54 protein-coding genes (1 of these 54 cut by a window edge) are annotated in these 57430 nt (G+C 72.8%); 36 read left to right on the top strand and 18 right to left on the bottom strand.

What is annotated here, in order from left to right; all coding sequences use genetic code 11:
* From AB0A74_RS21385 to AB0A74_RS21345, 9 genes are all read left to right on the top strand, one after another.
* Positions 1–223: the end of a thiamine pyrophosphate-binding protein gene (locus AB0A74_RS21385; RefSeq protein WP_358251819.1), read on the top strand. It extends 1388 nt beyond the left edge of the window; 223 of the gene's 1611 nt are visible here — the last part of the coding sequence; its start codon lies beyond the left edge, outside the window; its stop codon occupies positions 221–223.
* 10 nt (positions 224–233) lie between these two features.
* Positions 234–893 carry a DJ-1/PfpI family protein gene (locus AB0A74_RS21380; RefSeq protein ID WP_358251817.1) on the top strand — a complete coding sequence of 220 codons (660 nt, stop codon included), beginning with the start codon at positions 234–236 and terminating at the stop codon, positions 891–893.
* On the top strand, positions 890–2698 hold the full coding sequence (locus tag AB0A74_RS21375; RefSeq protein ID WP_358251815.1) for an AGE family epimerase/isomerase: 1809 nt from the start codon (positions 890–892) through the stop codon (positions 2696–2698). Before AB0A74_RS21380 ends, AB0A74_RS21375 begins: the two co-directional genes overlap by 4 nt.
* A 4-nt stretch (positions 2699–2702) precedes the next feature.
* Positions 2703–4805, top strand: coding sequence for a glycogen debranching protein GlgX (gene glgX / locus AB0A74_RS21370; protein ID WP_358251813.1), 2103 nt, complete (start codon positions 2703–2705; stop codon positions 4803–4805).
* Positions 4744–5058, top strand: a complete 315-nt coding sequence (locus AB0A74_RS21365) for an STAS domain-containing protein (protein ID WP_358251811.1) — start codon at positions 4744–4746, stop codon at positions 5056–5058. The genes glgX and AB0A74_RS21365 overlap by 62 nt, the downstream gene beginning before the upstream one ends.
* Positions 5055–5510 carry an ATP-binding protein gene (locus tag AB0A74_RS21360; protein WP_358251809.1) on the top strand — a complete coding sequence of 152 codons (456 nt, stop codon included), beginning with the start codon at positions 5055–5057 and terminating at the stop codon, positions 5508–5510. The genes AB0A74_RS21365 and AB0A74_RS21360 overlap by 4 nt, the downstream gene beginning before the upstream one ends.
* A 1-nt stretch (position 5511) precedes the next feature.
* Entirely contained in the window at positions 5512–6717 is a 1206-nt protein-coding gene (locus AB0A74_RS21355) for a PP2C family protein-serine/threonine phosphatase (RefSeq protein WP_358251807.1), read from the top strand.
* Positions 6718–6759: 42 nt separating this feature from the next.
* Positions 6760–7176 (top strand): heme-binding protein, encoded by a 417-nt coding sequence (locus AB0A74_RS21350; RefSeq protein WP_358251805.1) that lies wholly within the window; start codon positions 6760–6762, stop codon positions 7174–7176.
* Positions 7177–7308: 132 nt separating this feature from the next.
* Positions 7309–7665 carry a helix-turn-helix transcriptional regulator gene (locus AB0A74_RS21345; RefSeq protein ID WP_358251803.1) on the top strand — a complete coding sequence of 119 codons (357 nt, stop codon included), beginning with the start codon at positions 7309–7311 and terminating at the stop codon, positions 7663–7665.
* Here AB0A74_RS21345 and AB0A74_RS21340 read toward each other — a convergent pair.
* From AB0A74_RS21340 to AB0A74_RS21325, 4 genes are all read right to left on the bottom strand, one after another.
* On the bottom strand, positions 7662–8252 hold the full coding sequence (locus AB0A74_RS21340; RefSeq protein ID WP_358251802.1) for an ATP-dependent Clp protease proteolytic subunit: 591 nt from the start codon (positions 8250–8252) through the stop codon (positions 7662–7664). The genes AB0A74_RS21345 and AB0A74_RS21340 overlap by 4 nt on opposite strands.
* The gene (locus AB0A74_RS21335; RefSeq protein WP_358251839.1) at positions 8249–8863 is read right to left on the bottom strand and encodes an ATP-dependent Clp protease proteolytic subunit; all 615 of its coding nucleotides are present in this window, start codon (positions 8861–8863) and stop codon (positions 8249–8251) included. Before AB0A74_RS21335 ends, AB0A74_RS21340 begins: the two co-directional genes overlap by 4 nt.
* Positions 8864–8974: 111 nt before the next feature.
* On the bottom strand, positions 8975–9592 hold the full coding sequence (locus tag AB0A74_RS21330; protein WP_358251800.1) for a hypothetical protein: 618 nt from the start codon (positions 9590–9592) through the stop codon (positions 8975–8977).
* A gap of 353 nt (positions 9593–9945) precedes the next feature.
* Complete coding sequence (locus AB0A74_RS21325) at positions 9946–10740, bottom strand: oxidoreductase (protein ID WP_358251798.1); 795 nt, start codon at positions 10738–10740, stop codon at positions 9946–9948.
* 223 nt (positions 10741–10963) lie between these two features.
* Between AB0A74_RS21325 and AB0A74_RS21320 the strand changes: the two genes are divergently transcribed.
* Complete coding sequence (locus AB0A74_RS21320; RefSeq protein WP_358251797.1) at positions 10964–11260, top strand: hypothetical protein; 297 nt, start codon at positions 10964–10966, stop codon at positions 11258–11260.
* A gap of 56 nt (positions 11261–11316) precedes the next feature.
* On the opposite strand, the gene AB0A74_RS21315 is transcribed toward AB0A74_RS21320, so the two are convergent.
* Both AB0A74_RS21315 and AB0A74_RS21310 read right to left on the bottom strand, forming a co-directional pair.
* Complete coding sequence (locus tag AB0A74_RS21315) at positions 11317–12177, bottom strand: LLM class F420-dependent oxidoreductase (protein WP_358251796.1); 861 nt, start codon at positions 12175–12177, stop codon at positions 11317–11319.
* Between the two features lie 85 nt (positions 12178–12262).
* On the bottom strand, positions 12263–13498 hold the full coding sequence (locus AB0A74_RS21310) for an MFS transporter (protein ID WP_358251795.1): 1236 nt from the start codon (positions 13496–13498) through the stop codon (positions 12263–12265).
* A 154-nt stretch (positions 13499–13652) separates the two neighbouring features.
* On the opposite strand from AB0A74_RS21310, the gene AB0A74_RS21305 reads away from it, so the two are divergent.
* Positions 13653–14213, top strand: coding sequence for a TetR family transcriptional regulator (locus tag AB0A74_RS21305; protein WP_358251793.1), 561 nt, complete (start codon positions 13653–13655; stop codon positions 14211–14213).
* 16 nt (positions 14214–14229) lie between these two features.
* On the opposite strand, the gene AB0A74_RS21300 is transcribed toward AB0A74_RS21305, so the two are convergent.
* From AB0A74_RS21300 to AB0A74_RS21280, 5 genes are all read right to left on the bottom strand, one after another.
* A complete protein-coding gene (locus AB0A74_RS21300) occupies positions 14230–15582 on the bottom strand; it encodes an FAD-binding oxidoreductase (protein WP_358251791.1) in 1353 nt (450 codons plus the stop codon).
* A gap of 11 nt (positions 15583–15593) precedes the next feature.
* Entirely contained in the window at positions 15594–16016 is a 423-nt protein-coding gene (locus AB0A74_RS21295; RefSeq protein WP_358251789.1) for a nuclear transport factor 2 family protein, read from the bottom strand.
* 71 nt (positions 16017–16087) lie between these two features.
* A complete protein-coding gene (locus AB0A74_RS21290; protein WP_358251787.1) occupies positions 16088–16783 on the bottom strand; it encodes an EthD family reductase in 696 nt (231 codons plus the stop codon).
* A gap of 10 nt (positions 16784–16793) precedes the next feature.
* Complete coding sequence (locus AB0A74_RS21285; protein ID WP_121219005.1) at positions 16794–17102, bottom strand: muconolactone Delta-isomerase family protein; 309 nt, start codon at positions 17100–17102, stop codon at positions 16794–16796.
* Between the two features lie 11 nt (positions 17103–17113).
* On the bottom strand, positions 17114–18556 hold the full coding sequence (locus AB0A74_RS21280; RefSeq protein ID WP_358251786.1) for an ankyrin repeat domain-containing protein: 1443 nt from the start codon (positions 18554–18556) through the stop codon (positions 17114–17116).
* Between the two features lie 273 nt (positions 18557–18829).
* On the opposite strand from AB0A74_RS21280, the gene mdlC reads away from it, so the two are divergent.
* The 7 genes from mdlC (at position 18830) to icmF (ending at position 28682) form a co-directional block, all read left to right on the top strand.
* A complete protein-coding gene (mdlC, locus tag AB0A74_RS21275; RefSeq protein WP_358251837.1) occupies positions 18830–20482 on the top strand; it encodes a benzoylformate decarboxylase in 1653 nt (550 codons plus the stop codon).
* 16 nt (positions 20483–20498) lie between these two features.
* Complete coding sequence (locus tag AB0A74_RS21270) at positions 20499–20888, top strand: cupin domain-containing protein (RefSeq protein ID WP_358251784.1); 390 nt, start codon at positions 20499–20501, stop codon at positions 20886–20888.
* Between the two features lie 193 nt (positions 20889–21081).
* Positions 21082–21879: a helix-turn-helix transcriptional regulator gene (locus AB0A74_RS21265; protein WP_358251782.1), complete on the top strand. Its 798-nt coding sequence runs from the start codon at positions 21082–21084 to the stop codon at positions 21877–21879.
* Positions 21880–22627: 748 nt separating this feature from the next.
* Complete coding sequence (locus tag AB0A74_RS21260; RefSeq protein ID WP_358251780.1) at positions 22628–23794, top strand: transposase; 1167 nt, start codon at positions 22628–22630, stop codon at positions 23792–23794.
* A gap of 98 nt (positions 23795–23892) precedes the next feature.
* A complete protein-coding gene (locus AB0A74_RS21255; RefSeq protein WP_358251778.1) occupies positions 23893–24453 on the top strand; it encodes a TetR/AcrR family transcriptional regulator in 561 nt (186 codons plus the stop codon).
* 100 nt (positions 24454–24553) lie between these two features.
* Entirely contained in the window at positions 24554–25174 is a 621-nt protein-coding gene (locus AB0A74_RS21250) for a DUF1579 family protein (protein WP_358251776.1), read from the top strand.
* Between the two features lie 271 nt (positions 25175–25445).
* Complete coding sequence (gene icmF / locus AB0A74_RS21245; protein ID WP_358251774.1) at positions 25446–28682, top strand: fused isobutyryl-CoA mutase/GTPase IcmF; 3237 nt, start codon at positions 25446–25448, stop codon at positions 28680–28682.
* Here the strand turns inward: icmF and AB0A74_RS21240 are convergent.
* From AB0A74_RS21240 to AB0A74_RS21225, 4 genes are all read right to left on the bottom strand, one after another.
* Positions 28679–29131 (bottom strand): hypothetical protein, encoded by a 453-nt coding sequence (locus AB0A74_RS21240; RefSeq protein ID WP_358251772.1) that lies wholly within the window; start codon positions 29129–29131, stop codon positions 28679–28681. The two genes, icmF and AB0A74_RS21240, sit on opposite strands and share 4 nt — an antisense overlap.
* A complete protein-coding gene (locus tag AB0A74_RS21235) occupies positions 29128–30180 on the bottom strand; it encodes a LacI family DNA-binding transcriptional regulator (protein WP_358251770.1) in 1053 nt (350 codons plus the stop codon). Before AB0A74_RS21235 ends, AB0A74_RS21240 begins: the two co-directional genes overlap by 4 nt.
* An 18-nt stretch (positions 30181–30198) precedes the next feature.
* The gene (locus tag AB0A74_RS21230; protein WP_358251768.1) at positions 30199–32472 is read right to left on the bottom strand and encodes a hypothetical protein; all 2274 of its coding nucleotides are present in this window, start codon (positions 32470–32472) and stop codon (positions 30199–30201) included.
* A 167-nt stretch (positions 32473–32639) separates the two neighbouring features.
* Entirely contained in the window at positions 32640–33053 is a 414-nt protein-coding gene (locus AB0A74_RS21225) for a hypothetical protein (protein WP_358251766.1), read from the bottom strand.
* Positions 33054–33148: 95 nt separating this feature from the next.
* On the opposite strand from AB0A74_RS21225, the gene AB0A74_RS21220 reads away from it, so the two are divergent.
* From AB0A74_RS21220 to AB0A74_RS21155, 14 genes are all read left to right on the top strand, one after another.
* On the top strand, positions 33149–36643 hold the full coding sequence (locus AB0A74_RS21220; RefSeq protein ID WP_358251764.1) for an ATP-binding protein: 3495 nt from the start codon (positions 33149–33151) through the stop codon (positions 36641–36643).
* A gap of 17 nt (positions 36644–36660) precedes the next feature.
* Positions 36661–40074, top strand: a complete 3414-nt coding sequence (locus AB0A74_RS21215; protein WP_358251763.1) for a DNA topoisomerase (ATP-hydrolyzing) — start codon at positions 36661–36663, stop codon at positions 40072–40074.
* Between the two features lie 39 nt (positions 40075–40113).
* Complete coding sequence (locus AB0A74_RS21210; protein ID WP_358251761.1) at positions 40114–40854, top strand: class I SAM-dependent methyltransferase; 741 nt, start codon at positions 40114–40116, stop codon at positions 40852–40854.
* Between the two features lie 59 nt (positions 40855–40913).
* Positions 40914–41669 (top strand): TIM barrel protein, encoded by a 756-nt coding sequence (locus AB0A74_RS21205; protein WP_358251759.1) that lies wholly within the window; start codon positions 40914–40916, stop codon positions 41667–41669.
* Positions 41666–42619, top strand: coding sequence for an ABC transporter substrate-binding protein (locus AB0A74_RS21200; RefSeq protein WP_358251757.1), 954 nt, complete (start codon positions 41666–41668; stop codon positions 42617–42619). Before AB0A74_RS21205 ends, AB0A74_RS21200 begins: the two co-directional genes overlap by 4 nt.
* A complete protein-coding gene (locus tag AB0A74_RS21195) occupies positions 42616–43524 on the top strand; it encodes an iron chelate uptake ABC transporter family permease subunit (RefSeq protein ID WP_358251755.1) in 909 nt (302 codons plus the stop codon). The genes AB0A74_RS21200 and AB0A74_RS21195 overlap by 4 nt, the downstream gene beginning before the upstream one ends.
* Positions 43521–44447 carry an iron chelate uptake ABC transporter family permease subunit gene (locus AB0A74_RS21190; protein WP_358251753.1) on the top strand — a complete coding sequence of 309 codons (927 nt, stop codon included), beginning with the start codon at positions 43521–43523 and terminating at the stop codon, positions 44445–44447. The genes AB0A74_RS21195 and AB0A74_RS21190 overlap by 4 nt, the downstream gene beginning before the upstream one ends.
* Complete coding sequence (locus tag AB0A74_RS21185; protein ID WP_358251751.1) at positions 44444–45247, top strand: ABC transporter ATP-binding protein; 804 nt, start codon at positions 44444–44446, stop codon at positions 45245–45247. Before AB0A74_RS21190 ends, AB0A74_RS21185 begins: the two co-directional genes overlap by 4 nt.
* A 51-nt stretch (positions 45248–45298) precedes the next feature.
* Entirely contained in the window at positions 45299–45406 is a 108-nt protein-coding gene (amiA, locus tag AB0A74_RS21180; RefSeq protein WP_343932063.1) for a streptamidine family RiPP, read from the top strand.
* 55 nt (positions 45407–45461) lie between these two features.
* Positions 45462–46241, top strand: coding sequence for a hypothetical protein (locus AB0A74_RS21175; RefSeq protein WP_358251749.1), 780 nt, complete (start codon positions 45462–45464; stop codon positions 46239–46241).
* Positions 46231–47634 carry a CocE/NonD family hydrolase gene (locus tag AB0A74_RS21170; RefSeq protein ID WP_358251747.1) on the top strand — a complete coding sequence of 468 codons (1404 nt, stop codon included), beginning with the start codon at positions 46231–46233 and terminating at the stop codon, positions 47632–47634. The genes AB0A74_RS21175 and AB0A74_RS21170 overlap by 11 nt, the downstream gene beginning before the upstream one ends.
* Positions 47631–48914, top strand: a complete 1284-nt coding sequence (locus AB0A74_RS21165) for a YcaO-like family protein (protein WP_358251745.1) — start codon at positions 47631–47633, stop codon at positions 48912–48914. The genes AB0A74_RS21170 and AB0A74_RS21165 overlap by 4 nt, the downstream gene beginning before the upstream one ends.
* Before the next feature lie 29 nt (positions 48915–48943).
* Positions 48944–49495, top strand: coding sequence for a SagB/ThcOx family dehydrogenase (locus AB0A74_RS21160; RefSeq protein WP_358251743.1), 552 nt, complete (start codon positions 48944–48946; stop codon positions 49493–49495).
* Between the two features lie 71 nt (positions 49496–49566).
* Entirely contained in the window at positions 49567–50460 is an 894-nt protein-coding gene (locus AB0A74_RS21155) for an XRE family transcriptional regulator (protein ID WP_358251741.1), read from the top strand.
* Positions 50461–50534: 74 nt separating this feature from the next.
* Here AB0A74_RS21155 and AB0A74_RS21150 read toward each other — a convergent pair whose 3' ends face one another.
* The gene (locus AB0A74_RS21150; RefSeq protein ID WP_358251739.1) at positions 50535–51755 is read right to left on the bottom strand and encodes an MFS transporter; all 1221 of its coding nucleotides are present in this window, start codon (positions 51753–51755) and stop codon (positions 50535–50537) included.
* A 76-nt stretch (positions 51756–51831) separates the two neighbouring features.
* Complete coding sequence (locus AB0A74_RS21145) at positions 51832–53253, bottom strand: glycosyltransferase family 39 protein (RefSeq protein WP_358251737.1); 1422 nt, start codon at positions 53251–53253, stop codon at positions 51832–51834.
* Positions 53254–53389: 136 nt separating this feature from the next.
* On the opposite strand from AB0A74_RS21145, the gene AB0A74_RS21140 reads away from it, so the two are divergent.
* From AB0A74_RS21140 to AB0A74_RS21130, 3 genes are all read left to right on the top strand, one after another.
* Positions 53390–54463 carry an LLM class flavin-dependent oxidoreductase gene (locus AB0A74_RS21140; RefSeq protein WP_358251735.1) on the top strand — a complete coding sequence of 358 codons (1074 nt, stop codon included), beginning with the start codon at positions 53390–53392 and terminating at the stop codon, positions 54461–54463.
* Positions 54460–55035 carry an FMN reductase gene (locus AB0A74_RS21135; protein ID WP_358251733.1) on the top strand — a complete coding sequence of 192 codons (576 nt, stop codon included), beginning with the start codon at positions 54460–54462 and terminating at the stop codon, positions 55033–55035. Before AB0A74_RS21140 ends, AB0A74_RS21135 begins: the two co-directional genes overlap by 4 nt.
* Before the next feature lie 84 nt (positions 55036–55119).
* Positions 55120–55845 carry a GNAT family N-acetyltransferase gene (locus AB0A74_RS21130; protein WP_358251732.1) on the top strand — a complete coding sequence of 242 codons (726 nt, stop codon included), beginning with the start codon at positions 55120–55122 and terminating at the stop codon, positions 55843–55845.
* 30 nt (positions 55846–55875) lie between these two features.
* On the opposite strand, the gene AB0A74_RS21125 is transcribed toward AB0A74_RS21130, so the two are convergent.
* A complete protein-coding gene (locus AB0A74_RS21125) occupies positions 55876–56175 on the bottom strand; it encodes a DUF1540 domain-containing protein (RefSeq protein ID WP_358251730.1) in 300 nt (99 codons plus the stop codon).
* 258 nt (positions 56176–56433) lie between these two features.
* On the opposite strand from AB0A74_RS21125, the gene AB0A74_RS21120 reads away from it, so the two are divergent.
* Positions 56434–57430: serine/threonine-protein kinase (locus AB0A74_RS21120; RefSeq protein ID WP_358251728.1), on the top strand; the 997-nt coding region annotated here is incomplete at its 3' end.

The following is a 57430-nucleotide window of genomic DNA, read 5'->3' as shown; positions in this document are numbered from 1 at the left end:
GCTGGACCTCAACATCGAGCAGTACTGGTCCGAGCGCGGGATCGACCGCCACGAGTACCCCTCCGGCTTCGACCTGGGCCGCCCGGAGATCGGGTTCGTGGAACTCGCGCGGGCGATGGGCGTGGACGCCATGCGGGTGGAGAAGCCCAGCCAGGTCGCGGGCGCGGTGCGGCGGATGCTCACCGCCACCGGTCCGTTCCTGGTCGACCTGGTGACGAAGTAGGTCCGCGACGATGCCCACGCTGCCCCGCCGCGAGAACGGCCGCCTGTCCGGACGCACGGTCGCGATCCTCATGGAGACCGACTACGTCGAGCCGGAGATCCACTACTACGAGCGCAGGTTCGCCGAGGAAGGCGCGAGCATCGAGTACCTGACCCGCCTGTGGGGCCAGGAGTCGATCACCTTCACCGGCCACGAGTACCAGGTGCCGCTGACCGTCTCCGGCGACCTGGAGGCCGTGGACGACGCCCGCCTCAGGCGCTACGACGCGGTCATCGTGCCCTCGGGCATGGTGTCGGACCGCCTGCGCTACAGCGAGGACGTCACCACCCTCGCCCCGGCCGTGCAGCTCCTGCGCCGCGCCTTCGCCACTCCCGGCGTCCTCAAGGGGATCATCTGCCACGGCATGTGGCTGGTGAGCCCGATCGCCGAGGTCGTCGCCGGCCGTCGCGTGACCTGCCACAACAACCTCATCGGCGACGTGCGCAACATGGGCGCGGTCTACACCGACCAGGACGTGGTGGTCGACGGCGACCTCGTCACCGGCCGCAGCGCCGACGCCGCGCACCTGTTCGCCCGCACGCTCATCGACCTCATCGCCGCCCGCACCCCCGTGGGCAGCATGCGCAGCCGCCAGCGGATGCTGCGCGGGATCGGGGTGACGCCGCGGTGACCGCCGACTTCGTCTTCTCCGACCTCGTCGCCGGGTACGTGGTGGCCTTCGACCCCACCCGCGGCGCGCTGGACCTGCGCACCAGCGACGGCACCCCGGTCCGGGCGCGGATCACCCGCGACACGCACGCCGAGATGATCCGCAACCTGGGCGAGGCGGCCCACCCCGTCGCCGACCCCATGATCGACGTGCTCACCCCCGGCCGGCACGTGTTCGTCCACGGCCTGTACTACCCCGAGCGCGGGCACGTCACGTTCGACGCCAAGCGGGTCGTGCTGGTCGGGCCGGGCCTGGACTACCGGTTCGAGGAGACCGACTGGTGGCCGCGCCAACTGGGCGAGTTGGCCCGGTTCTACCGGCACGCCCAGTTCGGCGCGGCCAACCCGGTCGACTTCGCCGACTACCGCACGATCCTGCGGCTGGGCGGGGACAAGGCCGACGACCACGTCCAGGAGACCGACACCGTCTCGCGCCTGGTCTACGGCATGGCCAGCGCGTACATGCTCACCGGCGACGAGGACTTCCTGGGCGTCGCCGAGCGCGGCACCGAGTACCTGCGCGACAACATGCGGTTCGTGGACCGGGACGAGGACGTCGTCTACTGGTACCACGGGATCGACGTGCGCGACGGCGTGCAGTCGCGGTGCTTCGCCTCGGAGTTCGCCGACGACGCCGGGTCCATCCCCGCCTACGAGCAGATCTACGCGCTGGCCGGGCCGACCCAGACCTTCCGGATCACCGGCGACCCGCGCATCGCCGCCGACATCGACGGCACGCTGCGGCTGTTCGAGAAGTTCTTCAAGGACCCGGTGCGCGGCGGCTACTACTCGCACATCGACCCGATCCTGCTCAGCCCGCACCACGAGTCGCTGGGCCCCAACCGGTCGCGCAAGAACTGGAACTCCGTCGGCGACCACGCCCCGGCCTACCTGGTCAACCTGTACCTGGCCACCGGCGACGAGCGGCACCTGCGGATGCTGGAGGAGACCTTCGACCTGATCGTCGAGCACTTCCCGGACGCCACCAGCCCGTTCGTGCAGGAGCGCTTCCACGGCGACTGGACGCCGGACCGGACGTGGGGCTGGCAGCAGGACCGGGCCGTGGTCGGCCACAACCTCAAGATCGCCTGGAACCTGACGCGGATGAACGCGTTGCGGCCCAAGGAGTCCTACACCACCCTGGCCGACCGCATCGCCCGCACCCTGCCCGCCTACGGCAGCGACCGGCGGCGCGGCGGCTGGTACGACGTGGTCCAGCGTGTGCTGGGCGTCGGCCAGGACACCCACCGGCTGACCTGGCACGACCGCAAGGCGTGGTGGCAACAGGAACAGGCCGTCCTGGCCTACCTCGTCCTGGCCGGCACCACCCGGGACGAGGAGTTCGTGCGCCACGGCCGCGAGGCGGCGGCGTTCTACAACGCGTTCTTCCTCGACCACGACGAGGGCGGCGTCTACTTCAACGTCCTCGCCGACGGCCACCCGTACCTCCTGGGCACCGAACGGCTCAAGGGCAGCCACTCGATGTCGATGTACCACGCGGCGGAGCTGGCGTTCCTGTCCACGGTCTACAGCCGGCTCCTGATGGGCGCCGGTCCGCTGACGCTGTGGTTCAAGCCCCGCGCCGACGCCTCCCGCCTGCTGCGCGTCGCGCCCGACGCCCTGCCCGCCGGGTCCGCCCGGCTGGAGTGGGTGGAGGTCGACGGCCGGCCGCACGCCGGGTTCGACCCGGTCGCCATGACCGTGACCCTGCCGGAGTCGGCGCGGGACCTCACCGTGCGGGCGCACCTGGCGCCGGTGGAGGGGTAGCGGGATGTCCACTGTGGAGCTGCCGACGCGGTGGAACTCGGGGTTCGAGGTGCGCGCCGGCCGGCCGCTGCCGTTCGGCGCCACCCCGGTCCCCGGCGGGGTGAACTTCGCCGTGCCGTCCAACCACGCCACCGCCGTGACCCTCGTGCTCTTCCCGCGCGGGGTGGCCGAACCGATGGCCGAGCTGCCGATCCCGCGGGACTACCGGGTCGGCGGGGCGTGGGCGATCACCGTGCTGGGCATCGACCCCGACGAGGTCGAGTACGGCTACCGCGTGGACGGGCCGTACGACCCGGCCGCCGGGCACCGGTTCGACCCGTCGGTGGTGCTCGCCGACCCGTACGCGAAGGCGTTGGCGGGCGCGGAGGTCTGGGGGGCGCGGCCGGTCCGGTACGGGCCGACGCCGTGGCGCTCGCGGGTGGTGCGCGACGAGTTCGACTGGGCGGGCGACCGGCGGCCCGGCATCGCCCAGGAGGACCTGGTGGTCTACGAGGCGCACGTCCGCGGGTTCACCCGCCACCCGAACTCCGGCGTCGCCCACCCCGGCACGTACGCGGGGCTGGCGGAGAAGATCCCGTACCTCAAGCGGCTGGGGGTGAACTGCGTCGAGCTGATGCCGGTGTTCGAGTTCGACGAGTTCACCGACTCCCGCCACGACCCCGCGACCGACACCTGGCGGTACAACTACTGGGGTTACAGCACGGTCGGGTTCTTCGCCCCCAAGCACTCCTTCGCGGCGGGCGATCCGGTGCGCGAGCTGAAGGACCTGGTCAAGCAGCTGCACCGGGCGGGCATCGAGGTCGTGCTGGACGTGGTGTTCAACCACACCGCCGAGGGCAACGAGCACGGGCCCACGATCTCGTTCCGCGGCCTGGACAACCGCACGTTCTACATGCTCACGCCCGACGGCGGCTACTACAACTTCAGCGGCACCGGCAACACCGTCGACTGCAACGACCCCGTGGTGCGCGGTTTCGTGCTGGACTGCCTGCGCTACTGGGCGGCGGAGTACCACGTCGACGGGTTCCGGTTCGACCTGGCGGCGATCCTGTCCCGCGGCCCGGACGGCCGGGTGCTCGCCGACCCGCCGCTGGTGGAGGCGCTGGCCAACGACCCCGTGCTGCGCGACTGCAAGCTCATCGCCGAGGCGTGGGACGCGGCCGGGCTCTACCAGGTCGGCACGTTCCCCGGCTACCGGCGCTTCGCGGAGTGGAACGGCCGCTACCGGGACGTGCTGCGGCGGTTCATCAAGGGCGACAGCGGGGTGGTGGGGGAGTTGGCGACCCGGTTCGTCGGCTCGCCGGACCTCTACGGCGACCGCGAACCCGCCGCGTCGGTCAACTTCGTCACCGCGCACGACGGGTTCACCCTGGCCGACCTGGTGTCCTACAACGAGAAGCACAACGAGGCCAACGGCGAGGGCGGTCGCGACGGCGACGACGGCAACCACTCGTGGAACTGCGGCGTGGAAGGACCGACCGACCGCGCGGACGTGCTGGCGCTGCGGGACCGGCAGGTGCGCAACACGTTGCTGCTGCTGTTGACCAGCCAGGGCGTGCCGATGCTGCCGGCCGGTGACGAGGCCGGCCGCACCCAACGCGGCAACAACAACGCGTACTGCCACGACTCGGAGCTGTCCTGGTTCGACTGGGACCTGGTCGAGCGCAACCGCGGGCTGGTCGAGTTCACCCGGCGCGCGATCGCGTTCCGGGCGGCGCACCCGGCGCTGCGCCGGCGCGGCCACCTCGCCGGCGGGCGGGACGTGGTGTGGCACGGCGTGGCGCCCGAGCGGCCCGACTGGTCCGGCGGCAGCCGCCTGCTGGCCGCGGAGCTGCGCTGTGCCGGCGACCGGGTGTACGTGGCGGCCAACGCGCACTGGGAAGGCGTGGAGGTCGAGCTGCCGGCGGGGGAGTGGCGGCTGTTCGCCGACACCGGGGCCGGTGTCGCGCACGAGCCGGGGGAGGAGCCGCCGACCGGGACGTCGGTGCGGCTGGGGCCGCGGTCGGTGGTCGTGCTGACCGCAACTACGGAAGGGGTGAGCGGGGATGGCGTTCGAGGCGAAGAGCCACGTGTGGGACGGGACGGCGACGGTCCGGCTGCGCGGTGAGCTGGCGGCGAAGTCGGCCGGGCAGCTCAACCGGGTGATCGCGGAGGTCTCCGCGCGGCCGTTGACCAGGCTGGTGCTGTTGCTCGACGAACTGTCCTACCTGTCGTCGGCGGGGTTGCGCAGCCTGGTGTTCGCGCACCAGCGCCTGGGGCGGGGCGTGGAGATCGTGCTGGTCGGGGCGCGGCCGGAGGTGGCGGAGACGATCCGGCTGACCGGGTTCGACCGCAGCGTGGTGATGCAGGAGCCGGCGTGACCGCGGTGGACCCGCGGGTCGCGGCGTTCGTCCGCGACCTCGCGGCCCGCGCCGGCCTGGACCGGGCCAGGGCGTACCGGCTGCGCCTGGCCGCGGACGAGATCGCGACCAACGCGGTGACCCACGGCGGCGTGGACCGGGTGTTCCTGCGCGGCGGCGTGGCGGAGGACCGGGTGTGGGTCGTGGTGGAGGACTGCGCACCTCCCTTCGACCCGCGCTCCTACGACCCGTCGGTGGTGCTCACGGACCCGCACGAGCGTGAGCCGGGTGGCCTGGGCCTGTTCCTCGCGCACTCGGGCGTGGACGAGTTGCACTACGAACGCACCGCCGACCGCAACCGCACCACCCTGGTCGTCCACCGCCCACCGGCCCCCGCCGGGACACCCGGATCGTCGGTGCCCGGTGAGATGATGGAACCGGGGGCCGGAGGCCGCCGCGGGACCGGGGGCTGAAGTGCGGCTCTCGTTGGCCGAGCGGGCGACCCGGGACGTCCTGGTCGTCGGCGATACCTGCCCGGACCTGCTCGAAGGCCTTGCGGCGGCGGGCTTCCACGCGACCGTGGCCCAGCCCGCCGACGTCGCCGACGACCTCGGCCGCCCGGACGTCGTGCTGCTCGCCGCCTCCCTCGGCCTGCCCCGGGTCGCGCTGCTGAGCCGCCGGGCGCGCGAGGCGGGCGCGCCGGGCGCGATGGTGTTCGCCGACGGCGACCTGGGCGCGCTGGAAGCCTGCGTCCGCGCCGGGTTCGAGTTCGTCGCGCCGCCGTACTCGCCGGTCCTGCTGCGCGGCCGGATCGTCTCGGCCTGGGAACGCGGTCGCCTCGCCACGCGCGGCGAGCAGCGGGCCGTCGAGGAGACCGTGCGCGAGTACGAGCGCGACCTGTACGTGGCGCACGAGCTCCAGGCCGGCTTCCTGCCCGACGTGCTGCCGAAACCGCCCGGCTGGGAGCTGGCCGCGCGGTTCCGGCCGGCGCGGATGGTGTCCGGCGACTTCTACGACGTGTTCGAGCTGCTCGACGGCCGCCGCCTCGGGTTCGTGGTCGCCGACGTGTGCGACAAGGGGATCGGCGCGGCCCTGTTCATGGCGCTGATCCGGACCCTGTTGCGGCACAACGCCGAGCACACCCCCGCGACCCTCGCCGCCGGCTCCGACCTGTCCCCGCGGCTGGCCTTCGGCACCGGCCCGCTGGTGCAGTCCGTCGTGGACACCAACCGCTACCTGGTCGGCCACCACCTCAAGCAGGGCTACTTCGCCACGGTGTTCTTCGGCGTCCTGGACCCGCTGTCCGGCGGCCTGGTCTACCTCAACTGCGGCCACAACCCGCCGGTCGTGGTCCGCGCGGACGGCACCCGCACGCCGCTGCGCCCGACCGGTCCCGCGCTGGGCCTGTCCGCCGACAGCGAGTACGCGCCCGCGCGGGTGTTCCTCAACCCCGGCGACGCCCTGTTCGCCTACACCGACGGGGTGGTGGAGGCGCGCGACGTCGCCGGCGGCCGGTTCGGGACGGAGGCGATGCTGCGCGCCCTCGGGCCGGGCCGGTCGGTCGAGGAGCTGCTCGACGCGGTGGACGACGCGGTGCGGCGGCACGTCGAGGGCGCGGAGCAGTCCGACGACATCACGATGTTCGGGCTCCGGCGAGGGTTGTTAGGGATGGTTCCCTAACGCTAGGCTCGGTGGCCACCGGCACTCGATCGAGGAGCGAACGTGAGCACACTCTCCCTCCGGGACGCCCGCCGCCTGCTGGACGCGGCGGTGCAGCACGCGGAGCAGCTGGGCGTCCAGGCGGCGATCGCCGTCGTGGACGAGGGCGGCCACACCAAGGCGTCGGCGCGGGCGGACGGCGCGACGTTCCTGACGCTGTCGCTGGCCACCGGCAAGGCGGTCACCGCGGCCGGGCTGGGGTTCGACACCAGCGGCCTGGGCGAGTTCCTGGCCGGGGACCCGGCGCTGCTCGCGGGCCTGTCGACGCAGGCCGGGGTGACGGTCGTGCCCGGCGGCGTGCCGATCGTGCGGGACGGGGCGGTGATCGGGGCGATCGGCGTGTCCGGCGGCACGGGCGGCGAGGACGAGCCCATCGCCAGGGCCGCCTTGTCCGCCCTGGTCACCGAAGCCGCCGTCTGACACCTTTCGCGGCGACCGGGTCTCGGGCGGGACGGGTGCACGCGCCGCACCCGTCCCGCCCGGGTTCTTCCCCGTTCTGCCCGCAGCGGAATCGCGGTACGCCCAGTGGTGCGCCGGTGTCAGGATGACGGCATGGCGGACATCCTCCCCTTCGACCGCGACCGGCCCCGCACGTCCGACCGCCCCCGCGAGCGCGCCACCCGGCCGTCCGACCGCGGCCCGGCGCCGTTGTGGCGTGAAGTGCTGGGCCGCAGCCTGCGCGCGGCGCGGGAGGAGCGGGGCGGTCGGCTGGTCGACGTCGCCGAGCGCGCCGGCATCTCGCCGCAGTACCTGTCGGAGATCGAGCGCGGGCGCAAGGAGCCGTCCAGCGAGATGATCGCCGCGGTGACCGGTGCGCTCGGCGTCGAGCTGCCCGACCTGCTCATCGGCATCGCGGGGGACATGCGGCGGCACCGCCGTCCCGCCGGGCCCGTGCTCATGGCCGCCTAGGACCGGTGGTCCAGGACGTGGTCGGCGAGCCCGTAGGCCACCGCGCCGGCCGCGTCGAACACGCGGTCGCGGTCGGTGTCGTGCCGTAGCTGCTCGACGTCGCGCCCGGTGTGGCGGGACAGGATCTCCTCCAGCTGGGTGCGCACCCGGATCACCTCGTCGGCCTGGAGGATCAGGTCCGGGATGGTGCCCCGGCCCTGCGCGGCGGGCTGGTGCAGCACGACGCGGGTGTGCGGCAGCACGAACCGCTTCCCGGCCGCGCCCGCCGCCAGCAGCACCGCGCCGGTCGCGACGGCCTGGCCGATGCACGTGGTGGCGACCGGGGCCTTGATGTAGCGCATGGTGTCGTAGAGGGCGAGCATCGCGGCCGGGTCGCCGCCCTCGTTGTTGATGTAGAGGTTGATCTCGCGGTCCGGGTTGTCCGCTTCGAGGTAGAGCAGCTGGGCGATCAGGGCGTTGGCGACGCCGGAGTCGATCGCGGTGCCGAGGTAGATGATGCGCTCGGACAACAGGTGCGAGTAGACGTCCATGATCCGCTCGCCGTTGGTGCTGCGCGTGATCACGTTGGGGATGGTGTAGGTGCTCATGCGCGGACCCCCAGGCCCAGTTCGTGGGTGCGGACGGGAACGACCTGGTCGAGGCTCTGCACGACGTGGTCGATGAAGCCGTACTCGCGGGCCTGCTCGGTGGTGAACCACCGGTCGTGCAGCGAGTCGGCGAAGATCCGTTCGACGGGCTGGCCGGTGTCCTGGGCGATGAGCCCGAGCACGGTGTCCCGCGTGTGCCGCAGGTCGTCGGCCTGCACCTGCACCTCCACCGCCGACCCGCTGATGCCCGCGGAACCCTGGTGCATGAGGATCCGGGCGTGCGGGAGCGCGAACCGCTTGCCCGGCGTGCCCGCGGAGAGCAGGAACTGCCCGGCGCTGCACGCGAGCCCGAGCGCGAGCGTGGCGACGTCACAGGGGACGAGCCGCATGACGTCCCGGATGGCGAGCATCGAGGGCACCGACCCGCCGGGGGAGTGGATCCAGAGGGCGATGTCCTTGGTCGGGTCCTCACCGGCGAGCGACAGCATCTGGGTGGCGAGCACGGTCCCGTTGTCGTCGTCCAAGGGGCCGTCGAGCACGAGGACGCGCTGGGCGAGGAACCGTTCACGAAGCCGGTGGTCGAACAACGGCAACTTCTCGGTCGTGGTCATGCCGTCGAGCGTGCCGCGCACTCGACCGTTGCTGCCGCTCTTGCTGCCGTGAGCAGATTCGCTCACAGCGCACACACTCCACAGTGGACCGGTGTCGGCGCCCGGCCGGTTCTAGAAGTTCCAGAGCATCCAGTTCGCGATGTAGTCGATCAGGTCACCACCGGCGAACGACTTGCCGCCCAGCAGGAACCCGGCGGTGGCGGCGGCCAGCGTGACGAGGGTCCAGATCGTTTCGGGGCGTCCCCAGATCGCTTTCTTGGAGGCGGAGAAGACGAGTTTCAGGGCTGTCGCGGTGATGATGATGACCTGGAGCCAGTCCCAGCCCTGCATGTCGATGAAGTGGAAGATCCTCGCGAAAGCCGCGAAGACGACCGCGATCGCGACGAAGTGGACGAGGGCGGCGACCCCGGAACGCGGTTCCAGCTGCGCCGGCTCTTCCGGCTTCGTGGACGGGCTCGGCGGGCTCGCGGGCGCCGCGGCCGAACGCTCGGTGACGTTGGTCGTCGTGCCGACGTTGACCGGCCCCCAGACGCCTCCGGCTTGGAAGGACCAGGACCCGCTCGTCGAGTTGTGGACCCGCTCGAACCCGTGGGGCGCGGCGGGCCGGGTCCTGGCTTCGACGATCTGCGGCTCGGCGGCTCGGCGTGGTGGCTGTGGTCGGCGCGCGACCTGTGGGCGGCGGGTCGGCTGTATGCGTCCGCCGACGGGCTTGACCCGACGTCTCGCCACTTGTCGATCTTTTCGCACGTGTTCTGGTTCCGGGTGTGCCGGAGGTGGATCTTGCAGTGGCATGGTGCCGCTGGTCCTTGTCGATCTCGGGGATGTTCGGCGAAGGTCCACGGATTGCTGGAGGCGACACAGTACCGGCGGTGGGAACCGTTAGTCCCCCTCGCGTGCAATGAATACTCCGATCGGTACCGAAGTGCTGACGAAAGGGTGATCTTTATAAGATCGAGATAGCGGTGGGTGGAGTACTACTGGCATTCACCCCATGTCCGCCGGCCGCTCGACGTGAAGCGCGGCACCTGGTCCGCAGGCGCCGACGGCGGGCAGATTCGGGTGCTGCCCGCCGTGAGCGTGGGCTACATCGTCGTGATCATGCCGCCGTCGATGAAGAAGTCCGCGCCGTGCACGTTGGCCGCTCGGTCGCTGGATAGGAACAGGACCAGGTCGGCCACCTCCTCCGGCTTGGTGAAGCGGCCCGTGACCATGCGGCCGGCCAGTTCCTTCAGGAACGCGGCCTGGTCCACGCCGACTGCTCGGACGACCGTCGGGGCGATGCCGTCCTCGCGGGTCCACAGTTCCGTGTCCACCGGGCCCGGGGAGACCGTGTTCACGCGGATGCCCTTCGGGCCGACTTCCTTGGACAGGGCCTTGGTGAAGTTGCTCAGCGCCGCCTTGCCGGCCGTGTAGTCGTAGACGTCCGGGTCGGCCAGGAACGACATCACCGTGCTCACGTTGACGATGTTGCCGCCGCCCCTGCGCTCCAGGTGCGGCAGGGCCGCGCGGGTGGTGCGGACCGCCGTCATCAGGTTGACGTCCAGGCCCCAGTTCCACTCCTCGTCCGTGATGGACAGGAAACCACCCATCCGAGGCCGCACGCCGCCGACGTTGTTCACCACCACGTCCACCCCGCCGAACGTCTGCACGGCGGCGGAGACGAGCCTGTCCGCCCCCGTCTGGTCCGACAGGTCGACGCCCACCGTGCGCACCCGGCCGCTGAAGCTGTCGGCCACGCCCAACAGCTCCGGCGTGAGCGTGCGCGAGCCCGCGACGACCGACGCGCCCTCCTCGGCCAACGCCCTCGTCACGGCCAGGCCGATGCCGCGGCTCGCCCCGGTCACCACCGCCACCCGACCCGACAAATGCAGATCCATGCCCGTCTCCTCGACAACGACCTCGAAAATCGACAAAGCGAAAGTCTCGATTCCGAGCATAATCCGTGAGGTGGGTGAAGCGAAGAAAACAATTGAATCCCTCGCGGACTCCGTGGTGTTCACGGAGTGCGGGTGAAATAGCGACCAATGGTCGTTGTGGCAGTTCGCAGGGGTTTAGGTTGACCGGGTAGGGTTGTCGGAAGAAGAAAAGGTGCGCCCGCTCATGGCTATTGTCGAGACCATCCGGTTCAAGCTGGTCGACGGCTTCGACGTGGAGAAGTTCCGCGAGATCAACATCCGCATGCAGCGCGAGTTCATGGAGCCCAAGCACGGGTTCCTGTCCCGGCGGTCGGCGGTGAGCGCCGACGGCGAGTGGCTGATCATCGTCACCTGGACCGACCAGCTCGCCGCCCAGGCGGTCATCTCGTCGTTCTACGGCGCGCCGGAGACGCAGGAGTTCCTCGCCGCCATCGACCTGTCCACGGTGCAGCCCGGCAGCTACACGCTCGTCGAGTACTGAGCGACCACAACGGGAAGCCCTCGCCCCAAAAGGCCGGGGACGAGGGCTTCCCGTTGCTATGCGAGAACCTCCATCACGTCCCGCGGCACGGACACGTGGTCGTCGGCCGACCGCAGCCCCAGGCCCATCGTGTTCACGCTCAGGTGCGTGGCGCCCAGCTCGACCCACCGGCCCACGTACGACGCCCACTCCCGCTCCGGCACGTCCGACAACGTCAACCGGGGCTCGAAGCCCAGCTCGGCCGGGTCGCGGCCGGCCGCCGCGGCGTGACCCCGCACCCGCTCGACCATCTCCGCCGCCGTCTCGTCCGGCGGGCGGTGCGGCAGCCAGCCGTCGCCCAGCCGCCCGGCCCGGCGCAGCACCTGGTCCGCGTGGCCGCCGAACCACACCGGGACGCGGCCGGCCGCGGGCCGCGGGTTGATGCCGGCGTTGTCGATCCGGTGCCACCGCCCCCGGAACGACACCGTGTCCGACGCCCACAACCGTCGCAGCACCTCGACCTGCTCGGTGCTGCGCGCCCCGCGCCCGGCGAACTCCTCGTTCAACGCCTCGTACTCCACCGGGTTCCACCCGATGCCCACGCCCAGCCGCAACCGCCCGCCGCTGAGCACGTCCACCTCGGCCGCCTGCTTGGCCACCAACGCCGTCTGGCGTTGCGGCAGCACGAGCACCCCGGTCATCAACTCCAGCGACGTCGTCACCGCCGCGAGGTACCCGAACAGCACGAACACCTCGTGGAATGGGCTCTCGCTGGTGTACCCGCGCCAGCCCGGCCGGGTGTCCACCCCCGCGCCCAGGACGTGGTCGAACGCCATCGCGTGGGTGTAGCCCAGTTCCTCGACCGACCGCGCCCAGCCGCGGATGTCGGCCGGGTCGCTGCCGATCTCCAACTGCGGGAAGATCGCTCCGATACGCACTTTCCGCCTCCTGACGAGCGAATGGGTGGGCGCGACAGCGGCCGGGGGATCGCCCGCTGTCGCGCCCGTGGTGGAACGGCCCGGCTCAGCCGGTCGAGGACGCCGTCTCCTCCACCACCGCGGGCTCCGCGGAGCCGGTCTCGGGGTCGGGCTTGAGGAAGCTCGTCGCCCACGCGGCCACGACACCCACCGCGCAGATCACCAGCGAGGTCAGCACCGCGCCCTTGGCGCCGGACGCGGCCACCGCGCCGCCGCCGATCAGCGCGCCCGCCGCGATGCCCGCGGTGATCGCGGACGCGGGCAGGGTGGCGGCGAAGTCGCGGCCCGGTCCGGCCAGCGCCACGACGCGGTACTGGATCGACGGGACGATGCCGAAGCCGACGATGCCCCACACGCCCAGCGCGATCGCCGCGACGACCGGGTTGGAGCCGCCGAAGTAGAGCGCGAGCAGCGCGGCGACCAGCACCACACCACCGGCGATGATGGTGCCGCTGGCGTTGCGATCAGCCGCCGCTCCGCCGGCGAACGTGCCCACGGCGTTGGCGATGCCGTACACCAGCAGGAACACGCTGATCGTGCCGCCGGAGACGCCGGTGACGTCGGCCAGGAACGGCTGCAGGTAGGTCAGACCGGAGAACTGGCCGCCCATGATCAGGAAGCCCAACCCCAGCAGCGCCAGCACCTTCGGCGCGAGGGCGTGCTTGGCCTGCGCGCCGAAGCCGCCGACGCCGGAGTTCGGCACGTTCGGGATCACCGCGAGCGCCAGCACCAGCGTCAGCACGCCGGTGACGATGATCGCGACGAACGACGCCTCCCAGCCCCAGCTCTGCCCGATGAGCGTGCCCAGCGGGACGCCCAGCGCCGTGGACACCGCCACGCCGCCGAACACGAACGAGATCGCGCGGCCCATCTTGTCCGGCGGCATCATGCCCGCGCCGACCGCGAAGGCCACGCCGATGAACAGGCCGTGCAACGACCCGGTCAGCACGCGCGCGAACAGCAGCAGCCCGAAGCTGGTGGCCACCACGGCGATGACGTTGCCGAGGATGTAGGCGGCCAGCGAGAGCTGCAGCAACCGCTTGCGCGCGAACTTGATGGTGACCGCGGTCAGCACCGGGCCGCCGATGGAGATGCCCAGCGCGTAGGCGGTGACCAGGCTGCCCGCCGCGCTGATCGAGACGCCCATGTCGTCGGCGATCAGGTTCAGGATGCCGACCACGATCAGCTCGGCGCTGCCCATGATGAAGGCGGCGAGGAACAGCGCGGCCAGCGCCAGGTTGGTTCGCGACCGGCTCAGTCCGGGTCGCAGGTCTGTACTCATGTGCACCTTCCTCGAAGTGGTCTTCCTCGTCGCGACCCGGGTCGGCCGCCGGGTGGGCGCACCCGACGGCGTCGTCAGGTGTTAGGGAACGATCCCTATCAATCTGCGGCCAACCGTAATACAGTCGGTTCGACCGAGCAAGGGGGTGTCCGACATGCCGCGTGCCTCCGTCGAAACCCGCGAGCACGTGCTGCGGGTGGCACACGACCTGTTCTACTGGCACGGCATCCGCGCCACCGGCGTGGACCGCGTCGCCGAGGCGGCCGGCGTCGCCCCGACCACGCTGTACCGGCTGTTCGCCGACAAGGACGAGCTGATCGCCGCCTACGTCGAGCGCGCCGACCGGGAGACCAGGGCGTGGTTCACCGCCGCGGTGCGCGCGGCCGGTCCCGACCCGCGGGCCCGGATCCTGGCCGTGTTCGACACCCTCAACGAGCGCGTCGGACCCGACCGGTGCCGTGGCTGCACGTTCCTCATGGCGCTGGCCGAGTTCCCCGACGACCGGCTCCCCGCCCACCGCCGGGCCGTCGCGGCCAAGTCGTGGGTGCGGGCGCGGATGGGCGAGCTGACCGCACAGCTGGGCGTCGCGGACCCCGAAGCCCTGGCCGACCAGCTCGTGCTGGTCATGGAGGGCGTGCACGCCTCGGCGCAGGGGTCGCGCGGGCCGGCGGACCAGGCCCGCGCGCTGGCCGAGGCGATCCTGCCGCCGGCCTGAACCCCCGGCCACCGCTTCAGAACAGGGTCGGCACGGCGCTGAACACGTGGTCCGGGTCGTAGCGCCGCTTGAGCGCGTACAGCCGGGACGCGTTCGGCCCGTACGCCCGCCGCACCCGCTCGGTCTCCTCCGGGGCGAGCAGGTTCGGGTAGCCGCCGGGCAGCGCGTGCGGCTCCAGGTCCCGGGAGAGCCGCTCCACCCACTCCCGGTGCCGCCTGCCGTCCAGGCCCGCGTCCCACGTGCCCACGACCTCGACCAGGTTGTGGTCGCGCCGCAACCCGAACGCCGTCGCGCTCGTCGCGACCCGGGCGGCCGCGCCGTGGAAGTGGTGCACGAACACCCCCGAGTACGGCGAGGTGATCCGCTCGGCGGCGTCCACCAGCACCTCGGCGGCCTCGTCGGTCACCTCGGGCAGCTGCCGGTTGGCGGCCAGCGTGTGCCGCCCGTCGACCACCACCCCGTCCAGCAGGCCCAGCACCTCGACCGGCGTCATCGGGCCGACCCGCGCCGAGACCGGCGTGCCCAGGGACGCGAGCCGCGCGGCCCACCGCTCGCCGCGCGCCGGGTCGCCGCTCCACGCCGGCAGCAGGTACAGCAGCGCCCCGCCGTCGGGGCCGGCGAAGAAGCCGGTCATGACGGTGAGCTGGTCCGGCGCGGCGGCGGTCAGCTCGCGGTAGCCGCGCAGGACCTTCCGCGCCTCCGACAGCCCGAAGAGGACCATGCCCGAGGTCATGGTCCGCAACGGGTGCACCCGGTAGGTCGCCCGCGTGACGACGCCGAAGTTGCCGCCACCGCCGCGCAACGCCCAGAACAGGTCGGGCTCCTCCGCGGCGCTCGTCGTCACCACCGTCCCGTCGGCCAGCACCACCCGCGCGCCGACCAGGTTGTCCAGCGCCAGGCCGTGCTTGCCCAGCAGCAGGCCGTACCCGCCGCCCAGGGTCAGCCCGGCCACGCCGACCGCCTTGACCGTGCCGACCACGGCGGCGAGCCCGAACCGGTCGGCCGCCGCGCCCACGTCGCCCGCCGTCGCCCCGCCGGCGGCGTCCACAGTGGACGAGACCGGGTCCACGACCACGTCGCGCAGCTTGGTCAGGTCCACGACCAGGCCGCCGTCGCGCACCGCCCGGCCCGCCCAGTCGTGCCCGCCGCCGCGCACGCTCAGCGGCAGGCCGTGCTCCCGGGCCGCGCGCACCGCGTGCACCACGTCCCGCTCGGTCTCGGCCCGCACGACCACGGCCGGGAACCGGTCGGCGGCCCCGTTCCACACCCGGCGCGCGCCGTCGTAGGCGGCGTCGTCGGCCGCGATCACGTGCCCCGTGACCACCGCCCGCAGCGCGAGCGCCGCGGACGCCGGTGCCGTCGCTGTCATCTGACCCTCCCTCACGCGTAGTCGATCCGCGCCAGCCCGAACTCCTCGGCCGCGACGATCGGGTCGAAGAACTCGTGGTACTCGTAGATCTGGCCGGACTCGGTGAACTTGAAGATCGACAGGTAGGTGTTGCGGTACCGCTTGCCGCCCTTGAGCAGGCAGTCGCCCTCGAACCGGGCGATGACGGTGTCGCCGTCCTCCCACGTCTCGGTGATCGGGAAGGACCAGCTCTCGAACATGCCGGGCGTGTCCTTCCACCGCGCCCACACCGCGGTCTTGCCGACGATGTGGTGCGGGAACATCTTGGTGCCGAACGGGTAGTAGTGGTCCGCGCCCTCGGCCCACAGCTCTATCCAGGAGTCGATGTCCTTCTCCTCCAACAGCCGCAGGAACTCGTGCACCGCGCGCACGTTCCGGCTCAGGCCGTCAGCCATCTCGCCCCTCCTCCACGACGGACGCGGCCCCGTGCGCGGGGGTGGGCACGGGGCCGCGAGCTGACCGGCGATCAAGCACGGGCTTCGGGGCCGATGATCCAGTGCTCGCGCGTCACCAGGCGGTGCACGTAGCGCGGGTTGACGAACGCGTCGTAGTCCTCGGTCAGCTGCTTGTACTCCGGGGACTCCAGCGCGTCGCGCAGCGCCTCCACGTCGTCGAACCACAGCTGGTGGGCCGCGTCCAGGGTCGGCTCGCCGATGCCGTACCAGCCGTCCACGGTGTGCCCCTGCAGGTAGCGGCGCAGGCCGGGCAGCTTCAGGCCCAGCTCGCCGTGCTGGTGCAGGCTGTAGGCGCGGAAGTCCTCCAGCGACACGCCTTCCTTGCGCTTGAGCAGGATCATGAGCTTGACCCAGTTCTGCCCCTTGAACAGCGCGGGCCCGGCCTTCAGCTCGTGCGCGTCGGTGTCGAGCACGAGGGTCTGCCAGAACGCCGCCCAGTTCGGCTCGTCCAGCCGCGCGCCCTGCAGGAACTCCTCGCTCTGCAGGGAGGCGATCTGCTCCTCGGGGTTGAGCCAGATCTCGGCGACGCCCCGCCACTTCGGGTCGCCGCCGCCCAGCTCGAAGTCGAACGTCGTGTCGATGAGGTACTTCTTGATCTGCTTGATCTTGGCGGCGTACCGGACCGCGTGCACGTTGACCCAGTAGTCCTGGAACTCCTCCACCGTCATGCCCGGCTTGGGCGCGGCGAAGATCAGCTGGTGGATCATGTCGCTCCCGTCAGACCTTGTAGCGCTTGATGACGTCTTCGGCGAAGCCGATGTAGTCGCGCAGCGGCCACACCTCTTCGAACTCCAGGTACTCCCGCATCGGCAGCCGGCCCAGCGCGGTGCGGTCCAGCTCCTCGGCGTTGGGCGCGTCGATGATGCCGATGACGCGCTTCTGCGCGGCGACCTTCCACAGGCCCACGGCGAAGCCCGAGTCCAGCGTCTCCTGGGCGTGCTCGGCCTCCTCCTGCTCGATCTCCCACAACTCGTCGAGCGTGATGCGGCCTTCGTGGTTCCACTTCATCTGGACGTAGAACAGCATGTGCGCTCCTGTCAGGACTTCGAGCGGATCAGCTCGGTCAGGGGGTGGTCGGGGCCGAACTCGGCCGCGGCGAGGTCCAGCGGCGTCTTGCCGTCGTGGCCGACGACGTCCAGGCGGGCGCCGGCGTCGAGGACGATCCGCGAGCACTCCTCGTAGCCGTGCCACAGGGCGTCGTGCAGCGGGGTGTAGCCGTTGGTGGCGCCCTGGAAGTCCAGGTCCACGCCCGGCCACCCCGCGATCAGCCGGGTCAGCTCGACGTGCCCGTTGTAGACGGCCTTGTGCAGCGGCACCGCGCCGAACGTCGGCTCGGTCGCGTTGACGTCCGCGCCCGCCTCCAGCAGCAGCCGCGCGATCTCGGTGTGCCCGTCGCGGGCGGCGACCAGCAGCGGGGTGTGGGCGTCGTTGAACCCGTTGACGACCGGGAACCGCTCGTCCACCGGCGCGCCGTCGCCGATCAGCTTGCGCACGCCCTCGACGTCGCCCTGGGTCACCGCGGCCATCAGCAACTGGTCGGCGGCGCGGCGCTCGTCGGCGGCCTGGCGCTCCTGGATGTACTGGTGGGCCAGCAGGATCTTGTCCTTGCCCAAGGTGTTGACGTTCAGCTCGTACTCGAAGTGTTGCCGGAGCGAGAAACCGTAGTGCGTGCCCAGGTTCAGCGACGCCCCGCGGTCCAGCAGGTACTTGGCGATCTCGGGGTGCTTGAACCACACCGCGTCCATCAACGGCGTGTGGCCGGTGTTGGGCGTGACGGCGTCCACGAACGCCCCCGCCTCCACCAACGCCTCCACGACGGCCAGGTCACCGCCCTGGCACGCCTTGTGCAGCGCCGTCGCGCCGCCGCCGCTGTCCACGTCGAACACGTCCGCGCCGGCGGCGATCAGCAGCCGGGTCAGCGCGGCGTCCGCACGGCCGGCCGCGATCAGCAGCGGCGTCAACCCGCTGCGCACGTCGCGGTGGTTGACGTCCGCGCCGAAGCGCAGCAGTTCGGCCACGGTCTCGCGGTCACCGGCCCAGCACGCCGCGACCAGCCGCTCCTCGCGGTCGGCGTTGAACGCGGCCACCTCGCCGTTGGGGTCGAAGTAGACCTTCCACGACACGATCCGGCCGCTGTCGTCGACGACGAGCCGGTGCACGTCCTCGATCTCGAACTCCTGCCGCGTGCGGGTGTGCGCGGCCCGGGTGTAGACGACCGCGTACGCGGTGTCGCCCTCGGCGCGCAGGTCGCGCAACGCGTAGTCGAGCACCTCGGTGGTCTCGCCGCGCACCTTGAACGCCCGGCGCACCGCGGGCAGCCCGACGTGGCGGCCCAGGTAGGGGATGACCTCGTTCCACCGGTCCACCGGCAGCTCGAAGTCGATGGTGTGGGACAGCGCCGACAGCGCCGAGTCCAGGTCGCCCCGCTCCAGGTCGGTGAAGTACTCCTCCACCACCCGGCGGGTTCGCTCACTGCTCATCGCGGATGCTCACTCCAATTGTCAGCCGTGCCAAGGGGATTCACCGGGCGGGCGCGGAACGGCTCGGCCGGGTGCGCGTCCAGTAGTTCACCCCGCGCCCGGCGGCGACAAGCGGCGGCACGGGCCGCGCGGGGACTGCGTGAGGTCATCCGCACAGCTCACGAAGTGCCTTCCGCGGCAAGGACTTTCCTTGTGGGCACCGACTCGGGCCGCCGAGAGTTGCCCCCACAGCTCGCCAGACGAAAGTCCACCCACCACAGGAGTGTGTTGACCGTGACCGCGGAGGGCACCAATTCCCGGACCGTCCGGGAAGACGCGCTGGAAGTATTCCGGCAACTCGGCCTCACGACCGTGTTCAGCAATCCCAGCCACACCGAGATGAAGTTGTTCGAGACGTGGCCGGACGACTTCCGCTTCATCATGGGCCTGCAGGAGTCGGCGGTCGTGGGCATGGCCGACGGCTACGCCCAGGCCACCGGCGAGCCGTCCCTGGTCGTCATCAACGGCGGCCCCGGCACCGGCAACGCCATGGGCTCGATCTACACCGCCGCGAGCGCCCACACCCCGATGGTCATCATCGGCGGGCTTCAGGCGCGCAAGTTGCAGCAGGGCGCGCCGTTCCTCAACGCCCCCAACGCCACCCAGCTCCCGCAGCCCTACATCAAGTGGGCGGCGGAGGCGGCCCGCCCGCAGGACGTGCCCGCGCTGATCGAGAAGGCCTACCACATCGCCAAGCAGGCGCCGCGGGGTCCGGTGTACGTCGGAGTGCCCGAGGACGACTGGATCCGGCCCGCCAACCCCACGCCGCACGAGGTCCGCGTCGTGCAGCCGGCCGTCGTGCCCGACCCGCAGGTGCTCGCCGACGTCGCCGACGCGCTCAACTCCGCCACCAACCCGGCGATCGTCGCCGGTCCGGGCGTGGAGATCGGCGGCGCGCGCCGCGACCTGATCAAGATGGCCGAACGGCTCAACGCCCGCGTCTACGGCAGCCCGGTGTGGCCGCGCGGCGCGTTCCCGGAGAACCACCCGCTCTTCGGCGGCGTCCTGGCCCCGCTGCCCGAGCTGATCAACGCCCGCCTCGGCGAGCACGACGTGGTGGTCGTGCTGGGCAGCCCCACCTTCACCCTGTTCACCACCGCCGACCTGTTCTCCCAGGCGCCCGCTTCGCTGGACGGCAGCGACTCGCCCAAGCTGCCCGAGGGCACCCGGTTCATCCACGTCACCGACGACCCGGAGGCCGCCGCCTGGTCCATGGCGGGCACCGCCTACGTCACGCCGCCGGACGCGTTCGTGCGCCGGATCGTGGCCCTGCTGCCGCAGCGCCCGCGCGTGCCGCTGCCCGAGCCGCGCGAGGCGGTCGCCACCCCCGAGGCGTCCACGCCGATCACCGAGCCCTACCTGTTCCACCTGCTCGCGCAGGAGCTGCCGGCCACCGCGCAGGTGTTCGAGGAGCTGCCCATCGGGCGCGCGCCGTTCCACGAGCAGATCCCGCTGGGCCCGGACAACGGCTACTACGCCACCGCCTCCGGCGCGCTGGGCTTCCCGTTCGCGGGCGCGGTCGGCTACGCCGTGGCGCGGCCCGACCAGCGGGTGGTCGTCGTGGTCGGCGAGGGCTCGGCGCAGTACACCATCCAGGCGCTGTGGACGGCCGGGAAGTACAACCTGCCGGTCACGTTCGTCATCCCCGACAACTCCGGCTACCTGTCGCTGAAGTACTACCTCGACGACACCAGCCAGAAGAAGTGGCAGGAGGGCTGGGACCTCAGCGGCGTGGACATGGCGGGCCTGGCCCGCGGCTACGGCATCGCGGGCGAGCGGATCGAGACGCCCGAGCAGTTGCGCGCCGCGCTGCGCCGCGCCCTGTCCGCCGACGGCCCGGTCCTGCTCGACGTCGTCGTGTCCGACCCCGGCCTGTTCCGGCTGTAGAGACCAGGAGGAGCACATGGAGGTCGTCCTCAAGGACAACCTGCCCACCGTCCGCATCGACGGCGAGGTCGCCGCGCACATCTTCGACGGCGGCGCCCACGGCACCACGTCGTCGGCGTTCATCGTGGACGTCAAGCCCGGCAAGGGCCCGATGCGCCACAGCCACCCCTACGACGAGATCTTCTTCGTCATCGAGGGCCGGGTGCGCGTCGAGGCCGCCGGGCAGGTCCGCGACGCCGGGCCCGAGGAGATCGTGATCGTCCGGCGGGACGTCCCGCATGCCTTCACCAACCTCGGTCCGGGCAACGCCCGCATGGTCAACGTGCACGCCACCGCCCAGGTGGTCACCGAATTCGCGCCCGACCACGCCGCCGACCCGTCGTACCGGTACGGCCACACGAGCTGAGCCCGCACCGGGCCCGGCACCCGAGCGCGTCCGCGAAGCCCTCACCGCGTTTCCGCCGTGAAACGCGCGAGTGGGGGCTTCGTGCTATCCGCTCCCGTTTTGTGTCGCCGCAATTCGGCGGCCCGTCGTCGCGGAATCCGCCGTCCGGGCGACGGCTAGACTGGTCAGCGGGGGGAGCTGGGGGAGGAATGTCGTGAGGACGAACAATGTCCGCCGGGGCGAGTTGGGACGCTTTTTGCGCAGCCGGCGGGAACGGTGCAGCCCGACCGAGTCGGGTTTTCCGCGCGGGCCCCGCCGCCGGTCGCGGGGACTGCGCCGGGAGGAGGTGGCCATGCTCGCCGGGGTGAGCCCCACCTGGTACACCTACCTGGAGCAGGGGCGGGACATCCGGCCGTCGCCCGAGGTCGTGGACAGCCTCGCGCGCGTGCTGTGCCTGAGCGAGGACGAGCGCCGCTACCTGCACACGCTGGCCTTCGGGCACGTGGCCCGGCCGCAGCCGCTCGACGGCGAGATCACCGGCGCGGAGCTGCTCAAACGCCTGGTCGCCGCGGCCGAGGACGACCCGTACCCGGTGCTGGCCGTGAGCCCGCACGGCGACCTGCTGGCGTGGAACCCGGCCGCCGTGCACTGGTACGACGACTGGGACCGGATGCCCGCGGAGGAGCGCAACCTGGTGCGCTGGCTGCTCACCGCGCCCGCCGCCCGGCGGCGCCTGGTGGACTGGGCGGACGAGGCGCGCGACGCGGTCGCGGTGTGGCGTGCGGAATCCGCGAAATGTCCGGACGTCGGCGAAGTCGCGAGAAGGGTTCGGGAACTGGGCGGGCTGAGCGCCGAATTCCGCCTGTGGTGGGATGAGCAGATGGTCCGCGAACGCCGTTCCCGGACGCGCCGGTTCCGCCATCCGGAACTGGGTGTCCGTGAATTGCGTTTGGTGCCGATGGAGTCGCCGGAGTTCGCCCCCGCGGCGGTGCTGGTGCACCTGCCCGCCTGAGTGCGGACTTGACGGAGTACGGCCGGGAACGCCCGTCATCGGGATAACCGATTCGTCAATCGCCGAAGCTCGGCGGGTGCGCGCGGTTTTTTAATGCCGGCGTCACAGGAAGTGGATAACGTCTTCGGGTGTTCGCGGCCACCCCGTGTGCGCCTCGACTTCCGGGGGAGGAGAGCCGATGCCTGTGACCGCCGCCACAAGCCGTGCTCCGGGTTCATATGGCACTTGCACAACGGGTTCGGTTCGGGCGAACCCGGTGTTTTGTCTCCGTTTCCGATGTAACCGGGTTCGACGTTCCGCCGGAACGGGCGCGGCACGCGATCCGTGGTAGCCCGCTCGACGCAACAAGGGACATCGAACGGATGAGTATCGGAACGGGTCCGGCCGCCTCGCCACGCTGGAACCGGGAATACCAGCACTGAAAGCGTTCTGGACAGCCGTTCCGAATCTTGAAAACCTGTGCGCGTCACTGGTCGCTGGGGACAGGGACGATGGGGGCTGGGGGAAATCGCCGGAGCGCATCGCGCGCGGCCGACGGCCGGGTGGTCGCGGATCTCGCGCGTGGCGGGCCGGCCCGGGGGCGTCCGCGTTGCCGCCCTCCTTCGAATTCGTGTTGAGCCTTGTCCTGGCGATGTGTCATGTCGAAGTCCCGCGGGGTCCGTGCCCCGCGGCGATCCGAAATGCTGGAGGGACAACCGTGCATCGGTTCGACGCGGTATCAGCCGGGGCTGATCCGTCCGATTTAGCCATGCTGTCCGAGTTCTGCGAGGAGCTGTTCACGACGCTGGGGCGGTCCGACCAGCGCCGCTGGGCCGAGGCCTACGTCCGCGGCCTGCTCGTCGTGCCGGGGCGCAAGTCGATCCGGCGGATCTCGGAACTCGTGGTCGGCCGCGACGCCGACCAGTCGTTGCAGCAGTTCGTGAACCAGAGCCCGTGGGCCTGGGAGCCGGTGCGCCGGCGACTGGCCGAGCGCATCGGGCAGGCCATGCGACCGCGGGCCTGGGTGGTGCGGGAGGCGGTGTTCCCGAAGAACGGGGACAACTCGGTGGGCGTGGCGCGGCAGTACGCGCCCACCGCCGGCCGGATGCTCAACTGCCAGCGGGCGGTGGGCGTGTTCCTGGCCGGCGACGAGGGCGCGGGGGCCGTCGACTGGCGGCTGGTCATGCCCGCGTCCTGGGACGGGGACGCCGACCGGCGGGCCAAGACCCGGGTGCCCGACGGGGAGCGGTCGCGGCCGGTGTGGCAGTACCTGCTCGCGTCCTTCGACGAGATGACGGGCAACTGGGGGTTGCCCGCGGCGCCCGTCGTGGTGGACCTGAGCAGCGACCCGGGCGTGTTCCCGTTGCTGGGCGGCCTGGAGGAGCGGGGGCTGCGCTACCTCGCGCAGGTCTCCACCGCCACGCCGCTGCAGCCGGTCAACCTCGTCGGCGCGGTCGGGGCGCGACACCAGCCCCGCACCGTCGGCCAACTGGTGGCCGCCGCCGCCCGCCGGGGCCGCAGCACGCTGTCCTGGCGCGACGAGCGGACCGGCGCGGTGACGACGTCGGACTTCGTGGTGGCGACCCTGCCCGGGCACGCCGCGATGGGCGACGGCAGGCCGGGCCGGCTGCCGTGGCTGCGGCACGTGCTGGCCGAGTGGCCGGTCGGGCAGGCGCGGCCGACCGCGGTCTGGCTGACCAACCTGGGGGCCACCGGCATCCGCGAGATGGTGAGCCTGCTGCGGGCCGCCGGGCACGCGGACACCGAGGTCGTGCGGCTGGCCGAGGAGTTCGGGCTGCGGCACTTCGAGGGGCGGTCGTTCCCCGGCTGGCACCACCACGTGACGCTGGTGTCGGCGGCGCACGGGTTCCGGCTGATCAGGCGGCTGGAGCGGGCGGGCTACCCCGAGGAACGGCTGTTGCGCCCCTACGCGTGAGCGCTGGGAAGTGGACCAGCGTCGTTCCACTTCCCGGGCGGAGTGCTAGCTTTGAACGTTAGGGAAGGTCCCCGAACAAGTCTCGACCGGAGGCAGCCGTGCGCCGACCCGCCGCGCAGACCCGTGAGCACGTGCTCAGCGTGACCCACGACCTGTTCTACTGGCACGGCATCCGCGCCATCGGCGTGGACCGGGTCGCGGCCGAGGCGGGCGTCGCGCCGACCACCCTGTACCGGCTGTTCCGCTCCAAGGACGACCTGGTCGCCGCGTACGTGGAACGCGCCGACCAGCAGTACCGCGAGTGGTTCACCGAGGCCACCAAGCCCGACGGCCGCGACGCGCGCTCGCGCGTCCTGGCCGCGTTCGACGAGCTGGTGGTCCAGGTGCAGCCGGACAAGTGCCGGGGCTGCCCGTTCCTGATGGCGCTGGCGGAGTTCCCGGACCCGGAGCTGCCCGCGCACCGCAACGCCGTGGCCACCAAGGCGTGGATGCGCGCGCGGTTCGCCGAACTGGCCGAGGAGCTGGGCGCGGGCGACCCGGAGGCGGTCGCCGACCAGTTGGCGCTGGTGATGGAGGGCGTGTACGCGTCGGTGCAGGCGCTGGGGGCCGACGGCCCGGCCCGGCAGGCGCGCAAGCTGGTCGAACAGATCCTGGGGTGAACTCGTGGATTAGACGGAGTGCGCATTCGTGGATTGACGGTGGTGAATCGTCGGGGCATCCTCGGAGGTATACCCGATAGATCATCAGGGGGTTGTCTCAATGGAATCGGCCAATGGCCCCGCCACGCCCAACGGCCTGTTGTCGGAAACGGCGGCGGTGGCGACCGCGCCGGCGTCCGACGCCGTCGACCTGGAGCGCATGATCGGTCGCGGCCTGCCCGGTGACCTGCATCGGAGGCTCGACCTGCTGGTCGGCGAGTGGACCGTGGACAAGCAGACCTACATCGCGCTGGGGACTTTGCAGAACCCCAAGATCTGGGTCGCGAAATCGGTGTGGAAATGGCTGGACGACACCGGTGGGCGGTTCATCGGTGAAGAGTTGACCGGCGAGCTGGCGGGCGGCCCGTACTACCGGCTGGGCATCCTCGGGTATTCCGGGATGGACGACCGGTACGAGTGGAACACGCTGGACAACCTGGTCAGCACGATGATGACCTACAAGGGTGAGGAGGGCACCGGCGGCGAGGAGGTCATCTCGATCGGCGGCGTGTTCACCGACCCGGGCGTGCTGGGCGAGTCGTACGTGGGGAAGAAGATCCCGATGCGGACGGTGTTCACGTTCCGGTCGGCGGACGAGGTGGTGGTGGAGATCAGGTTCACCCCGCCCGGCGAGCCGGAACGCATCGCGGACCGCGGCGTCTACCACCGCGTGACGGGCTGACGCGCGGCCGGCCGGGCGACGGCTCGGGCGGTGCTCGGGTGCGAGGGCTCGGGTGGGCGACGCTCGGGCGGGTCTGGCCGGGGCGGGTGCTCGTGCGGTTGACTCGGGCGGGTCTGGCCGGGTCGTCGGTGTGGCCCGCCCAGAGCCCCCGGCGCGTGATCACCCGTCTCGGCGGGTGCCCGAGTGAGGCAGGGCACAGGACGCTCGTACTTCCGATAGATGGACATCCTAGTAATCTGGACGGTACTTCCGCGATGCCGAAGGAGCCGTCGTGACCGCCGACCGCACGCTGCACAAGCCCGAGCACCCGGTGCGCTTCGTGACCGCCGCCAGCCTCTTCGACGGCCACGACGCGGCGATCAACATCATGCGGCGCATCCTGCAGTCCCAGGGCGCCGAGGTCATCCACCTCGGGCACAACCGGTCGGTGCGCGAGGTCGTCGCGGCGGCGGTGCAGGAGGACGTCCAGGGCATCGCCATCAGCGCCTACCAGGGCGGGCACGTCGAGTACTTCACCTACCTGGTCGAGCTGCTGCGCGAGCGCGGCGCGGAGCACATCAAGGTCTACGGCGGCGGTGGCGGGGTCATCGTGCCCGAGGAGATCGCCCTGCTGCACGAGCGCGGCGTGGCGCGGATCTTCTCGCCCGAGGACGGGCAGAAGCTCGGGCTCGCGCGCATGATCAACACCATGGTCGAGGCCTGCGACTCCGACCTCGCCGAGCGCGCCCCGTCCTCCTGGGACGGCCTGTTCACCGGCTCGGAGGACGTCCTGGCCCGCGCCATCACGCTCATCGAGGCCGGCAAGCTGCCCGAGGACGTGCACGCGCGCGTCAAGCAGGCCGCGCGCGACGTCCCCGTCCTGGGCATCACCGGCACCGGCGGCTCGGGCAAGTCGTCGCTGACCGACGAGCTGGTCCGCCGCTTCCGCCTGGACCAGGAGGACAAGCTCCGCATCGCCGTGCTGGCCATCGACCCGACCCGCCGGCGTGGCGGCGGCGCGCTGCTGGGCGACCGGATCCGGATGAACTGCCTGGAGGGCGACCGGGTCTTCTTCCGCTCGCTGGCCACCCGCCGCGCGGGCTCGGAGGTGCCCGACGGGCTCTCCGACGCGATCCTGGCCTGCAAGGCCGCCGGGTTCGACCTGGTCGTGGTGGAGACGCCGGGCATCGGCCAGGGCGACGCGGCGATCGTGCCGTTCGTGGACCTCTCGCTGTACGTGATGACGCCGGAGTTCGGCGCGGCGTCGCAGCTGGAGAAGATCGACATGCTCGACTTCGCCGACGCCGTCGCGATCAACAAGTTCGAGCGGCGGGGCGCGGAGGACGCGCGCCGGGACGTCGCCCGGCAGTTGGTGCGCAACCGCGAGGCGTTCGGCGGGTCCTGGGAGGACATGCCGGTCTTCGGCACCAGCGCGGCGACGTTCAACGACGACGGCGTGACCGCGCTGTACCAGCACCTGCGCGGCGAGCTGGCCGAGCGCGGCCTGGAGGTCTCGCCGGGCGCGCTGCTGCCGGTGTCGGGCAAGGTCTCGACCTCCGCGGCCACCGTCGTGCCCGCGAACCGGGCCCGGTACCTGGCCGAGATCGCCGAAACCGTGCGCGGCTACCACCGCGCCACCGAGACCCACGTGGACGCCGTGCGCCGGGTCGCGCACCTCAAAGCCGCCCGCGAGGAGCTGGCGAAGGTCGATGCCGACACCACCGCCATCGACCAGCTCGTGGAGTCCGCGCGACAGCACGTGGACGGCCTGTCCGCCGAGCTGCTCGCCGCCTGGCCGAAGGTGGTCGAGGACTACACCGGTGACGAGCTGGTCGTGCGGGTGCGGGACAAGGAGATCCACACCCGCCTCACCCGGGAGACGCTGTCGGGCAACAAGGTCCCGCGCGTCGCGCTGCCCCGGTTCGACGACGACGGCACGCTGCTGCGGTTCCTGCGCAAGGAGAACCTGCCCGGCTACTTCCCGTACACGGCGGGCGTGTTCCCGTTCAAGCGCGACGGCGAGGACCCGGCCCGCATGTTCGCCGGCGAGGGCGACGCGTTCCGCACCAACCTCCGGTTCAAGTACCTCTCGCAGGGCTCGGCGGCCACCCGCCTGTCCACCGCGTTCGACTCGGTGACCCTCTACGGCCGCGACCCGGACACCCCGCCGGACGTCTACGGCAAGATCGGCACGTCCGGCGTGTCCATCGCGACCCTGGACGACATGAAGGCGCTCTACGACGGCTTCGACCTCACCGCGCCCACCACGTCGGTGTCGATGACCATCAACGGCCCCGCGCCGACGATCCTGGCGTTCTTCCTCAACACGGTGATCGACCAGACCCTGGACAAGTTCCGCGCCGAGCACGGCCGCGAGCCCGACGAGCGGGAGGAGCGCGAGCTCAGGGCGTGGGCGCTGGCCAACGTCCGGGGCACGGTGCAGGCCGACATCCTCAAGGAGGACCAGGGCCAGAACACCTGCATCTTCTCCACCGAGTTCTCCCTGCGGATGATGGCCGACATCCAGGAGTGGTTCATCCGCAACAAGGTCCGCAACTTCTACTCGGTGTCGATCTCGGGCTACCACATCGCCGAGGCCGGGGCGAACCCCATCAGCCAGCTCGCGTTCACGCTGGCCAACGGCTTCACCTACGTCGAGTCGTACCTGGCGCGCGGCATGGACGTGGACGACTTCGCGCCCAACCTGAGCTTCTTCTTCTCCAACGGCATGGACGCCGAGTACAGCGTGATCGGCCGCGTCGCCCGCCGGATCTGGGCGGTGGCGATGCGCGAGCGGTACGGGGCGAACGAGCGCTCGCAGAAGTTCAAGTACCACGTGCAGACCTCGGGCCGTTCCCTGCACGCGCAGGAGATGGACTTCAACGACATCCGCACCACGCTCCAGGCGCTGTGCGCGCTGTACGACAACTGCAACTCGCTGCACACCAACGCCTACGACGAGGCGATCACCACGCCTACGGAGTCGTCGGTGCGGCGCGCGATGGCCATCCAGCTCATCATCAACAAGGAGTGGGGCCTGTCGATGAACGAGAACCCGTTGCAGGGTTCGTTCGTCATCGACGAGCTGACCGACCTGGTCGAAGAGGCCGTGCTGATGGAGTTCGACCGGCTCTCCGAGCGCGGCGGCGTGCTGGGCGCGATGGAGACCGGCTACCAGCGCGGCCGGATCCAGGACGAGTCGATGCTCTACGAGCAGCGCAAGCACGACGGTTCGCTGCCGCTGATCGGCGTGAACACGTTCCTGCCCGAGGACGGGTCGCGCGAGCACGTGACCATCGAGCTGGCCCGCGCCACCGAGGACGAGAAGCGCTCGCAGGTGGAGCGCACCCGGGCCTTCGCGGCGGACCACGCGGCCGAGGCCGAGCCCGCCCTGCGCCGGCTCAAGCAGGCCGCGCAGGCGGGGGAGAACGTGTTCGAGGTCCTGGTGGACGCCGCGCGGGTGTGCACGCTGGGCCAGGTGACGGAGGCGTTCTTCGAGGTGGGCGGCCAGTACCGGCGCAACGTCTAGGCGGTCGGCGCGGCGTGGCCGGCGAGGTGGAAGTCGCCGGTCACGACGTTGCCGGGGCGCAGCGGGGCCGTGAGGAAGCAGGCGGCGATGGTGACCGCCAGGTCGAAGGCGCCGACCCGGAGGACGGCGTGGTGCACCCGCGCACCCGCTCGGGCCTCGACCACGACACCGCCCAGCGACACCACCGGCACCGGGTCGGACAGGCCCTCGACGGCCGTCACCGGCACCAGGTAGGGCCGCCACGACCACGGGCGCTCGTCGTCCGCCCGGTCGTGGGCAGCCGGGTCGGCGTGGGCGCGGGCGCGTTGGGCGGTGCCGGTCAGCACGACCTCGCGGCCGGCCGGCGCGCCGCCCAGGTCCACGAGCAGCGGGGTCGGCACGCCCGCCAGTTCCAGCCGGGTCAGCGGACCGACCGGGGTCGCGCCCAGCACGGTCACCGGTCGGGTCACGACGTGCCCGGCCTGGGCCGGCTGGACCCCCGGACCACCAGCCGGGTCGGCAGCACGGCCGGCGGCGGGGTCTGTCCGTTGTGGACCATCGTCAGCACGGCGTGGGCGGCGGCGGCCCCGATGCCCGCCTTGTCCTGGGCCAGGGTGGTCAGCGGCGGATCGACCAGCGCGGCCAGCTCGATGTCGTCGAACCCCACCAGCGCCACGTCCTCGGGCACCCGCAGGCCGGCGTGGCGGGCCGCCAGCAGCGCGCCCACCGCCATCTCGTCGCTCGCGCAGAACACCGCGGTCGGCGGGGCGGGCAGGGCGATCAGGCGGCGCATGGCCTCCTGACCGCTGCCCCGGTGGAAGTCGCCGGTCACCACGTGGTCGTCGGGGACCGGCAGGCCCGCCTCGGCCATCGCCTCGTGGAACCCGGCCAGCCGCTCCGCCGCCGGGGCGTTGGCCACCGGGCCGGTGATGGTGGCGATCCGGCGGTGCCCGGCGGCCACCAGGTGGCGCACCGCCTCCCGCGCGCCGCCGACGTTGTCCGAGGTGACGTAGGTGGCCCGGTCGCCCGCGACCGCCACGTCCACGGCCACGCACGGCAGCCCGGACTGGGCGAAGGCCGTGAACGCGGGCCCGTCCTTGCCGCTGTCGATCAGGACCAGGCCGCCCAGGTGGTGCCGCCGGGTCATGTTCACGTACGCCACCGGGTCGGCCAGCGACGCCCCGACCGCGCGCAGCGCCGCCGAGCCGCTGGTGGCGAGCATCAGCAGGTGGTAGCCGTGCGCGCTGAGCGCGGTCTTGAGGCCGATCAGCAGCTCCTGCAGGTACGGGTGCCGCCAGCCCGGCCGGCGGTGGTCGGTGTCCCACACCAGGCCGATCAGCCCCGACTTGCGGCTGGCCAGCGCCCGCGCGGACTCGTTGGGCCGGTAGTCCAGCTCCCGCGCGACCCGTTCGACGACCTCGCGCTTCTCCCGGCTGACCGTGAGCGGCCGGTTGAACACGCGCGACACCGTCGCCACCGAGACGCCGCACAGCTCCGCGATCTCCCGGATCGTGGTCATGGTCGGTCCCGGCGGCCGCTACGCGTGGGCGCGGGCGGTGGTGCGCAGGGCCACCGCCGCCCGGTCCAGGCTGCCCAGCACGCCCGGCGGCAGCTCGTGGTGGCGGCCCGCGACCTCCTGGAGCATCACCTGCATGGGCGCGGACTCCTCCGCCTCGGCCACCGCCAGCACCTTGAACGTCGTCCCGGGCGGGAACACGACCCGCTCCTGCACGACGCTGCCGAACGAGTCCACCACCTGCACCCGCCGACCGGTCACCGACCAGATGACGAACTCCGTGCGCCCGTCGAACGGCACCGACGGCCCCGCCACCGTGCTCAGCAGGCCGTGCTCGACCAGCAGGTCACCGGTGCGGTAGCGGCGCGAGTCGCCCCAGCACACCGTGACGCCCTGGTGGACCGGCAGCCGCCGCAACCCCGACACCACGCCCGCCGCGTACGGCCACAGCCTGCCCAGCCGGCCGGTGCGCAGGGCCTCGACCAGGATCTCCTCGTCCTGTTGCAGGCACGCCGAGACCGCCGCCAGGTCCGTCACGACGGCCTCGAAGGCCTCCGGGTCCTCCGGGCGCACCTCGATGTGGCGGCAGGCCACGGCCGCGTGCTCCGCGTAGCGCTCGCCCAGCATCCGGCGCAGGGCGTCGCGCTCGGCCTCGGTGCTGCGGTGGTCGGCCGGGACGAACTCCGCGCCCTCGCGCTCGCCCCACACCGGGGCGGGGGAGTGCGGCAGCGGCCCGTCGAGGCTTATCGGCACCGGGTCGTCGGCCGGCGGCTCCTCGACCTGGGCCGGCTCGACGTGGACCGGGGCCAGGCGCTCCCGGGCCGGCGGGACGTGCGGGGCCTGCGGGGATGGGGAGACCTGCGGCATCGAGGGGACGTGGGCGGCGGGCTGCGGCACCACCGGCTCCGGCACCACCGGCGCGACCGGCACCACCGGCCGGACCGGCTCGACCTGCGCGACCGGTTCGAGCAGCTCCTCGACCGGCTCCGGCCCGAACGGCTCCTCGTGGGCGTCCTCCACCGGCTCGTGCGCCGGCTCGGCCATCGGCGGCTGGGGCGGGGGAGTCGGGTCGCAGAAGACCACCTTGAGCAGCCGCCGCACCTCCGGCTCCAGCCGCTCCACCAGCGACGCCCCGGCCACCGCCACCGCGCCCGCCGTCGTCTTGCCCGGCGACCCCACGGTCAGCCGCGCCCACTCCGGGTCCACCGGCAGCGCCCGCACCTCGGGCCCGTTGTCCTCCGCGTCGCGCACCCACAGGCCCGACGGCACGACCTCCAGCACCACGCCGCCGCCCAGGTCGAACACCCCGGGGCCGCGCTCCACCAGGCCCGGCACCGGCACCCGGTACCCGGACACCGACGGCCCGCCGCCGGGCGTGTAGGACACCTCGGTCACGTACGGCCGCCACGTCTGCTGCCCGCGCGGGTTCACCGCCACCACCGCCGCGCCGTTGCGCAGCGCCGCCACCGGCAACCCCGAGTACAGGGCGATCGGCTCGCCCAGCTGGTCGGCCACCGCCTGCCCCTGGTGCTCGCCGCCGTACCAGACCAGCCGCACCCGCGACCGCGCCGCCGACGACAGCCCGCCGAGCAGGCGGCACACCTCCTCCACCGGGATCGGCGGCTGGCCGGGGCCGCCCACGACCACGGTCAGCACGTTGTCCCGGCACGGCAGGGTCACCACGGCCCGCGCGTCCGGCGCGGCCGGGTCGAACGGCGTGCGCTGCGCCCGCAGCCACAGCCCCGCCGGGATCGGCTCGGAGACGCCCACCTCGCCCGTCGGCCACGGGGAGTTCGGGTCCACCGCCTCCCACTGCGGCACGGGGAACCGCCGGCCCATCGGCATCGGGGACCCGCCGGGCAGGAACCGCAGCCAGCTCCCGTAACCGCCGTTGCCCACGACGAACGCCGCGCCCGGCACGGTGGTCACCGCGCCGTCCGCCGCCACCACCTCGGCCTGCAACTGCTCGCACAGCCACTGGGCGGGCGCGGTCGGGCGCATCGTGCCCGCGTGCGAGGTCATCAGGCGCACCGGGCCGCGGCCCTTGAGCGCCGCCGCGACCGCGGGCCAGAACGCCGACTCGTCGCCGGGCGGGAAGTCGATCACCACCACGGTCCGCCCGCGGTCCACCGGCAGGCTCCTGGCCAGCGCGGTCGCCGCCTGGCCGGGTCCCTGGGGCGGCCCGACGACCAGGGTGGCCCCCGCGAACGAGGCCGAGAACTGGGGCGCGACGGCGGCCGGCGCGGGCGCCGGTTCGCGCTCGACCACCACCGCGGGCTCGGCCGGTGTCGCCACCACAGGCTCCTTCGGCACGGAACGTCGGAACATCAAGGCGCCCGATCACCTCCAGGCACGACTGCGCGGGTCGCCCGCACTCTACGCGGGTGACCCCCGGTGAGGACCAGGGTTCGTGCTCCTCCCGGTGCAGTCCGCGCAGGTCCGTCCGGCGGGGCGGCGTCCGTTCACGGTTGCCGGCCCAGGTCCACAGTGGACCCGCGTCGCCGCGACACCCCCAGGGACCAGCCCACCAGCGCCCCGAACGCCACGTGGTCCAGCCACTGCGGCACCGCCGGCAGCGCCCGGACCGCCGGCACCCGCACCACCCCCAGGTCCAGGGCCGCGATCGCCAGGCCCGCGACCGCCCCGCCGGTCACTCCCAGTGGTCGGCGGGCGTCCACGCCGGCGAGCACGACCGTCCAGAAGGCGGACACCCCGACGTGGGCTGCGACACCCCGGGGCACGGTCGGCCGGCCCAGCAGCGCGCCCGCCGCACGGGTCGCGGCCAACGCGTCACGGCCGGTCACCAGCGCGTGTACCGTGGAGGGCACACCGCTGAGCGTCGAGGCCACCGACCAGGCCCGGACCAAGCCCCGCATCGCGACTCCGTCGTGTGCGCGCGGAATTGTCGGAGCCGGAAGTTACCCTCCTCTACCGTGTACCGCTCGACGCACGCCACGACCTGGGGAGCCCGGTGACCGCTGAGATCCTGTACGGGGCCGACGACCTGACCCACCTGGAAGGTCTGGAAGCGGTTCGCAAGCGGCCCGGCATGTACATCGGCTCCACCGACAGCCGGGGCATCAACCACCTGTTCACCGAGGTGGTCGACAACTCGACCGACGAGGGCGTGGCCGGGCACGCGACCCGGATCGTCGTCACCCTGCACGCCGACGGCAGCGTCCAGGTGGACGACGACGGGCGCGGCATCCCCACCGGCATCCACGCCAAGTCCGGCCTGTCCGGTGTGGAACTGGTGCTGACCCGCCTGCACGCGGGCGGCAAGTTCGGCGGCTCGGGCTACAAGACCTCGGGCGGTCTGCACGGCGTGGGCGCGTCCGCGGTCAACGCCCTGTCCCACCGCTACGACGTGGTGGTGCGGCGCGAGGGCAAGACCCACGAGATGTCCTTCGCGCACGGCGTCCCCGGCGTGTTCGACGGCCCCGGGCCCAAGGCGGCGTTCACCCGCCAGTCCGGCCTGCGCGTCACCGGCCGCACCAAGAAGACCGGCACGTCCACCCGGTACTGGCACGATGCCCGCTACTTCGAGAACGGCGCCAAGCTCGACGTCGAGGCCGTGCGGGCGAAGTTGCGCAACACCGCGTTCCTGGTGCCCGGCGTGACCTACGTGCTGCGCGACGCCACCGAGGGCGCGATCCACGAGGAGACATTCCACTACCCGGGCGGCCTGGCCGACATGGTGGACTTCCTGGCCCCTTCGGGCGACAAGCCGGTGTCGGGCACGCTGCTGATCACCGGTGAGGGCGTCTACCACGAGAACGCGGCCGACGAGAACGGCGTCATGCGGTCCAAGGTGGAGCGCCACGCCGAGGTCGAGATCGCGCTGCGCTGGGGCACCGGCTACGAGCGCACGGTGGAGTGCTTCACCAACACCATCCGCAACGTGCACGGCGGCACCCACCGCCGCGGCTTCGAACGGGCGGTGCTCAAGGCGGTCCAGGAGGCCATCGGCCGCAGCCGGGGCCTGCTCAAGCCCAAGGAGGACCCGCCCACCCTGGACGACGTGCTGGAGGGCATGACGGCCGTCGTCCACGTGCGCATCCCCGAACCGCAGTTCACCTCCCAGACCAAGGACGAGCTGTCCACCGCCGGCATCACCAAGGTGGTGCTGGGTGTTGTGGAGAAGCACGTCAAGGCGTGGACCGAGGACCGCCGCACGAAGGCGGAAGCCAAGATCGTCCTGCAGAAGGTCGTGGACGCCTCCCGCGTCCGCCTGACCCAGAAGCAGCAGAAGGACGCGGCCCGCCGCAAGACCGCGCTGGAAGGCGCGGCGATGCCCGCGAAACTCGTGGACTGCCGCACGACCGGCGTCGCGCGCAGCGAGCTGTTCCTCGTGGAAGGCGACAGCGCGTTGGGTTGCTTCACCGGTGACACGCTGGTGGCCCTCGCGTCCGGCCGTTCCCTGTCCTTCGCGGAGTTGGCCGCCGACTGGGCGCGCGGCGTCACGCACTTCGGCTACACGACCAACAGCGCGGGCCGGGTCGTCGTCGCACCGCTGGTCGAGCCGAGGCTTACCAAGCGTGACGCGCCCTTGGTCCGCGTCACGCTCGACAACGGCGAATCGGTCCGCTGCACCCCGGACCACCTGTTCCGCCTGCGCGACGGTTCCTACCGCCGCGCCGACCAACTCCAGCCGGGCGACTCGCTGATGCCCCTGTACCGCAGGGTGTCGGCCAAGGCTTCCGGCGACAAGCTCGAGGGCTACGAGCAGGTCTGGATGAACGATCGCGCCGAGTGGGTCTACACCCACTACCTCGCCGACGGGTTCAACCTGCGTCACGGCCTCGACAGCGCCGAGAACGGCAACGTCCGGCACCACGTGGACGTGGACAAGCGCAACAACGACCCGCGCAACCTGCGCCGCATGACGTGGGAGGACCACGCGGCCCTGCACGCGTCGATGATGGGCGACCACGTCCACGAGGGCTACCGCGCGTGGCTGGCCGCCGGCGGCACGGAGTTCAAGTCGGTGATGCTGTCGAAGCAGTGGCGGGACCCGGAGTTCCGCCGGGCGTGCCTGACCCGGCTCGCCGAGCGCAACGCGGACCCGGCCTTCCGGGAGCGGATCGAACAGGGTTTCCAGGACTGGTACCGGTCGCTGGACGACGAGGAGCGCGCCACCTACGCCGAGCGCATGCGGGAGCGCCAGGCTGCTTACTGGGCCGACCCGGCACACCGCGCCGACGCCGCCGAACGGGTCCGGATCCTGTTCGCCGACCCCGCGCGCCGCGAGCAGTGGCGTGAGCGCGCCATCGCCCAGTGGGACGACCCCGACCTGCGGGCCTGGCGGTCCGCGGCGACCTCCGCCAGGTTCGCCGACCAGGCTGAGCGCGACCGGCAGCGCGAAGCCGTGCTCGCCTGGCACCGGGACAACCCCGAGTTCGGCGAGCGGCACGCCCTGCGCATGAAGATCCGCATGCTCGACCCGGACAGCGGCCACCTCGCCGCGGCGCAGGAGGGTCGCCGCCGTTACGTCGCGACGGTGCCGCAGGCCGAGCGGGTCCAGCGGCAGGTCGACGGTCGCCGGGTCGCCGCCCTCAAGCGACTGCGCCCGTTCCTGTCCCTCACCGACGTCGAACTCGCGGCGGCCTACGAGCAGGAGCGGTCGGCGACCGCGCGTACCGGGCTGCGGTTCGACCGGCTCCTGGACGCCTTCGAGGGTGACCTCGCGCGGCTGCGCGAAGCCGCGGCGCAGGTGAACCACACCGTCGCCGCTGTCGAGCCGTTGGTCGAGACGGCCGACGTGTACGACCTGACCGTGGACGGTTACCACAACTTCGCGTTGGCGGCCGGGGTGTTCGTCCACAACAGCGCGCGCATGGCCCGGGTGTCGGAGTACCAGGCGCTGTTGCCGTTGCGGGGCAAGATCCTCAACGTGCAGAAGGCGTCGTTGGCCGACACCCTGCGCAACGCCGAGATCGCCTCCATCGTGCAGGTGCTCGGCGCGGGCACCGGGCGGACGTTCGACCTCGGGGCCATGCGGTACGGCCGCGTGATCCTGATGGCCGACGCCGACGTGGACGGCTCGCACATCCGGACCCTGCTGATCACGTTGTTCGCCAAGTACATGCGGCCGGTGATCGAGGACGGCCGGCTCTACGCCGCGATGCCGCCGCTGCACAAGGTCGTGACCAAGGGGCGCAACGCCGAGACCCACTTCACCTTCACCCAGCGCGAGATGGAGCAGAAGGTCGCGCGGCTGGAGAAGGCGGGCAAGACGGTGGTCAAGCCGGTGCCCCGGTTCAAGGGCCTGGGCGAGATGGACGCGGACGAGTTGTGGGAGACCACGATGAACCCCGCCACCCGGTCCGTCCGCCGGATCACGCTGCACGACGCGGAGGCCGCCGAGGCCGCGTTGGAGTTGTTGATGGGCGAGAAGGTGGAGCCGCGCCGGGCGTGGCTCGTCGAGTCGGCCGCCCGGGTCGACCAGTCCGCGATCGACGTCTGAGCCAGGAGAAGTCACCAGTGGCACGCCGCAAGACCCCCACGACCCGGGTCGATCCGTCCGCGTTCGACCGCGCGGGCGCGCAGGTGTTCGACAACTCGCTGACCACCGAGATCGAGGACTCCTACCTGGAGTACGCGTACTCGGTGATCCACTCGCGGGCGCTGCCGGACGCGCGGGACGGCCTCAAGCCGGTGCACCGCCGCATCCTGTTCTCGATGAACGAGCAGGGCCACCGCCCGACCAGCCCGTACGTGAAGTCCTCGCGGGTGGTCGGCGACTGCTTCGTGCGCGGCGCGCTGGTCTCGACGCCCGCGGGCCTGCGGGCCATCGAGGAGATCGAGGTCGGCGACCTGGTCCTGGACCCGGCCGGGCGGCCGGTGCGGGTCGGCGAGGTCTACGAGAACCCGGTGTCCGAGCTGGTCCGGGTCGTGTGGGCGAACGGCGACACCATGCTGGTCACCCCCGGCCAGCGGTTCCGCACCGACGACGGCGAGTGGACCGCCGCCCGCGACCTCGCCGGTCGCGCGACCACCGCGTTCGGCGCGTCCCGGCACGCCACGCTGGTCGCCGACGGCGGTGACGTCGAGGCCTACGTGCTGGGCCTGGTCGCGGCGCGCGGTGTCGTGGAGGACGGCCGCGTGCGGCTGACGATGGCCGAGTGCGCGCCGCTGGACACCGCGCACGGCTGGGCCATCGCGCACGAGATGACGGTGGAGCGGGACAAGTACGAGGGCGCGGACGGCGTGGACCTGCACGTCCTCACCTTCGACCCGGACGTGGAACTGCTCGCGGCCACCCGGGTGGTCCCGGCGGGCATGGTCGCCGAACGCGCGCACTGGGCGCCGTTCCTGGCGGGCCTGTTCGACGGCGCGGGCCACGTCCACGAGGGCCGGGAGATCGGGTTCGCCGACACCCGCGACGAGGTCTACGCGCTGCTCGCCGACGCGGGTGTGCGCGCCGAGCGGGACCGGGGCCTGTGGGTGTCCGGCCGGCCCGCCGCCGCGCTGGCCGCCGCCCTGCTGCGCTGGACGAAGACCCGCCACGACGACCTGGTGGAGGTCATCCGCGCGGCCCGCGGCGAGGACCCGGTCGAGCTGACCGCGACCTGCGAGGTGGTGGCCGTCGAGCCGGCCGCCCCGGACACCACCTACGACATCCAGGTCGAGTCCGACGAGCACGCGTTCGTCGTGGCCGGCCAGGTCGTGCACAACTGCATGGGCAAGTACCACCCGCACGGCGACACCGCGATCTACGACGCGATGGTCCGCCTGGCCCAGGACTTCTCCCTCAACACCCCGCTGATCGACGGGCACGGCAACTTCGGCAGCCCGGACGACGGCCCGGCCGCCTCGCGTTACACCGAGGCTCGGATGTCGCCCGCCGCGATGCTGCTGGTCGGTGAGCTGGACGAGGAGACCGTCGACTTCCGGCCCAACTACGACGGTTCGCTCCAGGAGCCGTCCGTGCTGCCCGCCGCGTTCCCGAACCTGCTGGTCAACGGCACCTCGGGCATCGCGGTCGGCATGGCGACGAACATGATCCCGCACAACCTGGGCGAGGTCGTGGCGGCGGCGCGGTGGCTGGTCAACCACCCCGACGCCGACCTGGACAAGCTCATGGAGTTCGTCCCCGGCCCGGACCTGCCGACCGGGGGCGTGCTGCTCGGCCTGGACGAGGTGCGCAAGGCCTACGAGACCGGGCGCGGCGTGGTGCGGATGCGGGCCAAGGTCGAGACCGGGCCGTTGGAGGGCAGTCGCGGCCGGCAGGCGATCACGGTCACCGAACTGCCCTACGGCGTCGGGCCGGAGAAGATCATCGAGAAGATCACCGACGAGGTGACCAAGTCCAAGCGGCTGACCGGGATCGCCGACGTCAAGGACCTCACCGACCGCGAGAACGGCATCCGCGTCGTCATCGAGTGCAAGGTCGGCGTGAACCCGCAGGCGCTGCTGGCCGACCTCTACCGGTTGACGCCCATGGAGCAGTCCTTCGGCATCAACAACCTGGTGCTGGTCGACGGGCAGCCGCAGACGCTGGGCCTCAAGGCGCTGCTGGAGGTGTTCCTCAAGCACCGCTACGAGGTCGTCACCCGGCGGACCCGCTACCGCCGCCGCAAGCGCGAGGACCGGCTGCACCTGGTCGAGGGCCTGCTCAAGGCGCTGCTGGACATCGACAAGGTCATCAGGCTGATCCGGGGCAGCGAGAACGCGCAGGCCGCCAAGGAAGGCCTGATGAAGACGTTCAAGCTCTCGGAGGTGCAGGCCGGCTACATCCTGGACACGCCGCTGCGCCGCCTCACCCGCTACGACTCGATCGAGCTGGAGGCCGAGCAGGACCGGTTGCGCGGCGAGATCGCCGAGCTGAGCAGGATCCTCGACGACGAGCGCGAGCTGAAGAAGGTCGTGTCGGCCGAGCTGGCGAAGGTGGCCAAGGACCTGTCGGCCGAGCGCCGCACGACGCTGCTGGACGGCGACCTGAAGGAGGTGCTGGCGGCGTCCAAGCCCGCCGGGCCGCTGGAGGTCGCCGACGACCCGTGCCAGGTGATCCTGTCCGCGACCGGGCTGGTGGCGCGGACGGCGGCGGAGTCGGAGGAGGCGTCCGAGGCGCGTCGCCGCAACGGCCGGACCAAGCACGACGCCGTCGCGGCGGTCGTGCACACCACCGCGCGCGGCCAGGTGTTGTTGGTGACCAACCTGGGTCGCGCGGTGAAGACCGACGTGCTGCCGCTGCCGGTGCTGCCGGAGGCCAGCGGGACGGTGTCGTTGAGCGGCGGCATGGCGGCGAGCGAGCTGCTCGACCTGGCCAAGGGCGAGAAGGTCGTGGGCATCGCGCCGCTGAACGACACCGACTCGCCGGGGTTGGCGCTGGGCACGCGGCAGGGCGTGGTGAAGGTGTGCGCGCCGGAGTGGCCGGTGCGGTCGGAGGAGTTCGAGGTGATCACCCTCAAGGAGGGTGACGAGGTGGTCGGCGCGACGTGGCTGGGCGGCGCGGAGGAGACGCTGGTGTTCGTCTCGTCCGACTCGTCGCTGCTGCGCTACAGCGCGTCGCTGGTGCGTCCGCAGGGCCTCAAGGGCGGTGGCATGGCCGGGATCAACCTCGCGGCCGGCCAGCGGGTGCTGTTCTTCGGGGCGGTGCGGACCGACGACGACGAGCACGGCGCGCCGATGGTCGTCACGTCGACCGGGCAGAGCGTGAAGGTGACGCCGTTCGGGGAGTACCCGGCGAAGGGCCGGGCGACCGGCGGCGTGCGGTCGCAGCGGTTCCTGAAGGGGGAGAACGGGCTGGTCCTGGCGTGGGTCGGGCCGCGTCCGGCGGGCGCGGCGGACAACGGGTCGCCGGTCGAGCTGCCGGAGGTGGACCCGCGCCGCGACGGGTCGGGCCACGCCCACCCGGGTCCGGACGTGGTGGGGCACCTGATCGAACGCGGCTAAAGACCAGAAAATGAAAATCGGAGTCGTTACGCTGGCGGCATGACGACTCTGGACCCGGCGACCGCCGTCGCGCTGCGGCGCGGCTGGGACGCGCAGCAACAGCCCTTCCTGCCGTGGCGGGAGGAGGCGTTCGACGTCCTGGCCGCGCGGGCGCGCGGTCGGGTGCTGGACCTGGCGGGCGGGACGGGCTCGATCGCCGCCCGCCTCACCGGGGTCCAGCCGGTCGGGGTGACGCCGGTCGGGGTGACGCTGCTCGACTTCGACCCGGTGCTGCTGGAGATCGCGCGGGTGGCGCTGGGTGTGCCGGTGGTGCGTGGCGACCTGAGCGGCCCGGGCTGGGCGGACGGGTTGCCGCGCTTCGACTCGGTGGTGGCGGGGACGGCGCTGCACCACTTCGGACCGGAGCGGCTGCGGGCGCTGTACGCCGAGATCCACGAGGTCTTGGCTCCCGGCGGCCTGTTCGCCAACGCCGACCGGATGCCCGAACCCGCCGCTGCTGCCGCCGGTGAGTCGGCGTCCGATGAGTCCGGGTCCGATGAGTCCGGGTCCGGCGGGTCGGCGGCGATGGGGGCGTGGCACTCGTGGTGGCGGGAAGCGCTCGCGCAGCCCGCGTTGGCCGCTGCCGCCGCCGACCGCGCCGACGGCGAGTCCGCCGACTTCTACCCGCCCGCCGCCTGGCACGTCGAAGCCCTGGGAAGCGCCGGGTTCGCGCACGTCGAGGTCGTCTGGCGGCGCGGTGACAGCGCCGTCGTCGTGGCACATCGCGATCCGCTTATTTGATAACGACTCCCATCTCCAGTAAGCATGGGAACCCTCACCTGTTCGAGTGAAGGGCACCCATGATCACCGCAGGATTGGCCTCGGTCACCTTCCGGGGCAGACCGGTCGACGAGGTCGTCGGCCTCGCCGCCGACGCCGGGCTGGGGGCCGTCGAGTGGGCCGGGGACGTGCACGTCCCGCCGGGCGACCGCGCGAGCGCGGAGCGCGCCGCCCGGCTGTGCCGCTCCCACGACCTGGCGATCGGCACCTACGGCTCCTACTACAAGGCCGGCGCGAGCGACCCGGCCGACTTCGCCGCCGTCCTGGACACCGCCGAAACCCTGGGCGCGCCGCGCGTCCGCGTGTGGGCGGGGGTCAAGGGCTCGCGGGAGACCACGCGGCAAGAGCGCGGGGAGATCACCGAGGACCTGCGCCGGTGCGTGGACCTGGCCGCCGCCAAGGGCGTCGCGGTCACGGCCGAGCACCACGTGTCCTCGCTGACCGACGACCTCGCCTCGGCGTTGCGCCTCCTGGAGGACGTGGACCTGGTCGCCCACTGGCAACCCAAGGAGCAACCGGACGTCGACGCGTGCCTCACCGAGGTCACCGTCCTGCTCCCGCGCCTGGCCGCCGTCCACGCCTTCTCCTGGGGCCCGGACGGCTTCACCGAGCGCCTCCCGCTGGCCGCCCGCGCCGACCTGTGGCGCCCGCTGCTCGACGTCCTGCACGAGGACGGCCGCGACCGGCACGTGCTGCTGGAGTTCGTGCCCGACGACTCGCCCGAGGCGTTCCGCCGGGACGCCGCCACCCTGCTCTCCTGGCTGGAAGAACGATGAGGACCCTCGCACTCGCCCTCGCGGGCCTGGCGCTCGCCGCCTGCACCACCGCCCCCGCCGCCGACCAGGCGCGGCCCACCCCGGTCGTCCGCACGGCCGCGCCGCTCGAACCGTCCCTGAGCGTCACCGACCCGCACGGCACGAAGGTCACGCTGACCAAGCCCGCCGAGCGGATCGTGTGCCTCAACGGCCTGTGCGACGACATCGTGCTCGACCTCGGGCTCACCCCGGTCGGCACGACCAACCCCACCCTGCTGCCGGTCATCGGCCACGCGGGCGAGGTGCCCAAGGTGCCCGGCACGTTCGGCGGCGAGGACGTCGAGTTCATCGCCGGCCTCAAGCCGGACCTGGTGATCGGCCTGCCCGGCGTGCACGACCCGCTGCGGCCCGCGATCGAGAAGTTCGCTCCACTGTGGACGGCCGAACCGGCGACCTGGGAGCAGTCCGTCGGCTACCTGCGCGCGCTGGGCGCGCTGACCGGGCGCACCGACCGGGCCGTCCAGGCGGAGGAGGCCTTCCGCGGCAAGCTCGCCGACGCCGTCGCCAAGACCCGGGCCGACGGGCGGTCGGGCAAGAAGGTGCTGCTGATGTACGGCAGCGTGGACTCGATCGGCGTGGACACCACGTCCTCGCTCAAGGGCCACCTGCTCGGGCAGCTGTTCACCTACCCGTTCCCCGCCAAGGGGACCGACGTGGACACGGCGAGCAACTACAGCGTCGAGGAACTGCTGGCCAAGCAGCCGGACGTGGTGTTCGTGTACTCGCTGCTGTTCTCGCCCGACGACAAGACGTTGAGCGGTCAGCTCGCCGACAACCCCGTGTGGAAGCAGATCCCGGCCGTTCGGCAAGGCCGCGTGCACGAGACGCACGCCAAGCTGTGGGGTTCCGGGCGCGGGTTGCGCAGCCTCGCGGCGGTGGTGGACGAGGCGCTGGCCGAGGTCCCCGCTTGAGGCTGCTCGCGCTCGTCGCGGTGGCGGTGGTCGCCGGGGCGTTGGCGTGGGGGCAGCCCGTCGTGGCGTGGCCGGTGACCGAGCTGGAGCAGGTCGTGGTGTGGCAGTTGCGCGCGCCCCGGCTGGTGCTCGGCGCGGTCGCCGGCGCGTGCCTCGGGGTGGCGGGGCTGTTGTTGCAGGAGTCGCTGCGCAACCCGCTGGCCGTGCCGGAGCTGCTCGGGGTGTCCGGCGGGGCGGCGGCCGCGGTCGGCACGACGGTGGCGTTCGGCCTGGACGTCCCCGGCGCGCCGCTCACGCCCGCGCTGGTCGGCGCCGCGCTGGGCGGGGCGTTGACGCTGGTGGCGGTGCGGGGCGCGGAGGGTCCGGCGGCGGTGCTGCTGATCGGCGCGGCGGTCGGGTCGGCGGCGCAGGCCGTGATGCTCGCCGCGACCGCCATGACCGACACGCGGGAACAGGGCGTGCTCGTGCGCTACCTGCTCGGGTCGCTGACCGGGACGACGTGGCCCACGCTCGTCCCGGTCGCGGTGGGGCTCGCGGTGGCGGTGCCGGCGGTGTTGGTCGTGCTGCCGCGCGTCCGGCTGCTGCGGCTGGGCGACGACGAGGCGATGTCGGCCGGGCTGCGGCCGGGACGGGCGCGGGTCGCCGTGCTCGCGGTGGCGTCGCTGCTGGTGGCGGTGGTGGTGGGGCCGGCGGGTCCGGTGGCGTGGGTCGGGTTCTTCGCGCCCCGGCTGGCGGCCCGGCTCGGGCGGCCCTCGGTCGGGGTGACGGCGTTGCTGGGGGCGTTGGTGGTCGTCGCCGCGGACCTGGTGGCGCGGACCGTGCTGTACCCGGTGGAGCTGCCGGTCGGCGGGTTGACCGCGTTGGCCGCCGTGGGCGTCGGGCTGCTGGTGCGGAGGCGGGCGTGAGGATCGCCGGTCTGGTCGTGCTGGTGGTGGCGTGCGCGGTGGCGCAGCTCGCGGTCGGGAGCACGGACGTGTCGTTGTTCTTCGGCGACGACGCCCACGCGCGGGCGGTCGTGCTGGAACTGCGCGCGCCGCGCGTGCTGGTCGGGGTGTGCGCGGGGGCGTGCCTGGGGATCGCGGGGGCGCTGTTGCAGGCGGCCGTGCGCAACCGGTTGGCGTCGCCGGAGATCACCGGTGTCGGGTCGGGCGCGGTGCTGGGCGCGGTGGTCGCGTCGGTGGTCGGGGGAGTGGCGGCGCAGCCGCTGCCGATGGCCGGTGCGGCGCTGGTCGGCGGGGTCGTCGGCGGCGGGGTGCTGTGGGTGCTGGCCGGGGTGTCCGGCGAGGTCGCGGTGCGCGGCGTGGTCGTGTCGTCGGTGCTGGTCGGCACGACGCTGGTGGTGCTCACCGCCCGTCCGCAGCTTGCCGGGGCGGTGTCGCGGTGGCTGCTCGGGTCGCTGGTCGGCCGGACCTGGGAGCACCTGGCGCCGCTGTGGCCGGTGCTGCTTGTGGTCTTGGTCGTGGCGACCCTGCTGGGTGGCGTGCTGGACGTGCTGGCGGTGGACGACGACCACGCCCACGCGGTGGGGCTGGCCGTCGTCCCTTGGCGCAGCACGGTGTTGCTGCTGGCGGCGGTGGCCACGTCGGCGGCCGTGGCGGCGGTGGGGGCGACGGCGTTCGTCGGCCTGCTCGCGCCGCACGCGGCGCGGTGGGTGGTCGGGCCGGCGCACCGGCGGGTGGTGCCCGCGTCGGCGTCGCTGGGCGCGGCGGCGGTGGCGGCGTCGGACGCGGTGGGACAGCTGGCGCACGTGCCGGCCGGGGCGATCACGGCGCTGTTGGGCGCGGTGGTGCTGGTCGTGGTGGCGCGGCGGACGGGAGGGATCTGGTGAGCGGTGATCGGGCCGCGCCGCGGCGGCCACTGCGCGCGACGGGGGTGCACGTGCGGTTCGGCGAGCACGAGGTGCTGCGGGGCGTCGACCTCGCGGTGGCCGAGGGGGAGTGGCTGACCCTGCTCGGCGAGAACGGCAGCGGCAAGACGACCCTGCTGCGCGTCCTGGCGGGCCTGCACCCGCCGAACGACGGTGCCGTGCTGGTGGACGGCCGGCCGTTGACGGGCATGTCCCGGCGGGACGTGGCGCGGCGGATCTCGCTGCTGCCGCAGGCCACCCCGTACGTGCGGGGACTGACCGTGCGGCAGTTCGTGCGGCAGGGCCGTTACGCCGCGAGGGGTCCGCTGGGCATGCTCGGCGAGACCGACGACGACCAGGTGCGCAAGGCGTTGCGGGACACCGGGGTGGTCGAGTGGGCGGACACGCCCGTCGAGCGGCTGTCGGGCGGGCAGCGGCAGCGGGTGCGGCTCGCGTTGGCGCTGGCCCAGGACGCGCCCGTGCTGCTGCTCGACGAACCGACCACCTACCTCGACATCCGCCACCAGGTCGAGGTGCTGGAGCTGGTCCGCGCGCTGCAACGGGAACGCGGGCTGACCGTCGTCGCCGTCCTGCACGACCTGACCCAGGCCGCCCGGTACTCCGACCGGGTGGTGGCGTTGCGCGACGGTGTCGTGCACGCCGACGGCCCACCGTCCACTGTGGTCGACGCCGCGTTCCTGGCCGAGGTCTACGGCGTGCGGGGCGAAGTGCGGTGGATCACGACCAACGGACTATTGAAAATGGTTGTCATTCCAGATTAGGTTGGTGGTGTGGTCGAACCCGGCCACACCGCAACCGAGAGGAGACACCTCGTGGAGATCTTCGAGCCCGTCGAGGCCGAGCGCCTGCTGCCGCACAACTCCGCCAGCCACAGCAACGCGCTGGTCGAGAACCCGTTCGACGGCGGCGACGACGAGTGACCCCCTCCGGGGCCGCCGCACCCGGCGGCCCCGGACCCCCGACGAGGAGGAGCGCGTGAAGACCCTCAAGCCCGGCACCGCACTGTTCACCGGCCCGGCCGGTCCGGTGCTGCGGGACGCGGCGGGCGAGCTGTTCGCCGTCGCCCTGTCCGACGCGGCGCTCGCCGGGGTCCGCGCCGCGCTCACCCGCGCCGACGCCGACCCGACGCCCGAGCTGGGGGCGTTCGAGCACGCCGGCCACGTCGGGACGCGCGCGAGCTGGCCGGTGGGCCGCCGGACCGTCGCCGTCCTGGCCGACCACGCCATCGAGGCCGCGGAGGCGTTGCGCCGCGCCGGCGCGCGACCGGTCGTGCTCCGGCCGGACACCGCGGTGGACGCCGTGCTGGACCTCGCGCCGGCGGCGGTCCTGGCCTGGCACGACGGTCCCGCGCCCGAGCGCTGGCTGGAGCTGGACGCCTTGGCCGACCACGGCATCGGCTGGCAGCGGGTCAGCCGCGAGGGCCGGCACGTGCTGCTGGAACCGATCGGCGTGACCCACCGCGACGTGCGGGCGCGCCGCCTGGCCGCCGCCGGCTCCGGTCACCGCCACCTGGCGGCGTACTGGGCCGGGCGGGACGCGGTGCTCGGCGACGAGGCCCCGGACGCCGCCGAACTCCTGCTCGTCGCCGCGCTCGCGGTGAAGGACCTGGCGCGCTGGGCGACCGGCGCGACGGCCGCGGACACCTCCCTGACGCCGGGCGCGATCCCGGCCCACCGGCGGCTGCGCGTGGTCGACCTGGACAGCGGCGCGATCGCCGACCACCCCGTGCTGCCGGTGCCCGACAGTGCGCCGTGAGTTCACCGCGGCGGGCTTGGCGCACACGCTGTTCGCCGGCGACCGGGACGCGCCGGTCGTGCTGATCCGGACGCCCTATGGCCGTCAGCACCACTTCGCCGAGGCGCGGGGATGGGTGGCGCGCGGGTTCTCGTGCGTGGTGGGGGACGTGCGCGGGCGTGGTGGCTCGGCGGGGGACTTCCGGCCGTACCGGACCGAGGCCGTGGACGGCGCCGGCGTCGTCGACGCGGTGCGGCGCTTGGGTTTCCGGCGGGTGATCGCGGCCGGGGCGTCGTACGCGGCGTACTGCGCGGTGACCGCGGCGATCGCCCGGCCGGACGTGGTGGTCGGCGTGCTGGCGGCCGTGCCCGCGCTGGGCCTGGGGGAGACCGCGCGGGAACCCGGCGGGGCGGCGCGGCTGGCGTGCCGCGCGGGGTGGTGGGGCGAGCACGTGGGGACGGTCCGGTCGACCGACCTGCGGCACACGCCCGTGGTGGACCTGGTCGACGGCTGGGACGACCTGTGGGCCGCGCCCGAACGCACCGATGAGCTGTGGACGGCGGTGCCGCGCCTGCGGGTGCCGCTGCTGGCGGTGGGCGGGCTGCACGACCCGTTCGCCGCGGACACCGTGCGGTTGGCACGGGAGTGGGGCGGCCCGAGCCGGCTGGTGCTCGGACCGTGGGGGCACGAACTGGACGCCCCCGCGCCGGGCGCCGCTCTGGCCGGGCGTCGGATCGGCGAGCTGTACGTGGCGTGGGCGCGGGCCCTGGCGGACCTGCGCGGCAGCAAGGAGTTCCTCGCCGTCTCGCCGGACTCGAATGGCTGGCGGAGGTCGGCGGCGGGCGGTGCGGCGGCGGGCGGTGTGGCGGCGGAGTTGGAGGTCGTGCGGGCCGGGTTCACCGCGGACCCCGAAAACCCCTTCCGCTCACTCCCACTCGGCGCGCGACTCGCCGCCGCCCCGCCCAACCTGCCCACGGCGACCGGTTCGGCCGCGCTGCTGCTCAGCCCGCCCCTGCGCGCGGGCGAGGTGCGGGGTGGCGTCTCGGTCACCCTGACCGCCGTCGCCGACGTGCCCGACGCCGACTGGGTCGTCCGGCTCTCGCTCGACGGCACGCACCTCGCGCACGCCGTCCACCGCCGCGCCCACACCCCCGGCGAGCCCGCCACCTTCACCGTCGACCTCCCGCCCATCGGCCGAGCCGTGCCCGACTCGGGCCGCCTCGCCTTCGAGGTCGCCGGCCACCACTGGCCCCGGCACGCCCGCAACCCCCACACCGGCGAAGACCCGGTCCGCGCCACCGCGCTGCTCCCGAGCCGCCGGACCGTGCTGCGCGCCGACGCCCGCATCCCCTGGCACCCCGGCGGCGCCGACACCGTGCCCGCCGCCGCCCTACCCGAGGAGGTCGCCTCGTGACGTTGTTGGTGGACCCGATGACCGGCGTCGTGCGCCGGCTGGTGGACGTCGCCCCGGTGGCCGGCGTCCCGCGCCGCTACCGGGCCGTCACCGCCGAGGTCGCCGACGCGCGCCGGCTCGGGGTGTGGCCCGCGGACCGGGTCAGCCTGGGCACCTCGTTCGGCGACGTGGAGGCGGCCCGCGCGGCGGCCGTGGGGGAGGCGGTCGAGCGGTACTGCGGCAACCGGGTGCCGCCCGGTCTGCGCCACGCCACGCCCGCCGAACTCGCCGCCGGGGGCGCCCGCCACTTCGGCCCGGCGGACCTGCCGTTCTTCGCCGACTGGCAGTACGACACGCCCGGCTTCCCCTACCGGCGCTTCACCGACGACACGCGGATCGCCTGGGTCGAGGGCGAGGAGGACGGCGAACCGTGCCTGCTGCCCGCGTCCTGGGTCCACCTGAACTACCACTCCGGGGCCCGCCGCGCCGAACCCCGCCTGCACCACCTGAACTACGCCGGCATCGCCACGGGCGTCAGCGCGGAGGACGCGTTCACCCGCGCCCTGCTCGAACTGGTCGAGCGGGACGCCCTCGAACGCTGGTGGCACCTCGGTGCCCCCACCACGGGCATCGCGGTCGGGGACGTGCCGGGCCTGGCCGCCGAACTGGCCGGGTGCCCACTGGAGGTGCACCTGGTCGAGCTGCCCACCGAGCACCCGGTGTGGTGCGTCGGCGCGGTGGTGGTGGACCGGGCGACCGGCATCGTCGCGGGCGGCGGCGCGGCCCGGTTCGACCCGGCGGAGGCGTGCGCCAAGGCCGTGTTGGAGGCCTTGCACACCTGGATCTTCACCCAAGGGCTGCTGGCCCCGGACGGCTGGGTGTTCGAGTCCATCTCGGCCGGGATCCTCGCCGAGGGCCTCTACCTCGACCACCGCGCCGATCGCCGGTACCGCGACGACGTCGGCGAGCACTTCGCCGCCGTGCGCGACCTGGGCGCGCAGGTCCAGGTGTGGCTCGACCCGCGCACGCAGGACGAGCTGCTGCACCGGTTCACGCGTCCCGAAAGCATGGTGGCGCTGGAACCCCGGGGCGACCTGGCGGACCTGCGGGCGAGCCTGGGCGGCCACCGGATCGCCACCGCCGACCTGACCACGCCCGACGTGGCCGAGGCGGGACTGCACGTGGTGCGGGTGTGCGCGACCGGACTGGTGCCCAACGCGCCCGCCGCCTTCCGCTACCTGGGCCTGCCGCGCTGGGGCGACCCGGCGCGCGTCCTGTTCGACCCGCCGCCGTTCCTGTGATCCCGCTGCCCGAGCCGGTGGCGCCGGCGATGACGCTGGCGGACGCGCTGCTGTCCCGCCGATCGCACTACACGTACCGGCCGTTGAGCCTCGCGGACCTCGGCGCGTTGCTGCGGTTCGCGGTCGGTGTGCAGCGGCGGTCGGGCCCGCACGTGCTGGGCACCAATCCCAACGCGGGTGGACTACCGACCATCGCGGTGCACGTCGTGCGGGAAAGAACGGTGTTCGAGTACTTGCGCGAGGCGCACGCGTTGTCGCCTTTGGGGCCGGGTGACCTGGACGGTGTGTTCGCGCAGGAGGAATTCGCGCGGCGGGCCGACACCGTCGTCGTCCTCAGTGGACGGATGGGTCCGGGGCTGGCGAAATACGGATCACGCCATTACCGCACCGCGCACGTGGACGCCGGGGTGGCGGTGCAGAACCTCTACCTGGTGGCGACCGCGCTGGGATTGCACGGGTGCGCGGTCGCCGGATTCTCCGACGACGCGGTCAAAGCCCTTGTCGGGGGCGGAGAACAGGACGTCCCGCTGGTGTTGTTCGTCGTCGGGCGCGGCGTCCCGCGATCCGGGACGGGGACATAAAAAGGGGGCATAAAGCCATTCCCCGGGGTGCTGCTGCGGCAATACCGTGGCAACAGCAAGGGGGAGCGGTCATGGACACAGCGAGAACGGACACGTTCGCCGGTGCCCTGCGCGCGGCGATCGCGGCCCGCGGACTGGGGTTGGAACGCATCCGCGAGCACCTGGCGCAGCACGGCGTCAAGGTCAGCCTGGCGACGTTGAGCTACTGGCAGTCGGGGCGCAGCCGGCCCGAGCGGCGGTCGTCGTTGAGGGCGATCGGGTTGCTGGAGGACATCCTCGACCTGCCGGCCGGGCACCTGGAGGGCCTGCTGGGGCCGCCCCGGCCGCGCGGGCGGTGGTTGAAGCGGGTGCCCGACGAGCCGTTGCCGATCAGCGCCCTGTGGTCGCGGCCGGAGACCGTCGAGTGGGCCGTGCGGCAGGTGGACACCGGGTGGGACGAGCAGCTGACCCGGTTGAGCCAGCACGACTTCGTCACCGTGGCGGCCGACCGCGCCGAGCACGTCATCCGGTCGCGGCACGTGCTGCGCGCCGAGGCCGACGGGGCGGACCGGTGGGTGGTGATCGTCGGCGAGCAGCCTGGCCGGCCGTTGCCGGTGCTGCGGCCGGTGCGGCACTGCGTGGTGGGGCGCATGGTGAGCTGCTCGGACGTCGGGGTGGTGTGCGCGGAGTTGCTGTTCGACCGGGCGTTGCGGCGCGGGCAGAGCATCGTCATCGAGCACGAGCTGGTCAGCCGGCCGCACGCGGTCGTGACCCACTGCGGGCGCAAGTTCCGGCTGCCGGTGCGGGAGTACGTGCTGGAGGTGGCGTTCGACGCCGCCGTGCGGCCGGTGTCGTGCCAGCAGTACCGGCGGCCGGAGGGGCGGGCCGAGACCGTGCTGCCGGCGGAGGTGGACGCGAGCGGGTCGCTCCTGGGGGTCGCGCTCGACCTGGGTCCGGGCAGCTACGGGTTCCGCTGGCAGTGGTAGTTCCGCGCGCCGGAGGTGATTGCGCGACGGCGGTGGTTGCGCGCGGCAGCGGCGGGTCGGTGGGCAGCGGTGGGTCAGCGGGTGGCTTCCCGGCGCAGGGTCGGCGTCACCCACGCCAGCGCGACCCCGACGGCCATCAGCGCCACGCCCGCGCCGAGTCCCGCGCGCGGCCCGGCCGCCACCGCCACCGCGCCGGCCAGCGCCGCGCCCGCCGGTTGGCCGAGTCCCCACGCGATCATGCGGGCGGTCGTGTTGACGCGGGACTGCATGTCCGGCGGGCACACCTGTTGGCGATAGGTGATGGCGTTGATGACGACGGTCGAGTGCGCGGTGCCCCAGGCGACCGCGGCCACCATCGCCGCGGCCCAGTGCGTGCTCAGCAACGCCCCGGCCGCGCACGCCAGCGACGCCGGCAACCCGGCCAGCGCGAGCCGCGCCCCGCCCCACCGTTCGGTCAGCTTCGGCAGCAGCCGCGACGCGACGAGCGCGCCCACGCCCCAACAGCTGAACAGCGCCGCCAACCGGACGTCCCCGGACGGCCGCACCCCCAGCACCCGGTCCGCCCACGGCACCAGCACGGCCACCCACGCGCCCGCCGCGGCCGAGTGCGTCGCGCCGACCAGGGTCAGCGTGCGGACGATCGGGTTGCCCCACACGAACCGCAGGCCGGAGCCGATGTCGCGGACCAGCGTCGCGCCGTCGGCGCGCGGCGTGGACAGGGCCGACCGGACCGCGCGGACCAGCAGCGCCGACCCCACGGCGGTCAACGCGTTGACCGCGACCAGGCTCGCCGGCGCGACGACCGCCACCAGCAGGCCGGCCAGCGGCGGCACGGCCAGTTCGGCGACCGTGGTGCGGCCGTAGAGCTTGGCGTAGGCGGCGGTGAGCTTGTCCTTGCCCACCAACGCGGGCAGCGCGCCGAAGTTGGCCGCGTCGAAGAACACGAACGCGGTCTGCGCGACGAACGCCACCGCCACCACGTGACCCGCCGTCAGCACGCCCGCCCACCACGCCAGGGGGATCGTCGCCAACGCGCCCGCCACCACGAGGTCGAGCGACACCATGAGCACCCGCCGGTCCACCCGGTCCGCCAGCGCTCCCGCGAGCAGCCCGAACACCAGGTACGGCAGCGCTTCGGCGGCGGCGACGGCCGAGGTCCAGCCGGCGGACCCGGTGAGCTGGTAGACCAGCACGGGCAACGCCACCACCGACACCAGGCTGCCCGCGACGGACAGCAGGCGGGCGGCGAGGTAGCGGCGGAAGTCGCGGGCGGACGAGTCGACGACGGCGGTCACCCGGCCATGTTAATGAATGTCATGTTCACCTACCAATCCCGGGGTGTGCCCGGTGGCGCGCGCCGCGGCGTCCGGGTCAGCCGTAGTACCGACGCAGTTGCGGCCAGGTGCTCGACCACCGCGGCGCCCTGCACAGCGCCACGTCGGTCCCGTCCTCCTCGTTCGCGACGACCGCGCGGTGGATCTCGACCACCCGGCACTCGGTGAACTCCGGGCTCCGCCGGCCCACCACCAGCACCGGCCCGTCGAACCGGTCGTCGGGCGGTCCCCAGTCGGCGTAGGACATGTGGCCCGAGTGCGGCCGGGGCAGGCCGTGGGCCGGGCCGAAGCGCTCGATCGCGCCCGCCTGGCCGTAGTTGCGGGTGAAGACGACCGCTTCGGCGCGTTGTCCGGGCGGGATCGTCGCCCACACCCGCGCGACCGTCGCGGTCAGTTCCGGCCAGCCGACCTGTTCGCCCGCCTCGGGGTTGACGGCCAGTGTCGGGCCGAGTCGCGCGGCCGGCAGCACGGGCAGGCTGATCACGACGGACAGGGCCGTGCCGACGACCGCCGCCGCGCCCGCCCACACCCGGTGCCGGGCGGCCCAGCGCACGGCGGGTTCGGCGCCGGCGGCGACCAGGACCACCAGCAACGGCATGGTGTAGTACGGCTTCCCGCCGCTGACCAGCGTGATCACGCACAGCACCGGGTAGGCGAGCGCGACCGACCGCAGCCGCTCGTCCCGCCACAGCCGCACGAACCCCGCCACCCAGACCGGCACCAGCACCGGTGACAGGTAGAGCAGTTGCAGCGGCACGAACATCGCGCGGTTCTCGCCGCCGTCCACCTCGCTGATCCCGCCCGCGACGGTCAGCAGCGGGAAGTCGTGCTCCGCCTGCCACCGGAACACCGGGGCCGTGATCGCCGCCGCCACCAGCGCCCCGACCGGCAGCCACCGGCTCACCAGCGCCTTGCGCGGCCCGGTGACGAGCAGCGCGAAGCCGAGCGAGACCACCAGCAACGGCACCAGCCACTTGTTCGTCATCGCCACGCCGACGGCCGTGCCGACCGCCACCCACCACCGGCCGTCACCGCGCAGCACGCGCAGGAAGCAGTACGCGATCGCCACCCACAGCAGCAGGTCCACCGTGGCCGTGGACAGCATGTGCGAGACGCCCAGGACGAACCCGGACAGCGCCGTCGCGGCGGCGGCGAAGACCTGCGCGGCCCGCCCGCCGCCGAGTTCCGCGGTGATCATCGCCACCACGACCGTCGTGGCGGCGGCGAGCAGGGTGGCGGCGACCCGGATCCCCGACGGCGTCTCCCCGAGCGCCGCCGAGAACGCCCGCGCGAGCAGTGGCGTCAGCGGCGGCTGGTCGACGTAACCCCAGGCCGGGCGCCTGCCTGCGGCGAGGAAGTACAGCTCGTCGCGGTGGAACCCGTACCGGTCGGACAGCGTGGTCAGCACCACCGCCTGGACCGCGACCACGACCCCCGTCTCGCGCCACGCGAACCGCATGAAATCCCCCGTGTGAGTGACCCCGGCCACACACCCTGGCGTGGTCCGCGCCACCCGGCAACACCGGAATAGCGATCGAGGCGGTACTGTTGTGCGCAGTAGTTGAAAGTACAACTACTTGGACCGAGGAGCGGCTATGCAGTTCGGTGTCTTCACCGTCGGCGACGTGACGCCCGACCCCACCACGGGCCGGACGCCGACCGAGGCCGAGCGCATCAAGGCGATGGTCGAGATCGCGCTGAAGGCCGAGGAGGTCGGCCTCGACGTGTTCGCGACCGGCGAGCACCACAACCCGCCGTTCGTGCCGTCCTCGCCCACGACGATGCTCGGCTACATCGCGGCGCGCACGCAGCGCCTCGTGCTGTCCACCGCGACCACGCTGATCACCACGAACGACCCGGTCAAGATCGCCGAGGACTACGCGATGCTGCAGCACCTGGCCGACGGCCGGGTGGACCTGATCATGGGCCGGGGCAACACCGGGCCGGTGTACCCGTGGTTCGGCAAGGACATCCGCGACGGCATCGACCTGGCCATCGAGAACTACCACCTGCTGCACCGGTTGTGGCGCGAGGACGTGGTGGACTGGCAGGGCCGCTTCCGCACGCCGCTCCAGTCGTTCACCTCGACGCCCCGCCCGCTCGACGGCGTGCCGCCGTTCGTGTGGCACGGGTCGATCCGCAGCCCGGAGATCGCGGAGCAGGCCGCCTACTACGGCGACGGGTTCTTCGCCAACAACATCTTCTGGCCCAAGGAGCACTTCCAGCGGCTGATCAACCTGTACCGGGAGCGCTACGAGCACTACGGGCACGGCGCCGCGCACCAGGCGATCGTCGGCCTCGGCGGCCAGGTGTTCATGCGCCGCAACTCCCAGGACGCCGTCCGCGAGTTCCGCCCGTACTTCGACAACGCCCCGGTCTACGGCCACGGTCCGTCGCTGGAGGACTTCCAGGCGCAGACGCCGCTGACCGTCGGCAGCCCGCAGGAGGTCATCGACAAGACACTGACCTTCCGCGAGCACTTCGGCGACTACCAGCGCCAGTTGTTCCTGGTGGACCACGCCGGTCTGCCCCTGAAGACGGTGCTGGAGCAGCTGGACCTGCTGGGCGAGATCGTGCCCGTGCTGCGCCGCGAGTTCGCCGTCGGCCGGCCCGCGGACGTGCCGGACGCCCCCACCCACACCTCGCGCGTGAAGGAGACCGTGAAGTGACGACCCTGGCCGTGGTGTCGGCGGGTCTCGGCGAGCCGTCGTCCAGCCACCTGCTGGCCGACCGGCTCGCCGCCGCCGTGGAGCGCGAGCTGCCCGTGGAGCCGCGGTCGTTCCGCTTGCGGGACGTGGCGCGGGACGTGGCGGACAACCTGGTGACGGGCTTCCCGAGCGCGCGGTTGAAGGCGGTCGTGGACGACGTCGTGACCGCCGACGGCCTCGTGGTCGTGACGCCGACCTTCAACGCGTCCTACAGCGGGCTGTTCAAGTCGTTCGTGGACGTGCTGGAGCCGGACGCGCTGGTGGGCAAGCCGGTGCTGATCGCGGCGACCGGCGGGACCGAGCGCCACTCGCTGGTGCTGGACCACGCGTTGCGCCCGTTGTTCGCGTACCTGCGGGCGATCGTGGTGCCGACGGGCGTCTACGCGGCGTCCTCGGACTGGGGCGCGCCGCAGGGCCTGTCGGACCGCATCGAGCGGGCGGCGGGCGAACTGGCGGGGCTGCTGGAGGGCCGGGTGGCGACCAAGCCCGCGGACACCTTCGTCCCGTTCGACCAGCTGCTCAACCGGCGGTAGCGGCCGGCGCGGGCCGTTTTGTCGGCCCCCGGTGGGACGATGGAACCGGGGGCCGGAGGCCGATCGGGCGCATACAGTCCGATCATGACCTCCGTCGTCCCAGCCTCCCTGGCCCTCGCCACGCGCAACTCCGACGTCCTGCTCGCCGTCCTCGCCGAGACCCGCGGCCACGAGCTGCTCCGCCGCGCCGGCTTCTCCGCGATGATCGGCCCCGGCCTGCTGCGCGTGCTGGTGCTCGACCCGGAACCCGGCCCCCGCGCCATCGCCGAGGTGGGCGACCTCGTGGCGGCGGCCGGCGAGCGGCGCGTGACGGTCGAGGACTCGTTCGGGGTGCTCGACTGCGCGCCGTGGGGGCTGGAGGGCCATGAGCTGCCGGTCATGGTGCGGCAGCCCGGACCCGTGGCCGCGCCGGCGTCGGGAGTGCGCGAAGTCGGGACCGCCGAGCAGGTCGCCGTGTTCGAGCGAGTGGTGCTGGACGGGTTCCCGCTGCCCGGGTTCGCGCCGGGGGAGGCGTTCACCCCCGCCCTGCTCGACCGGCCCGAGGCGCGGATGCACCTGGCGGAGCGGGACGGGGAGGCGGCCGGCGCGTGTCTGTCCATCGCGGACGGTCAGGCCACCGGGCTGTACTGGGTGACCACCCTCCCGGAGCACCGCTCACGGGGCGTCGGGCGGGCACTGCTGAACGCCGCGCTCGACGGGTGGGACGTGCCGGTCACCCTCACCGCGACCGAGGCCGGCCGCCCGCTGTACGACTCGTTCGGCTTCGACGTCGTGGCGCGGGCCAGGTGGTGGTCGAAGCCGACGGCGTGACGGGCGGGCGGCCGGCCGCGGGTCGTCGATTCACCGCGGCGAGTAGGTGAGGCAGTTCGCCGCGTGGCCGCCCTCGCCCGGACCGACCCGGATGTCGGGGGCCGTGCATTCCAGGTCGCGGTTGTACGTGCAGTCCGCGCGCTGACACGCGCCGACCTGCGCGATCACCCGGTCCAGGCCGCCCTTGCGCGACAGCGGGATGAACGTCCCGCAGTCCGCCGCGCCGTTGTGGCCGCTCACGGTGATGGCGAAGGCGTGGCAGCCGTCGTGGTTGTACGAACAGCCCGCGACGGTGCACTCGCTGACGTGGGGCATTTCAGTGGTGGTCATGCCGGCTCCTCGGTCGTTTGTTTCGCCGATTCGAACAGTGCCCCAGCTATTCCATGGTCGCAACACGGGAATGATTAGGTTAGCCTTACCATTCATTTCTTTCCGTGGTCGTGATCGGCATTTCCGGGGTCCACGGGAGCGGTCGGTGTGCGCGACACACCACGGGGCGCTCGCGGACGGCGCGGCGCATGGCCGGCATCGTGGTCGGGTACACACGTTCGACGGTCACCGGATCGGGCGGGCGAGATCACCGAGGGGATGGGGGAAGTGGTGGAGCAGCGGACCGTCGCGGGCCGGTACCGGTTGACGGACCGGATCGGCGCGGGTGGCATGGGCGTGGTCTGGCGCGCCGAGGACACCCGGTTGCGACGCATCGTCGCGCTCAAGGAGTTGGTGACCCGCAACGGTTTCGACTCCGACTCGGTGCGCCGCGCGGTCCGCGAGGGCCGGATCGCCGCCCGGCTCCAGCACGCCAACGTGATCGCGCTCTACGACGTGGTCGAGGACGACAACCGGCCGTGGCTGGTGATGGAGTACCTGCCGTCGCGCAGCCTCGCGGCGATCCTGGCCGAGCGCGGCGCCCTGCCGCCGGACGAGGTGCGGCGGATCGGCGCGCAGCTCGCGTCCGGCCTGGCGGCGGCGCACGCGTCCGGCGTGGTGCACCGCGACGTCAAGCCCGGCAACGTCCTGGTGACCGAGTTCGGCACGGTCAAGGTCACCGACTTCGGCACCTCCCGGGTGGCGGGCGAGGGGACGATCACGGCGACCGGCATGCTCGTCGGCACCCCCGCCTACCTGGCCCCCGAGGTCGCGCGCGGCGAGGAGATCGGGTTCCCGGCCGACGTGTTCGGCGTCGGCGCGACCCTGTACGCGGCGCTGGAGGGCGCACCGCCGTTCGGCACGGACGGCAACCCGATCCTGCTGCTGCACAAGGCGGCCGAGGGCAAGTACCCGCCGCCGCGCAACGCCGGGTCGCTGGAACCGGTGCTGACGCGGCTGCTCGACCCGAACCCGGAGACCCGGCCCACGATGGCCGAGGCGGTCCGGATGCTCAACGAGGAGTCGGCGGACCCGGCCACCGTCCTGGCCGCGGCACTGCCGCACGCCCCGGCGACCAAGGTGATGGTCCCGCCGACCCCGGAACCCGCCACGGAGACCCCGGCCGACCCGCCACCGGCCGACCCGTCCACCGAGAGCGCGCCCGCCGCCGAGGCCGCCGCCGCCCCGCAGGACGCCGCCGAGCCGCCCGCCGCCG

The organism is Saccharothrix sp. NPDC042600 (genome assembly GCF_040647305.1).
Lineage (GTDB): Bacteria > Actinomycetota > Actinomycetes > Mycobacteriales > Pseudonocardiaceae > Actinosynnema > Actinosynnema mutabilis.
The sequence above is the reverse complement of the archived record's forward strand: the minus strand, read 5'-3'. Positions and strand labels throughout refer to the sequence as shown.

Coding starts and splice junctions, on each gene's coding strand:
- AB0A74_RS21285 (WP_121219005.1), bottom strand. CDS start 17,102: ATGCTGTTCTACGTCCAGATGAAGTGGAACCACGAAGGCCGCATCACG.
- AB0A74_RS21340 (WP_358251802.1), bottom strand. CDS start 8,252: ATGAGCACCTACACCATCCCCAACGTGATCACGCGCAGCACCAACGGC.
- AB0A74_RS21210 (WP_358251761.1), top strand. CDS start 40,114: ATGACGACTCTGGACCCGGCGACCGCCGTCGCGCTGCGGCGCGGCTGG.
- AB0A74_RS21365 (WP_358251811.1), top strand. CDS start 4,744: ATGGCGTTCGAGGCGAAGAGCCACGTGTGGGACGGGACGGCGACGGTC.
- glgX (WP_358251813.1), top strand. CDS start 2,703: ATGTCCACTGTGGAGCTGCCGACGCGGTGGAACTCGGGGTTCGAGGTG.
- AB0A74_RS21290 (WP_358251787.1), bottom strand. CDS start 16,783: ATGATCCACCAGCTGATCTTCGCCGCGCCCAAGCCGGGCATGACGGTG.
- AB0A74_RS21205 (WP_358251759.1), top strand. CDS start 40,914: ATGATCACCGCAGGATTGGCCTCGGTCACCTTCCGGGGCAGACCGGTC.
- AB0A74_RS21125 (WP_358251730.1), bottom strand. CDS start 56,175: ATGACCACCACTGAAATGCCCCACGTCAGCGAGTGCACCGTCGCGGGC.
- AB0A74_RS21130 (WP_358251732.1), top strand. CDS start 55,120: ATGACCTCCGTCGTCCCAGCCTCCCTGGCCCTCGCCACGCGCAACTCC.
- AB0A74_RS21200 (WP_358251757.1), top strand. CDS start 41,666: ATGAGGACCCTCGCACTCGCCCTCGCGGGCCTGGCGCTCGCCGCCTGC.
- AB0A74_RS21250 (WP_358251776.1), top strand. CDS start 24,554: ATGGAATCGGCCAATGGCCCCGCCACGCCCAACGGCCTGTTGTCGGAA.
- AB0A74_RS21280 (WP_358251786.1), bottom strand. CDS start 18,556: ATGAGCAGTGAGCGAACCCGCCGGGTGGTGGAGGAGTACTTCACCGAC.
- AB0A74_RS21155 (WP_358251741.1), top strand. CDS start 49,567: ATGGACACAGCGAGAACGGACACGTTCGCCGGTGCCCTGCGCGCGGCG.
- AB0A74_RS21380 (WP_358251817.1), top strand. CDS start 234: ATGCCCACGCTGCCCCGCCGCGAGAACGGCCGCCTGTCCGGACGCACG.
- AB0A74_RS21335 (WP_358251839.1), bottom strand. CDS start 8,863: ATGACCACGACCGAGAAGTTGCCGTTGTTCGACCACCGGCTTCGTGAA.
- AB0A74_RS21140 (WP_358251735.1), top strand. CDS start 53,390: ATGCAGTTCGGTGTCTTCACCGTCGGCGACGTGACGCCCGACCCCACC.
- AB0A74_RS21305 (WP_358251793.1), top strand. CDS start 13,653: ATGCCGCGTGCCTCCGTCGAAACCCGCGAGCACGTGCTGCGGGTGGCA.
- AB0A74_RS21160 (WP_358251743.1), top strand. CDS start 48,944: ATGACGCTGGCGGACGCGCTGCTGTCCCGCCGATCGCACTACACGTAC.
- AB0A74_RS21260 (WP_358251780.1), top strand. CDS start 22,628: ATGCTGTCCGAGTTCTGCGAGGAGCTGTTCACGACGCTGGGGCGGTCC.
- AB0A74_RS21300 (WP_358251791.1), bottom strand. CDS start 15,582: ATGACAGCGACGGCACCGGCGTCCGCGGCGCTCGCGCTGCGGGCGGTG.
- AB0A74_RS21270 (WP_358251784.1), top strand. CDS start 20,499: ATGGAGGTCGTCCTCAAGGACAACCTGCCCACCGTCCGCATCGACGGC.
- AB0A74_RS21225 (WP_358251766.1), bottom strand. CDS start 33,053: ATGCGGGGCTTGGTCCGGGCCTGGTCGGTGGCCTCGACGCTCAGCGGT.
- AB0A74_RS21295 (WP_358251789.1), bottom strand. CDS start 16,016: ATGGCTGACGGCCTGAGCCGGAACGTGCGCGCGGTGCACGAGTTCCTG.
- AB0A74_RS21345 (WP_358251803.1), top strand. CDS start 7,309: ATGGCGGACATCCTCCCCTTCGACCGCGACCGGCCCCGCACGTCCGAC.
- AB0A74_RS21235 (WP_358251770.1), bottom strand. CDS start 30,180: ATGACCACGATCCGGGAGATCGCGGAGCTGTGCGGCGTCTCGGTGGCG.
- AB0A74_RS21320 (WP_358251797.1), top strand. CDS start 10,964: ATGGCTATTGTCGAGACCATCCGGTTCAAGCTGGTCGACGGCTTCGAC.
- AB0A74_RS21145 (WP_358251737.1), bottom strand. CDS start 53,253: ATGCGGTTCGCGTGGCGCGAGACGGGGGTCGTGGTCGCGGTCCAGGCG.
- AB0A74_RS21325 (WP_358251798.1), bottom strand. CDS start 10,740: ATGGATCTGCATTTGTCGGGTCGGGTGGCGGTGGTGACCGGGGCGAGC.
- AB0A74_RS21310 (WP_358251795.1), bottom strand. CDS start 13,498: ATGAGTACAGACCTGCGACCCGGACTGAGCCGGTCGCGAACCAACCTG.